At 70.9% G+C, this 57671-nt stretch carries 46 protein-coding genes (2 of these 46 only partly in view); 24 read left to right on the top strand and 22 right to left on the bottom strand.

Going from position 1 to position 57671, the window contains the following annotated elements; all coding sequences use genetic code 11:
- A protein-coding gene (gene acnA / locus ACFY2Z_RS04305; RefSeq protein WP_390742645.1) for an aconitate hydratase AcnA crosses the window boundary here: on the top strand, positions 1 to 593 show its final stretch. Its footprint begins 2125 nt before the window's first position; only the last 593 of its 2718 coding nucleotides appear in the window; its start codon lies beyond the left edge, outside the window; its stop codon occupies positions 591 to 593.
- A 149-nt stretch (positions 594 to 742) separates the two neighbouring features.
- Here acnA and ACFY2Z_RS04300 read toward each other — a convergent pair whose 3' ends face one another.
- The 3 genes from ACFY2Z_RS04300 to ACFY2Z_RS04290 all read right to left on the bottom strand — a co-directional run bounded on the left by ACFY2Z_RS04300 (position 743) and on the right by ACFY2Z_RS04290 (position 6557).
- A complete protein-coding gene (locus tag ACFY2Z_RS04300; protein ID WP_390742644.1) occupies positions 743 to 1594 on the bottom strand; it encodes a putative RNA methyltransferase in 852 nt (283 codons plus the stop codon).
- Between the two features lie 281 nt (positions 1595 to 1875).
- Entirely contained in the window at positions 1876 to 2175 is a 300-nt protein-coding gene (locus tag ACFY2Z_RS04295; RefSeq protein ID WP_390742643.1) for a hypothetical protein, read from the bottom strand.
- A 578-nt stretch (positions 2176 to 2753) separates the two neighbouring features.
- Positions 2754 to 6557, bottom strand: a complete 3804-nt coding sequence (locus ACFY2Z_RS04290) for a GH92 family glycosyl hydrolase (protein WP_390742642.1) — start codon at positions 6555 to 6557, stop codon at positions 2754 to 2756.
- Positions 6558 to 7015: 458 nt separating this feature from the next.
- Here ACFY2Z_RS04290 and ngcE point away from each other — a divergent pair, with 458 nt between their 5' ends.
- The 9 genes from ngcE to ACFY2Z_RS04245 all read left to right on the top strand — a co-directional run bounded on the left by ngcE (position 7016) and on the right by ACFY2Z_RS04245 (position 19207).
- Positions 7016 to 8455 carry an N-acetylglucosamine/diacetylchitobiose ABC transporter substrate-binding protein gene (gene ngcE, locus ACFY2Z_RS04285; RefSeq protein WP_390742641.1) on the top strand — a complete coding sequence of 480 codons (1440 nt, stop codon included), beginning with the start codon at positions 7016 to 7018 and terminating at the stop codon, positions 8453 to 8455.
- A 112-nt stretch (positions 8456 to 8567) separates the two neighbouring features.
- Positions 8568 to 9503 (top strand): carbohydrate ABC transporter permease, encoded by a 936-nt coding sequence (locus ACFY2Z_RS04280; RefSeq protein WP_390742640.1) that lies wholly within the window; start codon positions 8568 to 8570, stop codon positions 9501 to 9503.
- A 15-nt stretch (positions 9504 to 9518) separates the two neighbouring features.
- A complete protein-coding gene (locus tag ACFY2Z_RS04275; RefSeq protein WP_390742639.1) occupies positions 9519 to 10442 on the top strand; it encodes a carbohydrate ABC transporter permease in 924 nt (307 codons plus the stop codon).
- Positions 10443 to 10640: 198 nt separating this feature from the next.
- The gene (locus ACFY2Z_RS04270; RefSeq protein ID WP_355906159.1) at positions 10641 to 11840 is read left to right on the top strand and encodes an ROK family transcriptional regulator; all 1200 of its coding nucleotides are present in this window, start codon (positions 10641 to 10643) and stop codon (positions 11838 to 11840) included.
- A gap of 133 nt (positions 11841 to 11973) precedes the next feature.
- The gene (locus ACFY2Z_RS04265) at positions 11974 to 13077 is read left to right on the top strand and encodes a sugar ABC transporter substrate-binding protein (RefSeq protein ID WP_390742908.1); all 1104 of its coding nucleotides are present in this window, start codon (positions 11974 to 11976) and stop codon (positions 13075 to 13077) included.
- Between the two features lie 180 nt (positions 13078 to 13257).
- Positions 13258 to 14049, top strand: coding sequence for an ATP-binding cassette domain-containing protein (locus ACFY2Z_RS04260; RefSeq protein WP_355906156.1), 792 nt, complete (start codon positions 13258 to 13260; stop codon positions 14047 to 14049).
- Positions 14046 to 15338 carry a sugar ABC transporter permease gene (locus tag ACFY2Z_RS04255; protein ID WP_390742638.1) on the top strand — a complete coding sequence of 431 codons (1293 nt, stop codon included), beginning with the start codon at positions 14046 to 14048 and terminating at the stop codon, positions 15336 to 15338. The genes ACFY2Z_RS04260 and ACFY2Z_RS04255 overlap by 4 nt, the downstream gene beginning before the upstream one ends.
- Positions 15339 to 15583: 245 nt before the next feature.
- On the top strand, positions 15584 to 17554 hold the full coding sequence (dxs, locus tag ACFY2Z_RS04250; protein ID WP_390742637.1) for a 1-deoxy-D-xylulose-5-phosphate synthase: 1971 nt from the start codon (positions 15584 to 15586) through the stop codon (positions 17552 to 17554).
- A gap of 144 nt (positions 17555 to 17698) precedes the next feature.
- Positions 17699 to 19207, top strand: coding sequence for an amino acid permease (locus ACFY2Z_RS04245; protein ID WP_390742636.1), 1509 nt, complete (start codon positions 17699 to 17701; stop codon positions 19205 to 19207).
- 7 nt (positions 19208 to 19214) lie between these two features.
- Here the strand turns inward: ACFY2Z_RS04245 and ACFY2Z_RS04240 are convergent, their stop codons facing one another.
- Positions 19215 to 19613: an NTP pyrophosphohydrolase gene (locus ACFY2Z_RS04240; RefSeq protein ID WP_390742635.1), complete on the bottom strand. Its 399-nt coding sequence runs from the start codon at positions 19611 to 19613 to the stop codon at positions 19215 to 19217.
- 68 nt (positions 19614 to 19681) lie between these two features.
- On the opposite strand from ACFY2Z_RS04240, the gene ACFY2Z_RS04235 reads away from it, so the two are divergent.
- On the top strand, positions 19682 to 20695 hold the full coding sequence (locus ACFY2Z_RS04235) for a hypothetical protein (RefSeq protein WP_390742907.1): 1014 nt from the start codon (positions 19682 to 19684) through the stop codon (positions 20693 to 20695).
- 37 nt (positions 20696 to 20732) lie between these two features.
- Here the strand turns inward: ACFY2Z_RS04235 and ACFY2Z_RS04230 are convergent, their stop codons facing one another.
- Positions 20733 to 21809: an LCP family protein gene (locus tag ACFY2Z_RS04230; protein WP_390742634.1), complete on the bottom strand. Its 1077-nt coding sequence runs from the start codon at positions 21807 to 21809 to the stop codon at positions 20733 to 20735.
- Positions 21810 to 22097: 288 nt separating this feature from the next.
- Between ACFY2Z_RS04230 and ACFY2Z_RS04225 the strand changes: the two genes are divergently transcribed.
- The 5 genes from ACFY2Z_RS04225 (at position 22098) to ACFY2Z_RS04205 (ending at position 31265) form a co-directional block, all read left to right on the top strand.
- A complete protein-coding gene (locus ACFY2Z_RS04225) occupies positions 22098 to 23213 on the top strand; it encodes a hypothetical protein (RefSeq protein ID WP_390742906.1) in 1116 nt (371 codons plus the stop codon).
- Positions 23214 to 23601: 388 nt separating this feature from the next.
- Entirely contained in the window at positions 23602 to 25407 is a 1806-nt protein-coding gene (locus ACFY2Z_RS04220; RefSeq protein ID WP_390742633.1) for a stealth family protein, read from the top strand.
- A complete protein-coding gene (locus ACFY2Z_RS04215) occupies positions 25404 to 26369 on the top strand; it encodes a hypothetical protein (protein WP_390742632.1) in 966 nt (321 codons plus the stop codon). The genes ACFY2Z_RS04220 and ACFY2Z_RS04215 overlap by 4 nt, the downstream gene beginning before the upstream one ends.
- A gap of 8 nt (positions 26370 to 26377) precedes the next feature.
- Positions 26378 to 29251 (top strand): stealth conserved region 3 domain-containing protein, encoded by a 2874-nt coding sequence (locus ACFY2Z_RS04210; protein WP_390742631.1) that lies wholly within the window; start codon positions 26378 to 26380, stop codon positions 29249 to 29251.
- Between the two features lie 43 nt (positions 29252 to 29294).
- Positions 29295 to 31265: a PIG-L family deacetylase gene (locus tag ACFY2Z_RS04205; protein WP_390742630.1), complete on the top strand. Its 1971-nt coding sequence runs from the start codon at positions 29295 to 29297 to the stop codon at positions 31263 to 31265.
- A 97-nt stretch (positions 31266 to 31362) separates the two neighbouring features.
- Here ACFY2Z_RS04205 and ACFY2Z_RS04200 read toward each other — a convergent pair whose 3' ends face one another.
- From ACFY2Z_RS04200 to ACFY2Z_RS04175, 6 genes are all read right to left on the bottom strand, one after another.
- On the bottom strand, positions 31363 to 33492 hold the full coding sequence (locus ACFY2Z_RS04200; protein ID WP_390742629.1) for a 3-hydroxyacyl-CoA dehydrogenase NAD-binding domain-containing protein: 2130 nt from the start codon (positions 33490 to 33492) through the stop codon (positions 31363 to 31365).
- On the bottom strand, positions 33489 to 34706 hold the full coding sequence (locus tag ACFY2Z_RS04195) for an acetyl-CoA C-acyltransferase (RefSeq protein ID WP_355906125.1): 1218 nt from the start codon (positions 34704 to 34706) through the stop codon (positions 33489 to 33491). Before ACFY2Z_RS04195 ends, ACFY2Z_RS04200 begins: the two co-directional genes overlap by 4 nt.
- Before the next feature lie 364 nt (positions 34707 to 35070).
- Complete coding sequence (locus tag ACFY2Z_RS04190; protein WP_390742628.1) at positions 35071 to 36345, bottom strand: ribonuclease D; 1275 nt, start codon at positions 36343 to 36345, stop codon at positions 35071 to 35073.
- Positions 36346 to 36580: 235 nt separating this feature from the next.
- Positions 36581 to 37243, bottom strand: coding sequence for a response regulator transcription factor (locus ACFY2Z_RS04185; protein WP_003993737.1), 663 nt, complete (start codon positions 37241 to 37243; stop codon positions 36581 to 36583).
- A 310-nt stretch (positions 37244 to 37553) separates the two neighbouring features.
- Positions 37554 to 38222 carry a DUF3000 domain-containing protein gene (locus tag ACFY2Z_RS04180; RefSeq protein WP_390742627.1) on the bottom strand — a complete coding sequence of 223 codons (669 nt, stop codon included), beginning with the start codon at positions 38220 to 38222 and terminating at the stop codon, positions 37554 to 37556.
- On the bottom strand, positions 38198 to 38668 hold the full coding sequence (locus ACFY2Z_RS04175; RefSeq protein ID WP_390742626.1) for a hypothetical protein: 471 nt from the start codon (positions 38666 to 38668) through the stop codon (positions 38198 to 38200). Before ACFY2Z_RS04175 ends, ACFY2Z_RS04180 begins: the two co-directional genes overlap by 25 nt.
- Between ACFY2Z_RS04175 and hemE the strand changes: the two genes are divergently transcribed.
- On the top strand, positions 38658 to 39725 hold the full coding sequence (gene hemE / locus ACFY2Z_RS04170) for a uroporphyrinogen decarboxylase (RefSeq protein WP_390742625.1): 1068 nt from the start codon (positions 38658 to 38660) through the stop codon (positions 39723 to 39725). The genes ACFY2Z_RS04175 and hemE overlap by 11 nt on opposite strands.
- Positions 39726 to 39744: 19 nt before the next feature.
- Here hemE and ACFY2Z_RS04165 read toward each other — a convergent pair whose 3' ends face one another.
- Positions 39745 to 40563: a rhomboid family intramembrane serine protease gene (locus tag ACFY2Z_RS04165; RefSeq protein ID WP_390742624.1), complete on the bottom strand. Its 819-nt coding sequence runs from the start codon at positions 40561 to 40563 to the stop codon at positions 39745 to 39747.
- Positions 40564 to 40688: 125 nt separating this feature from the next.
- Here ACFY2Z_RS04165 and ACFY2Z_RS04160 point away from each other — a divergent pair, with 125 nt between their 5' ends.
- Entirely contained in the window at positions 40689 to 41030 is a 342-nt protein-coding gene (locus tag ACFY2Z_RS04160; protein ID WP_390742623.1) for a hypothetical protein, read from the top strand.
- A gap of 49 nt (positions 41031 to 41079) precedes the next feature.
- On the opposite strand, the gene ACFY2Z_RS04155 is transcribed toward ACFY2Z_RS04160, so the two are convergent.
- Complete coding sequence (locus ACFY2Z_RS04155; RefSeq protein ID WP_390742622.1) at positions 41080 to 42477, bottom strand: FAD-dependent oxidoreductase; 1398 nt, start codon at positions 42475 to 42477, stop codon at positions 41080 to 41082.
- 129 nt (positions 42478 to 42606) lie between these two features.
- Between ACFY2Z_RS04155 and hemG the strand changes: the two genes are divergently transcribed.
- The gene (gene hemG / locus ACFY2Z_RS04150; RefSeq protein ID WP_390742621.1) at positions 42607 to 44064 is read left to right on the top strand and encodes a protoporphyrinogen oxidase; all 1458 of its coding nucleotides are present in this window, start codon (positions 42607 to 42609) and stop codon (positions 44062 to 44064) included.
- A 4-nt stretch (positions 44065 to 44068) separates the two neighbouring features.
- Complete coding sequence (gene hemQ / locus ACFY2Z_RS04145; protein ID WP_390742620.1) at positions 44069 to 44800, top strand: hydrogen peroxide-dependent heme synthase; 732 nt, start codon at positions 44069 to 44071, stop codon at positions 44798 to 44800.
- 106 nt (positions 44801 to 44906) lie between these two features.
- Here the strand turns inward: hemQ and ACFY2Z_RS04140 are convergent, their stop codons facing one another.
- The gene (locus tag ACFY2Z_RS04140; RefSeq protein ID WP_390742619.1) at positions 44907 to 46325 is read right to left on the bottom strand and encodes a DUF692 domain-containing protein; all 1419 of its coding nucleotides are present in this window, start codon (positions 46323 to 46325) and stop codon (positions 44907 to 44909) included.
- 360 nt (positions 46326 to 46685) lie between these two features.
- Here ACFY2Z_RS04140 and ACFY2Z_RS04135 point away from each other — a divergent pair, with 360 nt between their 5' ends.
- On the top strand, positions 46686 to 47597 hold the full coding sequence (locus ACFY2Z_RS04135) for a glycosyl hydrolase family 16 (RefSeq protein ID WP_390742618.1): 912 nt from the start codon (positions 46686 to 46688) through the stop codon (positions 47595 to 47597).
- A gap of 45 nt (positions 47598 to 47642) precedes the next feature.
- On the opposite strand, the gene ACFY2Z_RS04130 is transcribed toward ACFY2Z_RS04135, so the two are convergent.
- From ACFY2Z_RS04130 to zapE, 8 genes are all read right to left on the bottom strand, one after another.
- Positions 47643 to 47936: a hypothetical protein gene (locus ACFY2Z_RS04130; RefSeq protein ID WP_311699751.1), complete on the bottom strand. Its 294-nt coding sequence runs from the start codon at positions 47934 to 47936 to the stop codon at positions 47643 to 47645.
- A gap of 66 nt (positions 47937 to 48002) precedes the next feature.
- Positions 48003 to 48752, bottom strand: a complete 750-nt coding sequence (locus ACFY2Z_RS04125; RefSeq protein ID WP_390742617.1) for an aminoacyl-tRNA hydrolase — start codon at positions 48750 to 48752, stop codon at positions 48003 to 48005.
- Between the two features lie 75 nt (positions 48753 to 48827).
- Positions 48828 to 49670: a polysaccharide deacetylase family protein gene (locus ACFY2Z_RS04120; RefSeq protein WP_390742616.1), complete on the bottom strand. Its 843-nt coding sequence runs from the start codon at positions 49668 to 49670 to the stop codon at positions 48828 to 48830.
- Positions 49671 to 49822: 152 nt separating this feature from the next.
- The gene (locus ACFY2Z_RS04115; RefSeq protein ID WP_390742615.1) at positions 49823 to 50878 is read right to left on the bottom strand and encodes a slipin family protein; all 1056 of its coding nucleotides are present in this window, start codon (positions 50876 to 50878) and stop codon (positions 49823 to 49825) included.
- 168 nt (positions 50879 to 51046) lie between these two features.
- Positions 51047 to 52504: a SulP family inorganic anion transporter gene (locus ACFY2Z_RS04110; protein ID WP_390742614.1), complete on the bottom strand. Its 1458-nt coding sequence runs from the start codon at positions 52502 to 52504 to the stop codon at positions 51047 to 51049.
- Between the two features lie 8 nt (positions 52505 to 52512).
- Positions 52513 to 53094 (bottom strand): carbonic anhydrase, encoded by a 582-nt coding sequence (locus tag ACFY2Z_RS04105; RefSeq protein ID WP_311699756.1) that lies wholly within the window; start codon positions 53092 to 53094, stop codon positions 52513 to 52515.
- A 149-nt stretch (positions 53095 to 53243) separates the two neighbouring features.
- On the bottom strand, positions 53244 to 53627 hold the full coding sequence (locus ACFY2Z_RS04100) for a hypothetical protein (protein ID WP_390742613.1): 384 nt from the start codon (positions 53625 to 53627) through the stop codon (positions 53244 to 53246).
- Positions 53628 to 53792: 165 nt separating this feature from the next.
- The gene (gene zapE, locus ACFY2Z_RS04095; protein ID WP_390742612.1) at positions 53793 to 54890 is read right to left on the bottom strand and encodes a cell division protein ZapE; all 1098 of its coding nucleotides are present in this window, start codon (positions 54888 to 54890) and stop codon (positions 53793 to 53795) included.
- A gap of 37 nt (positions 54891 to 54927) precedes the next feature.
- Here zapE and ACFY2Z_RS04090 point away from each other — a divergent pair, with 37 nt between their 5' ends.
- The 3 genes from ACFY2Z_RS04090 to murC form a co-directional block, all read left to right on the top strand.
- Positions 54928 to 55770: a pyrimidine reductase family protein gene (locus tag ACFY2Z_RS04090; RefSeq protein WP_390742611.1), complete on the top strand. Its 843-nt coding sequence runs from the start codon at positions 54928 to 54930 to the stop codon at positions 55768 to 55770.
- Between the two features lie 181 nt (positions 55771 to 55951).
- Positions 55952 to 56425, top strand: a complete 474-nt coding sequence (locus tag ACFY2Z_RS04085) for an indole-3-glycerol phosphate synthase (protein WP_311699760.1) — start codon at positions 55952 to 55954, stop codon at positions 56423 to 56425.
- An 84-nt stretch (positions 56426 to 56509) separates the two neighbouring features.
- Positions 56510 to 57671, top strand: the 5' portion of a protein-coding gene (gene murC, locus ACFY2Z_RS04080; protein ID WP_390742610.1) for a UDP-N-acetylmuramate--L-alanine ligase. The gene runs 227 nt beyond the window's last position; only the first 1162 of its 1389 coding nucleotides appear in the window; it begins with the start codon at positions 56510 to 56512; the stop codon falls past the right edge of the window.

Raw genomic sequence — 57671 nt, 5'->3', positions numbered from 1 at the left:
GTGTGGAGCGTCGTGACTTCAACAGCTACGGCTCGCGCCGCGGCAACCACGAGGTCATGATCCGCGGTACGTTCGCCAACATCCGCCTGCGCAACCAGATCGCGCCGGGCACCGAGGGCGGCTACACCCGCGACTTCACCCAGGCCGACGCGCCGGTGTCGTTCATCTACGACGCCTCGCGCAACTACATCGAGCAGGGCATCCCGCTGGTCGTCCTGGCCGGCAAGGAGTACGGCTCCGGCTCGTCCCGCGACTGGGCCGCGAAGGGCACCGCGCTGCTCGGCGTCAAGGCCGTCATCGCCGAGTCCTACGAGCGCATCCACCGCTCGAACCTGATCGGCATGGGCGTGCTGCCGCTGCAGTTCCCGGAGGGCCAGTCCGCCGAGTCCCTCGGTCTGACCGGCGAGGAGACCTTCTCCATCGCGGGTGTCACCGAGCTGAACGAGGGCACCACGCCGCGCACGGTCAAGGTCACCACCGACGGCGGTGTCGAGTTCGACGCGGTCGTCCGCATCGACACCCCCGGTGAGGCCGACTACTACCGCAACGGCGGCATCATGCAGTACGTGCTGCGCAACCTGATCCGCAAGTAGGCGCTCAGGCACGGCAGTCGAGGGCCGCACCCCCGCCCGGCGGGGGTGCGGCCCTCGCCGTGTGCCCGACCGGCGCCGGCCCGGACCGGGGTCTCGCGGGCCCGGCACCGGTCCGCTGCCGGAGCGGCTGGCGCCGGGCCCGCTCGTGGTCACCGAGGCCGGTAGGCGGTGACCAGGACGGAGACGGTGACCGGGCCGGGCAGGAGGCGACATCCATCGGCCGGGTCGGCGCGGTTCAGGTGGTGTGCGCTCGGCGTCATCGCTATCAGGTCGAGGGCCTCGGGCCCGGTCAAGCACGTGGTGTACTCGACCCTCCGGCTGCCGGCGGCCTCGAAGTAGGGGTCCAGGGCCTGGTGCAGGCGCCGTTCCTTGGCCGGGTCGACCGTGAGCATCGTGGGCACCTGACCGCGCAACTCGGCCAGGTGCCTCCCCGTGGGGCGCGCCACGACCAGTCGGCCGGTCGGGCGCAGCACACGGTGGAACTGGGACGGGTTGCGCGGGGCGAACACGTTCAGCAGGACGTCGGCCGCCCCCTCGGCCAGCGGGAAGGGGCGGAACACGTCCCAGGTCACCGCGGCGGCTCGGTCATGCGCCCGGGTCGCTGAACGTAGAGCGCGCACAGAGGTGTCCAGGCCCAGACCACGGGCGCCGGGCATCCGGTCGAGTACGCCGGCGAGGTAGTAGCCGGTGCCGCACCCGACATCCACGACCGTGCAACGGTCGGGTGCGGCGTCGGCCGCCAGGCGGACCACGGCCTGGCGGATGAGCCGGTACCTGCCGGTGGACAGGAACCGGTCCCGCGCTCGGACCATGGCCGCGTCGTCGCCGCTGACGGCACGGGTGCCCGTCAGGAGGCTGGCGTAGCCGTGGCGGGCGATGTCGTAGGTGTGGCCCACTGGGCAGCGCAGCGAGGCGCGGTGGGAGTGGAGACGGGCCCCGCACGTCGGACAGCGCAGCAGATCGAGGAACGGTTCGAGGGCGAGGAAAGGCGACACGGGCACAAGGCACTCCTGGCGGCAGTGAAGGGAAGGGGCCGTGCCTGCCCACGCTCTGAAGGCCGCCTCGCGAAGGAGCGGGCCCGGAGTCCGGCCACCTCGATACGGGCGGCACCGGAAGCGGTGTTCACGCAGCAGGCACACCGAGGAGGGCGACGCCGTCCGACATCGCCCTCAATGCCTTCCGATCACAGGAAGCAGCAGTGGGGGGTGCTCATGAATGCCACGCCGAGAGTCTACGAGCTTCAACGGAAACCCCGGCCGATGCCGAAGTCGGGCGACACGCTCTAAATCCACCCCGCGGCCTGAGCGATTGCGAACGGTGCGGGGACCAGGGTCGCCATGCCGAGCCACACATGCACCGGCCGGCCCTCCTGCCAGGGCATGAGGATGTCCACCACCAGCACCATGCCGAGGACGAACCCGCCGCCCAGGACCGCGCCCAGCGTCATGCCGAGCGTGTTGTCCGGCGACTTGCCGGCGCAGCCGAATCCGCCGGCGCAGTGGATCACCGCGTATCGGGCGAGCAGCCACCGTACGCACAGGCCGGGCAGTATCGCGACCAGTCCGATCAGCAGATTCGCCACGGCGGGCGCCCACCAGGGACCGGCGGTGCCCCTCTCGTGGCCACCGTCCGCACCGGAACCGTGCACAGCCCGCCCTCTCCCAGGTCATTGCGTTCGTACAGGTAGATGACCACGAGAGCACTGGGGTTGCCCCGTTCGCGCCCTGGTGCGGCCAACACCGCCCCCACGGGTGACGTGTCGGGTGCGAGGGTGCCATGGCGGCATGGATGCCATGGGCGCCGCAGATGTCGGCGGCGCGGGGAACGGGAGACAACTCCGGGCGGACCGGGTGGGCGGTGAGCGTGCCACCCGGTCCGCGAGCCGGCCCGGCCGGGAAGGGGGGAGTGGGCCGTACCGGGTGGGACATGGCTTGTGACGACCGGTGGAGACGACAACGTTGTCGGGATGGTCTGTACATGACTGTACCGTCCGAACGGACAACGATGTCAAGAGCGTTCGCCGGTACCGGGGATGTTCGGGGGGCGCTCTGCGCCGGCGCGTGCGGCCCACGAGACAGCTCACGATGCCGAGCAGGCCCGTACGACGACGGGGCGGGCGCGGAGAAGACTCCGTGCCCGCCCCTGTCTCTCACGGGCGGGTCAGGAGAGCAGCTCCACCTCCGCCAGCGTCGACGCGGTGTTCAGGACGAGCCGGTAGTGCGCGTACGAGCCCGGGTGCGGGATCGAGAACGCCCTGGTCTGCCGGTCCCAGGAGAAGGCCTGGTCCGAGCGCTGGTCGAGGGTGGTCCATCGGGTGCCGTCCGCCGAGCCCTGCAGGGTCCAGCCCGTCGGGGCCTTCGTGTGGTCCGCCGGGGAAGTCAGCGTGTACTGCACCGCCTTGGTGGGACTCGCCACCGGCAGATCCACGCTCGTCACCGCCGCCTCCGTCAGCGAGGTGTTGTCGAAGAGCGGGCCGTCGCCCTTGAGTACGTCGGTACGCGGCGAGGGCACCTTGTCGTCCTGGGTGATCGACACGGGGGCCGCGTTCTTCCCGCTGCCCCAGGACGACGGCCGCGGACCCATGTCGAAGTCCAGCACTCCGCCCCGGGACAGCAGGGAGTGCGGCAGCGCCGTCGACGTCCACGGGCGGCCGTTTACCTTCAGCCCCTGGATGTACACGTTGCGCGTGCTGTTCCTGGGGGCGTTGATGACCAGGTCCCGGCCGTTCTCCAGATGCACGGTGGCCTTCTTGAACAGCGGCGATCCGATGGCGTACTCACCGCTGCCCATCACCAGCGGATAGAAGCCCAGCGCCGAGAACACGTACCAGGCCGACTGCTCGCCGTTGTCCTCGTCACCGTGGTAGCCCTGCCCGATCTCGCTTCCGTTGTACAGCCGGGAGAGCACCTCGCGGACCTTCGCCTGGGCCTCCCAGGGGCGGCCCGCCGCGTCGTACATGTAGATCACATGGTGCGCGACCTGGTTGGAGTGCCCGTACATGCCCATCCGGACGTCCCGCGCCTCCGTCATCTCATGGATGATCCCGCCGTACGAGCCGACGAACTCCGGCGAGGCCGTCTCCGGCGTCGTGAAGAACTTGTCCAGCCTGTCGCCCAGTTCGGCGCGGCCGCCGTACAGGTTCGCCAGGCCCCGGCTGTCCTGCGGGGCCGTGAAGGCGTAGCCCCAGCCGTTGGTCTCGGTGTAGTCGTAGCCCCACACCCGCGGGTCGTACTTCGACGAGTCCACCCGCCAGTTGCCCTGCGCGTCGCGGCCCTGGAAGAAGCCGGCCTTCGGGTCGAAGAGGTCGACATAGTCCCGGGCGCGGTTCAGGAAGTACTGCGACTCCTCCTGGTAGCGCTCCTTGCCTGTCTTCTTGTACAGCGCCTCGCCCATCTTCGCGATGCCGTAGTCGTTGACATAGCCCTCCATCGCCCAGGACAGGCCCTCACCGGTGCTGGTGCTGGTGTAGCCGAGGAACGGCGAGGTCGTCATGCCCTTGCGGCCGACGCCGGACGCGGGCGGGGCGACCGTCGCGTTCTTCACCGCCGCGTCGTAGGCGGCCTCCGCGTCGAACTTCACGCCCTTCACATAGGCGTCCGCGAACGCCACGTCCGAGGAGGTGCCCGTCATCAGGTCCGCGTAGCCCGGCGAGGACCACCGGGAGGTCCAGCCGCCGTCCTTGTACTGCTGGACGAAGCCGTCGACCAGTTCACCGGCCTGCTTCGGGGTGAAGAAGGAGTACGCCGGCCAGGTCGTCCGGTAGGTGTCCCAGAAGCCGTTGTTGACGTACACCTTGCCGTCGACGATCTTCGCCCCGGTGTGCGTGGGGGTGTCCTGACCTGTCATCGGGGAGAACGGGGAAGCGTACTGGTAGCCCGAACCCACCTTCTCGTAGCCGGAGTTGGGGTACAGATACAGCCGGTACATCGAGGAGTAGAGCGTCGTCAGCTGGTCGGGACTGGCGCCCTCGACCTCGATCGTGCCGAACAGCTTGTCCCAGGCGCGCTGCGCCCGAGCCTTCACCGTGTCGAACGAGGTGCCGTCGGGGATCTCCTGGCGCAGGTTGTCCTTCGCCTGGTCGATGCTGATCAGCGAGGTGGCCAGGCGCAGGGTCACCGTGTGGTCCCCGCCGGGGCGCAGACGCAGATACCCCTTCACCCCCGAGGTCGCAACCTCCGTCACGGGCGCGTCGAAGACGCCGTAGACGAACAGGCGCGTCGCTCCCGTCGACAGCCCGGACTTCACATCGGAGAACCCAGTGACGATCCCCTTGTCCTTGTCGAGGGTCAGCCCGGCCTGCTCGGTCACATTGTCGAAGATCACGCTCGCGTTGTCGCCCGGATAGGTGAACCGGAGCGCCGCCGCGTGGTCCGTCGGGGCCATCTCCGCCTTGAGCCCGTTCTCGAAGGTCACCCCGTAGTAGTACGGGCGCGCCGTCTCCTTCTCGTGCCGGAACGCCAGCGCCCGCGCGGCGCGGCCGGTGTCCGGGGTGCCGGCGGCGGTCGAGGGCATCACCTGGAACGTCTGCCGGTCACCCATCCAGGGGCTCGGCTCATGGCTCGCGCTGAACGCCTCGATGGTCGGCAGGTTGTCCGCGTTGTTCGCCCGGGCATAGTCGTACAGCCAGTTCAGCGAACCCGCGTTGGTCACCGGCGTCCAGAAGTTGAAGCCGTGCGGCAGGGCGGCCGCCGGGAAGGTGTTGCCCCGCGAGAAGGAGCCGCTGGAGTTGGTGCCGCGGGTGGTGAGCGCGTAGTCGGACAGATGGGCCTCGGGCTTCTCCGGCGGCGCCACCTTCAGGGCGATGTCGTCCAGCCAGCCCCGGAACTTCGACGGACCCTTCGGTGAGTCGTACGCCACCAGGATCCGGTCCACGGTCTTGCCCGCGGCGACCGAGCCGATCCGCGAGGCCACGTCGTTCCACTGGTTGACGTACAGCACCTTGGAGGCGCCCTGCCCCTGCGGCGTCAGCGGGAAGCCGTGCTCGTCGAGCGCGCCGAGCCCGCTGAGATAGGTGCCGTCGGTGAAGGCGAGGTCGACGGAGGTGTTCGTGGCGTCGTAGTCCCGGTCCTTGTCCGCCATCGAGGGGAAGATCCGGTACGACAACCGGGTGTTCGGCTCGACGCGCACGTTCACGTCGAAGACCTTGTTGTACGAGTAGGCCCGCCCGTCCGTCGTGTGGGTTCCCGCGTACCGCAGGGCCCGGCGGCCCGTGAAGCCGGCGCCCGCCTTGGCGGTGGGGGAGCCGATCGGGCCCCGGTCCACCAGGGTGCGCATGTCCTTGGGCGTCGGCTCGGTGGTCCTGCCGGTGGAGAACTGCACATCGGCGAGCTGGAGGATGTCCGCGCCGTGGTTCTTGGTGATGTCGAGCCGGAAGTGGGAGTACTCGGCGGGCTCCGCGAGGTCGTACGACTTGGTCTGGAAACGCTGGTCGAACGATTCGCCGGTGCGGGTGTCGAGGGTCTTCCAGTCCTTGCCGTCCGTGGAGCCCTGGAGGGTCCAGTCGGCGGGGTCCCGCTCGGCGTAGTCGTTGGCCGAGGTGAGCGCGTAGGTGACCAGCTTGGTCGGCGCGTCGAGGTCGAACTCGGCCCAGCCCGTGGGCGCGAACGTGAGCCACTTGGTGCCGGGCTCGCCGTCGATCAGGTTCTCCTTGACCTCGCCCGCGCCCGAGTTCTCGGCGCTGGCGCGGACATCGGTGACCTCGTCGGTCACATTGCCGGGGATGCCCGTGGTGTATCCGCCGTCCACGCCGGACGCCCGCTTGCTGCCGTCCGCTCCCGTGTCCACGGTGTTCAGCCACGTCGGCGCCGGGTCACCTGCCTCGAACGAGGAGGCGAACTCCCGGTCCTCGGCGGGGTCTTGGTGGGGCAGCGCCGCCGCCGCACCCTGAAGGCCCGCCACCAAAGCGAAGGCGGCCGTTGCCACGACCGCCGACCGAGCCCGTCTGTGCCGAGATCTGTGCTGCATGCGCGAGCACCCTCCCTGCGCTGTGAAAATATGGACAACGTTGTCAACTCTGCTGCGCAAGGACCAGTAGGTGCCCAAGTGGCTTGTGATGTCAAGGGTGTTGAGTGTGGCATTCGGGGTCATTGCGGCGGATATCTCGTGCGAGTGACATACGGGCATCCCGTATTTCCGCGAGGTCTCACTTCGGAAAAGCAGACGGTCAACCTTGCATTCGATCTTGCTCAGTTGGCGGGAAGTGGACTATACCTGTCGGCGTTCGGGCAGCCGTCGCCCAGCGCCACGGCGAGCCCTGGACAGGCACGACCGGGGGGAATCGGGAGGTGGCGGACCGTTTTCGGCACGACGGGCTGTCGCGCCCTCCCACTGAATCCCTCATGCACGACCCCAGCTTCACCATCACCGCGGTGCCGGAGGATCCGGTTCACCGCCTGAGTCCTGGAGAAGGCGAGGACTTGAGCATGGGATCCACTTCCGGCGAGAACACATCCGGGGGCGTCGGCCGCCGCGACCTGATCAAGCGGTCCGCCGCACTCGGCCTGATCTCCGTCCCCGCGATGGGCTTTCTGTCCGCGTGCGCCAGTGGCGGGGGCGGCGGTTCCAGTGACAACAACAAGGGCAAGACGTCGAAGACGAACCCCTTCGGCGCCGAGAAGGGCGGCAAGCTCGACGTCGTCATCTTCAAGGGCGGTTACGGCGACGACTACGCCAAGGCGTGGGAGGCCGACTACCAGAAGAAGCTCGGCATCACCTCGACCCACACCGGCACCCAGGAGATCACGGGCAAGCTCCAGCCCCGCTTCAACGCGGGCAACCCGCCGGACATCGTGGACGACTCAGGCGCCCAGCAGATCAAGGTCGACGTCCTCTACAAGAACGGCCAGCTCCTCGACCTCGCGGAGGTCCTCGACGCGCCGTCGGTCGACGACCCCGGCAAGAAGGTCCGCGACACCCTCATCCCCGGCACCCTCGACCCGGGCATCCACGAGGGCAAGGTCGTCGCCCTCAACTACATCTACACGGTGTGGGGTCTGTGGTACTCCGGCAAGCTCTTCAAGGAGAAGGGCTGGACGGCGCCCAAGACCTGGGACGACTTCCTCACCATCTGCCAGGACGCCAAGAAGCAGGGCATCGGCGGCCTCGCCCACCAGGGCAAGTACCCCTATTACATCAACGTCGCCATCATGGACATGATCGCCAAGAAGGGCGGCATCGACGCCGTCAAGGCGATCGACAACCTCGACCCGAAGGCGTTCGTCGGCTCCGACGCCGCGCAGGCCGGCATCGAGGCGATCTACGAGGTCGTCGAGAAGGGCCTGTTGATGCCCGGTACGAACGGCCTGACCCACACCGAGTCGCAGACCCGCTGGAACCAGTACAAGGCCGCCTTCATCACCTGCGGCTCCTGGCTGGAGAACGAGCAGCTCAAGCAGACGCCGACGGACTTCGACATGAAGTTCCTGCCGATGCCGCTGCTGTCCGGCAGCGCGATGCCCTTCGAGGCGATCCGGGCCGGCTCCGGCGAGCCCTTCATCATCCCCGCGAAGGCCAAGAACCTGCCGGCGGCCAAGGAGTTCATGCGCCACATGCTCTCCAAGGAGTGGGCGACGCTGTTCGCCAAGCAGGCCAACTCGCTCACCATCCTCCAGGACGGTGTCGACACCGGTGTGACCCTGCGCCCGGGTACGCAGTCCACGGTCGAGGCGTCCAAGGCGGCGGGCACCAACACCTTCCGCTTCCTCTACCCGGACTGGTACAGCGAGCTGGACACCGCCATCCAGAACGCGTCCAACGAGCTGATGGCCAAGCGCATCCAGCCCAAGGAGTGGCTGAAGCGCTGTCAGGCCGCGGTCGACAAGCAGGCCAAGGACCCGGCCTCCAAGAAGAACCACCACGACTGAGGCTCGCCGCCGGCCGGGCCATCGCGACCGGGGCCCGCTCGACCGACCGGATTCCGGGCCGGGAATCGGATCGATTCCCGGCCCGGAACGGCACACCAGGGGCAGGAACGCCATGCGCAAAGGGCAGTACCGGTTCGTCGCGGGATTTCTCTTCGTCCCCGTGGCGCTCTATCTGATCTTCGTCATCTGGCCGTACATCCAGACGTTCGGCTATTCGCTGACCGACTGGAAAGGCGAGTCGCAGACCTTCAAGTTCGTCGGCCTGGACAACTACCGGGCGCTGCTCCAGGACGATGTCTTCCTGGAGGCCATCTGGCACAACATCCTGTTTCTGGTCTTCATCCCGGTGATCACCATTCTGCTCGCCCTGTTCTTCGCCTTCATGGTGAACGCGGGCGGGCGCAGCCGGGCCGGCGGCGTCCAGGGCGTGGCCGGATCGAAGTTCTACAAGGTCGTCTACTTCTTCCCCCAGGTGCTGTCACTCGCGATTCTCGCGGTGCTGTTCAACGGGGTCTACCGCAGTGACGGCGGCGGCCTGCTGAACGGCTTCCTCATCAAACTCAGCCTGGTCGACCCGGACAATCCCGTGGAATGGCTCAACGAGCCCAACCTGGTGCTGTGGGCCCTGATCCTGGTCGTGGTCTGGCACGGCGTCGGCTTCTATCTGGTGCTGTTCTCGGCCGCCATGCAGTCCATTCCGAAGGACGTCTACGAGGCGGCGCTCATCGACGGGGCGAACCGCTCCCAGTCCTTCTTCCGCATCACGCTGCCGCTGCTGTGGGACACCGTGCAGACCGCATGGGTGTATCTGGGCATCGTGGCCATGGACATGTTCGTCCTGGTCTCGTCCATGACCCAGAACATGGGCGCCTACGGCGGCGGCCCCGACCATCACAGCGACGTCATGTCGACCGTGATGATGCGCAACTTCCTCTATTTCGGCAAGAGCGGCTATGCCTGCGCCATGGGCGTCGTCATGCTGCTGCTCACCCTGGTCCTGTCCGTGGTCACGCTGCGCGCCACCCGCCGCGAGCGCATCGAGTTCTGAGCGGGAGAGACGACGATGAGCGCACCCATCCAGCAGACCGCGGCCGTGCCCGCCCAGCGGTCCACGGCCAAGGTTCCCCTCCGCCCCGGCGACCGGCGCAGCGAGGGCGTGGTCCTGAACGTCTTCTCGCACGGCTTCCTCGCCCTGTGGGCCCTGCTGATCGTGCTGCCGCTGCTGTGGCTGGTGCTCAGCTCCTTCAAGACCGACGCCCAGATCGGCGGCTCGGCCTTCGGCTGGCCGCACGACTGGTCCTTCGACGTGTTCCGGCGCGCCTGGGACAAGGGGATCGGCGACTACTTCCTGAACACCGTGATCGTGCTGGTGTTCTCCGTGCCGCTGACGATGCTGTTCGGCTCGATGGCCGCGTACGTGCTCGCCCGCTACCCGTTCCCGGGCAACCGGTTCCTGTACTACTTCTTCGTCGCGGGCGCGATGTTCCCGGTGTTCCTGGCTCTGGTCCCGCTGTTCTTCATGGTCAAACGGCTGGACATGCTGAACACCTACCAGGGTCTGATCCTGGTCTACATCGCCTACTCGATGCCGTTCACGGTGTTCTTCATGCACGCCTTCTTCCGGACCCTGCCGACGGCGGTCTTCGAGGCGGCCGTCCTGGACGGTGCCTCGCACACCCGGACGTTCTTCCAGGTGATGCTGCCGATGGCGAAGCCGGGTCTGGTCAGCGTCGGGATCTTCAACACGCTGGGTCAGTGGAACCAGTTCATCCTGCCGACGGTGCTGATGCAGCCGCAGAGCGGTTCGGATCCCGAACGCTATGTGCTCACCCAGGGCCTCATCCAGCTCCAGCAACAGCAGGGATACGCCTCCGACCTGCCGGTTCTGTTCGCAGGCGTGACCATCGCGATGATCCCGATGCTGGTGGTCTATCTGTCCTTCCAGCGTCAGGTGCAGGCGGGCCTGACCTCGGCGACGCTCAAGTAACCCCAAGGATTCGTCACTCTCCGTGGCGATTCCGGTGCGCGCCGCCCGGGGCTCCCGGGCGGCGCGCGGCATTGTGCCCAAGGACCCGGATGCGGTTCAACCTCTTGACGGGAGGCAACCCGAACGGCTCAGCTTAGAGTTCACTAGTTGGACATAGGCGGGGCCTCACCGAAGCGGTCCCGTGCTCAGGAGGTCGTCGTGGAGACTCCAGGGTCGCAGTCGTCGCTGCACCGAGCCAACCTGGAGCGGGTTGTACGTGCCGTGCGGCTGGCCGGATCCCTCACACAGGCGGAGATCGCGAGGACGACGGGCCTGTCCGCGGCAACGGTCTCCAATATCGTGCGGGAGCTCAAGGACGGCGGAACCGTCGAGGTCACGCCCACGTCGTCGGGCGGCCGTCGGGCCCGTAGCGTCTCCCTGAGCGGTGATGCCGGCATCGTGATCGGCATCGACTTCGGCCACACCCATTTGCGCGTCGCGGTAGGAAACCTCGCCCATCAGGTGCTGGCCGAGGAGTCGGAGCCGCTGGATGTGGACGCCTCCGCCGCGCAGGGCTTCGACCGGGCGGAAGAGCTGGTCAGTAGGCTGATCGCGGCGACCGGGGTGGACCGGTCGAAGATCGCCGGCGTGGGTCTCGGTGTGCCCGGTCCCATCGATGTCGAGTCGGGCACGCTCGGCTCCACCGCCATCCTGCCGGGCTGGACCGGTGCCAGGCCCGCCGAGGAGCTGCGGGGGCGGCTCGGCGTGCCGGTGCACGTGGACAACGACGCCAACCTGGGCGCCCTCGGCGAACTGGTCTGGGGCAGCGGCCGGGGGGTCAAGGACCTCGCGTACATCAAGGTCGCGAGCGGTGTCGGCGCCGGGCTGGTGATCGACGGGACGATCTACCGGGGGCCCGGCGGTACAGCCGGAGAAATCGGGCATATCACCCTTGATGAATCCGGCCCCGTCTGCCGCTGCGGCAACCGCGGCTGCCTGGAGACGTTCACGGCGGCGCGGTACGTGCTGCCGCTGCTCCAGCCCAGCCACGGGGCCGATCTGACCATGGAAGGCGTGGTCAGGCTGGCACGGGACGGGGATCCGGGCTGCCGCCGGGTGATCGCCGACGTCGGCCGCCACATCGGCAGCGGGGTCGCCAATCTCTGCAATCTGCTGAACCCGAGCCGGGTGGTCCTGGGCGGTGATCTCGCCGAGGCCGGAGAGCTGGTTCTCGGGCCCATCAGGGAGTCGGTGGGCCGGTACGCGATCCCCAGCGCCGCACGGCAGCTGTCGGTGCTCCCGGGGGCGCTCGGGGGTCGTGCCGAGGTGCTCGGAGCGCTCGCTCTCGCGCTCAGCGAGATGGGCGATTCGACCCTTTTGGACGGCACGCTTTCTGCCGTCGCGCCTGCCTTCACTTAGAGAACGGATGGCACCGTTGCCATCTCGTTAAGGATTTACTTCTTGACGTCGCACGTGCGGCCGAGTTGACTTCCAGCCACCTCGGCCGCAACGACGCGGCCTCGTCAGGGAGGTTTCTGAAGTGAACACGCGTATGCGTCGTGCGGCCTTCGCCGTTGCTGCTGGTGCCATGGCCGTTTCTCTGGCCGCATGTGGCAGCGCCAAGGAGTCGGGTGGCGGCTCCTCCTCGTCCGCGCCGAGCGCCAAGAAGGGCGACGCCATCAAGGTGGGTCTGCTTCTCCCCGAGAACCAGACCGCGCGTTACGAGAAGTTCGACCGCCCCTTGATCGAGAAGAAGGTCAAGGAGCTCACGAACGGCAAGGGCGAGGTGGTCTACGCCAACGCCAAGCAGGACGCCACCACGCAGAACCAGCAGGTCGACACCATGGTCACCAACAAGGTCGACGTGCTGATCGTGGACGCGGTGGACTCCGCGGCCATAAAGAGCTCGGTCCAGAAGGCGAAGGACGCCGGCATCCCGGTCGTCGCCTACGACCGACTGGCGCAGGGTCCGATCAGCGCCTACACCTCGTTCGACAACGAGACCGTGGGCAAGACCCAGGGCGAGGCCCTCCTCAAGGCGCTCGGCTCCAAGGCCAAGTCCGGCAAGATCGTCATGATGAACGGCTCCGTCACCGACCCGAACGCCGCGCAGTTCAAGAAGGGCGCCCACGAGGTGCTCGACGGCAAGGTGAACGTCGGCAAGGAGTACGACACCAAGGACTGGAAGCCGGAGAACGCCAACACCAACATGGAGGGCGCCATCTCCGCCCTCGGCAAGAAGAACATCATCGGCGTCTACTCCGCCAACGACGGCATGGCCGGCGGTATCATCACCGCCCTCAAGGCCGCCGGCCTGACCAACATCCCGGTCACCGGCCAGGACGCGGAGCTCGCTGGTGTGCAGCGCATCGTCACGGGTGAGCAGTACATGAGCGTGTACAAGTCCTACCCGCAGGAGGCGGACATCGCCGCGCAGATGGCCGTCGCGCTCGCCCAGGGCAAGTCGCTCGACTCGATCGCCAAGGACAAGGTCGACAGCCCGACCACCAAGCAGGTTCCGTCGGTTCTGGTCCCGGTCCAGTCGCTGACCAAGGACAACATCAAGGACACCGTCATCAAGGACGGTATCTACACCACGGGTGACATCTGCACCGCGCAGTTCAAGGCCGCCTGCGACAAGATCGGTCTGAAGTAAGCGACCCCGAGTCCTTTCCCCGTACGGGAATTCGTCCTTGAATTCCCGTACGGGACTGGGCACACGCAGGCTCCTCCGGCGTCCCGCTCTCACCAGCCCCGCAAGCTCGTAGCGGGGCGCCGGACGGAACATCCCCCCAAACTTCTGCACAACCTCCCGCCGGGTCAGGCGGCGAAGGAGATGGTTCACGTGTCCGCTACGCCCGTGCTGGCGTTGCGCGGGGTCTCCAAGCGGTTCGGTGCCGTTCAGGCGCTCACCGACGTAGAGCTTGAGGTCCACGCCGGAGAGGTGGTCGCCCTCGTGGGCGACAACGGCGCCGGAAAATCCACGCTGGTCAAGACGATCGCCGGCGTGCACCCCATCGATGAGGGCGTCATCGAATGGGAAGGCAAGACCGTCAACATCGGCAAGCCGAACGACGCCCAGAACCTGGGCATCGCGACGGTCTACCAGGACCTCGCGCTGTGCGACAACATCGACGTCGTCGGCAACCTGTACCTGGGCCGGGAGATCCGCCGGCGCGGTGTGCTGGACGAGGTGGAGATGGAGCGGCGCTCGCGTGAGCTGCTGGACCAGCTGTCCATCCGCATCCCGAGCGTCCGTATCCCGATCGCCTCGCTCTCCGGCGGTCAGCGCCAGGTCGTGGCCATCGCCCGTTCCATGCTCGGCGAGCCCAAGCTGGTCATCCTCGACGAGCCCACCGCGGCCCTCGGTGTCGAGCAGACCGCGCAGGTCCTCGACCTGGTGGAGCGGCTGCGCGAGCGCGGTCACGCGGTCATCCTCATCAGCCACAACATGGCCGATGTGAAGGCCGTCGCCGACAAGGTGGCGGTGCTGCGTCTCGGACGCAACAACGGCATCTTCGAGGTCAAGTCGACCTCGCAGGAAGAGATCATCTCCGCCATCACCGGCGCCACGGACAACGCCGTGACCCGTCGTGCGGCGCGCAGCAATGGGGAGATCAAGAAGTGAGCATCGACAACACCTCGACACCCCCCGAGGAATCGGTCGTGGAGAACCCCGAGGCCGCCGCGAAGGCGGTCACCGCGATCGACCCCCGGCTGCTGGTGCGCGAACAGGGCTTCGCGGGCTACATCGGCGAGTTCAAGCGCAAGATGAAGGCGGGCGACCTGGGCGCGATCCCGGTCGTCGTCGGTCTGGCCATCATCTGGATCATCTTCCAGAGCCTGAACTCGAACTTCCTCACCGCGGGCAACCTCTCCGACATCTCCGTCGCCATGGTCGGCACGGGCATGATCGCCGTCGGTATCGTCTTCGTGCTGCTGCTCGGTGAGATCGACCTGTCGGTCGGCTCGGTGTCCGGTGTCGCGGGCGCCACCTTCGCGGTGCTGAACATCACGCACGGCATGAACGAGGTGCTGGCCTTCGTGCTGGCCGTCCTCACCGGTGCGGTCGCCGGAGCCCTCCACGGCTTCGTCTTCGCGAAGATCGGTGTGCCGGCGTTCGCCGTCACCCTGGCCGGTCTGCTCTTCTGGAACGGCTTCATGCTCCAGATCCTGGGCGACAGCGGCACGATCAACCTGAACAGCGACGGCCTGGTCGCCAAGCTGACGACGTACTACTTCTCCGACGTGGCCGCCGCCTACGGGCTCGCGTTCGCGGTGACCGTGCTGTACTTCCTCAGCGCCTACTTCGGCAACAAGCGGCGCGAGGCCGCCGGTGTGCCGTCCCGGCCGCTGAGCGAGACGATCCTGCGGACGGCGCTGCTGGCGATCCTCTCCTTCGCCGTGGCCGTCGTCTACAACCAGTACAAGGGCCTGCCGCTCGCCGTGGTGATCTTCATCGCGGTGCTGCTGGTCACGGACTTCGTGCTGCGCCGCACCGCGTACGGCCGCAAGGTGTTCGCGCTCGGCGGCAGCGTCGAGGCGTCCCGCCGTGCCGGTATCAACGTGGCCGCGGTCCGGATCTCGGTCTTCGCGATCTCCGGCACCTTCGCGGCGATCGGCGGTCTGTTCATCGCCTCGAAGATCGCCTCCGCCAACCAGGGCGCCGGTTCCGGTGACCTGCTGATGAACGCGATCGCCGCCGCTGTGATCGGTGGTACGTCGCTGTTCGGTGGCCGTGGCCGCACCTGGAACGCGCTGCTCGGTGTGCTGGTCATCGTCTCGATCCAGTACGGCCTCGCCCTGGAGGGCATCGCCTCCCCGGTCCAGTACATGATCACCGGTGGTGTTCTGCTGGCGACCGTCGTCATCGACGCGGTCACCCGCAAGACGCAGAAGTCGGCCGGTCGCGCGTAGTCACGCGCTCGCGGGGCGCGCGGCGCCCCGCGAGCGGGATGCGACCGTCCCCCTTCGGCCCGTGCCCGGCACCCATGGCGGTGCCGGGCACAGTCTTGTCCGGCTTTGCCCGGCCCCGGCGGCATGCTGCGGCCGAACACGGATACCCCCCGAACGCCAGGGCCGCTCATGATCCGCACAGGCGGAACACTAGACTCGACAGGCCCAGCAAAAGCTCGACTCAGCTCTACTGCAAGGAGGCACGGGTGCCGCTGCTGACCCGCATCAGGGGACCGCGCGATCTGGACCGGTTCAGCTTGGAGGAGCTGGACCAGCTGGCAGAGGAGATCCGGACCTTCCTCGTGGGCGCCGTGTCCAAGACCGGTGGCCACCTCGGCCCCAACCTCGGTGTGGTCGAGCTCACCATCGCCCTCCACCGCGTCTTCGACTCGCCCAAGGACAAGGTCCTCTTCGACACCGGTCACCAGGCCTATGTGCACAAGCTGCTCACCGGCCGCCAGGACTTCTCGAAGCTGCGCAGCAAGGGCGGTCTGTCCGGCTACCCCTCGCGCGCCGAGTCCGAGCACGACATCATCGAGAACTCGCACGCCTCCACGGTCCTCGGCTGGGCCGACGGCCTCGCGAAGGCCAACGAGCTGCTGGAGCGGGACAGCCATGTCGTCGCCGTCATCGGTGACGGTGCGCTGACCGGCGGCATGGCCTGGGAGGCGCTCAACAACATCGCGGACGCCAAGGACCGCCCCCTGGTCATCGTCGTCAACGACAACGAGCGCTCGTACTCCCCGACGATCGGCGGGCTCGCCAACCATCTGGCCACTCTGCGCACCACCGACGGCTACGAGAAGTTCCTGACCCGCACCAGGGAGGTGCTGGAGCGCACCCCCGTCGTCGGCAAGCCCCTCTACGAGACCCTGCACGGCGCCAAGAAGGGGCTGAAGGACTTCATCGCCCCGCAGGGCATGTTCGAGGACCTGGGCCTGAAGTACGTCGGCCCGATCGACGGCCACAACATCGAGGCCCTGGAGTCCGCCCTCGCCCGCGCCAAGCGGTTCGGCGGCCCGGTCATCGTGCACTGCATCACCGAGAAGGGCCGCGGCTACAAGCCCGCCGAGCAGGACGAGGCCGACCGCTTCCACGGCATCGGTCCCATCCACCCCGACACCGGCCTGCCCATCAAGGCCGCCGCGGCCAGCTGGACGTCGGTCTTCGGCGACGAGATGGTCAAGCTCGGCCACGAGCGCAAGGACATCGTCGCCATCACCGCGGCGATGCTCCACCCCGTGGGCCTGAAGAAGTTCGCGGAGGCCTTCCCGAACCGGATCTACGACGTCGGCATCGCCGAGCAGCACGGCGCGGTCTCCGCGGCCGGCCTCGCCACCGGCGGACTGCACCCGGTCTTCGCGGTGTACGCGACCTTCCTCAACCGCGCCTTCGATCAGGTCCTCATGGACGTCGCCCTGCACAGGTGCGGAGTGACCTTCGTGCTGGACCGGGCCGGCGTGACCGGCGACGACGGCGCCTCGCACAACGGCATGTGGGACATGTCGATGCTCCAGGTCGTTCCCGGCCTCAGGATCGCCGCCCCGCGCGACGCCGAGCAGCTGCGGGCCCAGCTGCGCGAGGCCGTGGAGGTCGACGACGCGCCGACCGTGCTGCGCTACTCCAAGGGCGTCGTCGGCCCGGCGGTCCCCGCGGTGGGCAAGGTCGGCGGGATGGACGTGCTGCGCAAGGCCGACGCCCCGGTGCCGGACGTGCTGCTGGTGTCCGTCGGCGCGCTCGCGCCCATGTGCCTGGAGATCGCCGACCTGCTCAAGAAGCAGGGCATCTCCACCACCGTCGTCGACCCCCGCTGGGTCAAGCCCGTCGACGAGGCGCTCGCCCCGCTCGCCGAGCAGCACCGGGTGGTCGTCACCGTCGAGGACAACTCGCGTGTCGGCGGTGTCGGTTCGGCGGTCGCGCAGGCCCTGCGCGACGCGGGCGTCGATGTGCCGCTGCGCGACTTCGGTGTCCCGCCGCGCTTCCTCGACCACGCCTCCCGCAAGGAGGTCATGGCGGAGATCGGCCTGACCGCGCCGGACATCGCCCGCCAGGTCACCGGGCTCGTCGCCAAGCTCGACGGTCTTCCCCACTCCCCGCTCCGCTCGAACGGCGGGACCTCCGCCGACGGTACGGCCGCCGCGCGGGCCGTGGACTCGGTGGAGTCCGCCCGGGACTGACCCTCCCCCCGATCGGCATGGGCCGGTTCCGCCATCCTTTACGGTGGCGGGACCGGCCCATTTGCGTGAATCCCACCCTTTCGGGGCATACGCACTACGCCCCCTCTCGATCATGTCGAGGACGACAAGCGTGGGAGGTACGCCGTGGGCAGCACCCTCTTCCGGACCAAGAACATCGAGCGGTCGATCCAGGACACGGAGGAGCCGGAGCATGCGCTCAAGAAGACCCTCTCCGCGCTGGATCTGACCGTGTTCGGCGTCGGGGTCATCATCGGCACCGGCATCTTCGTGCTCACCGGCAAGGTCGCCAAGGAGAACGCGGGACCGTCCGTCTCGCTGTCCTTCGTCGTGGCCGCCGTCGTCTGCGCGCTCGCCGCGCTCTGCTACGCCGAGTTCGCCTCGACGGTCCCGGTCGCGGGATCCGCCTACACGTTCTCGTACGCCACCCTAGGCGAGCTGCCCGCCTGGATCATCGGCTGGGACCTGGTCCTGGAGTTCGCGCTGGGCACGTCGGTGGTCGCCGTCGGCTGGTCCGGGTACATCCGCTCCCTGCTCGACAACGCGGGCCTGCATCTGCCCCCGTCGCTGAGCGGCCGCGAGGGGGCCGGCGGGTTCGGCTTCGACATCCTCGCCGCCGGGCTCGTCCTGCTGCTCACCGCCATCCTCGTCATAGGGATGAGGCTGTCGGCCCGGGTGACCCGGCTCGTCGTCGCCGTCAAGGTCGCCGTCGTGCTGATCGTGATCGTCGCGGGTGCCTTCTTCATCGACACCGCCAACTACAAGCCGTTCGTCCCGAAGCCCGAGCCCGTACCGGCGGCCGGCAGCCTCAAGGCACCGCTCATCCAGCTCGTCGCCGGGTGGGTGCCCTCCAACTTCGGAGTGCTCGGGATCTTCACCGCTGCGTCCGTCGTCTTCTTCGCCTTCATCGGCTTCGACATCGTGGCGACGACGGCCGAGGAGACCCGCAACCCGCAGCGCGACATGCCCCGCGGCATCCTCGGCTCCCTGCTGATCTGCACCATGCTGTACGTGGCGGTGTCGATCGTCGTCACCGGGATGCAGTACTACAACGACCTGTCCGTCGACGCGCCGCTCGCCGACGCCTTCAAGAGCATCGGACACCCCTGGTACGCGGGAGTGATCAGCTTCGGTGCCGCCGTCGGCCTGACCACGGTCTGTCTGATCCTGCTCCTCGGCCAGACCCGGGTCTTCTTCGCGATGAGCCGGGACGGACTGCTGCCCCGGTTCTTCTCCCGGGTGCACCCGCGCTTCAAGACCCCGCACCGGCCGACCGTCCTGCTCGGCGTGGTCATCGCCGTCGTCGCGGGCTTCACCAGCCTCAGCGAACTCGCCGAACTCGTCAACATCGGTACGCTCTTCGCCTTCGTCGTCGTCGCGATCGGCGTGGTCGTCCTGCGCCGCACCCGCCCCGATCTGCACCGCGCCTTCCGCACCCCGTTCGTGCCGATGGTGCCGGCTCTCTCGGTGTGCGCCTCGCTGTGGCTGATGCTGAACCTGCCCGCCAAGACCTGGCTGCGGTTCGCCGTCTGGCTGGGGGTCGGCTTCCTCGTGTACTTCCTCTACGGCCGCACGCACAGCCGGGTGGGCGAGGAGCAGCGGGCGGCCGGGCGGTCGGGCGACGCGACGCCGTGACCCCTCTTCAGCGCGGATCCGCCGGTGGCTCCGGATCGCGCACCGACCGGGGGCCCGTGACCTCCGCACCCCGCTCGCCGACCCGGCGGCGCAGCTCCCGGTCCGCGGTGACGACCAGGACGGGACGGTCCCCGGCCGCCTCCACCAGTTCGACGATGCGGTCGTCACCGCTGCCGGACGCCGCCTCCACCCGTACGCCCGGCACGGACTCCACCCCGCGTGCCGCGCCCTCGACCACGAGCACCAGCTCCACCGGGCCGGGGTGGCCGGGCAGCCCCCTCTCGGCGTATCCCACCAGGCGGTCCCGCAGCCGCTCCGCGGCGCCGCGCCGGTCCCGCCACCAGCCGTCGGGCACGGATCCGACGACGTTCGCGGCGTCGACGATCACCAGGGGCAGGGCGCTCATGCCCACAGCCTCGCACAAGCCTGCGCCACCAGCCCGGTTAGAGTGGGGGAGTGTCAACGGTCCGTACTCTGAACGGCTCCTGGCTGCTCCGCGGTCGGAACGGCAGCCTGAGCACCTACGCCTCGCGGAACGAAGCGGTGTGGTGCCGGGCCGAACACCGACCGGGTCTTCCCTGGACGCCCCCGCGGAAGGTCGGCGGGGACCAGCGACTCCACCCCCAACTGGGGCTCGGCCAGGGCGCCGACGGGTATGCCCACCTCGTCGCATGGCGCCCCACGGTCCCGGGCGAGTCGGGGCTCGTCCACTCCACCCACTTCCGTCCGCATCTGTCCGCGCTCGACTGGACCCCGATCGGCCACCCGGACAAGAAGGGCGACCGCACCGGGTTGCCGGCGGTGGCGGTGGACGCCGAGGGCCGCGCCCATGTCTTCACGCGCAACAAGGCCGGGGGCGTCAGCATGCTCGCCCAGAAGGAGCACGGCGGCTGGGGCCCCTGGCGCGACATCGGAGGTCCGGGCGCGCACGAGGAACTCGCCGCCGTGGCCGGGGGATCGGGGCGCGTCGAGCTGTACGCCACCACGTCGGAGGGCATTCTGCGCTGGCGCCAGGAGGAGCCCGGCGGGGCCCTGGTCCCCGACGAGGCGCTGGAGGTGGCCGTGCGGCCGGGCACGTTGACCGCCCTGCCCACCTCCAAGGAGCACACCACGCTGTTCTTCGCGGACCCCGAGGGCATGCTGCACGCCTGGCGTCCGGGCGGCGACCCGCTCCCGCTGCTGCGCACCGCGGGAGCGGGCCCGGTGGCGGCACTGCGCTGCGCCGTCGACGGTTACGACAGCACGCTCCTCGCCCAGCGTTCGGACTCCGGGCGGGTCGTGCTCGCGGCCTGCCCCACCGAACAGGAGTCGGCCGGCCTGTGGTGGAGCGAGTCGGGCCCGCAGCTGCCGGTGGGCACGTGGGTCGCGCTGGCCGAGGACGCCGAGGGACGGGTGACGGCCGCGAGCCTGACCCCGGACGGTGAACTCGGCGTGGCCCGCCAGAAGGACGAGCCTGGGCTGGCGCTGGCGGCCTGGCAGTCGGTGTGACGACTCGCCGGGGGCGCCCCTCCCCGGCGAGCACTCGTCAGGAGCCGCCGGTGGCCGGGGACTTCTTCGCCCACGCCGGGATGGCCGAGTCGGTACGGATCGCCTTCCACAGCGTGCCCGCCTGCGGTTGGGCGGCGACCACCCGGTTGGGGTCGACCTTGTCGTACGCCACCGGAAGCATGATCGTCTCCATGGTGGACGGGTCCACCCCGTTCATGCTGCGGCTGAACTCCGCCAGTTTGGTCAGGGAGGCGAGCCCCGAGTCGGTGGTCAGTGCCGAGGTCAGGCTGTCGGCGACCTTGTAGGCCTTCGTCGGGCTGCCCAGCAGGTCCTGCTTCTTGATCTCGCTCAACAGCGCCAGCATGAACTGCTGTTGGAGCCCGATGCGGCCGAGGTCGCTGCCGTCCCCGATGCCGTGCCGGGTGCGGACGAACTCCAGTGACTGCGTGCCGTTCAGCCGGTGCGTGCCCGCGGTGATGTTCAGACCGCTGGACCTGTCGTGGATGTCCTGGTCGACGGTGACGGTGACCCCGCCTATCGCGTCCACCAGCCCCTTGAAACCGGCGAAGTCGATCTCGACGTAGTGATCCATGCGCACCCCGGACATCTGCTCCACGGTCTTGACCACACAGGCCGGACCAACCTGGGAGTAGATGGAGTTGAACATGACGCGCTTCGCCGAGGGCACCTGGGTGCCGTCGGACTTGGTGCACTCGGGGCGCGTGACCAGGGTGTCGCGGGGGATGCTGACCGCGACGGCCTTGGTGCGGCCGTCGGGTATGTGCATCACCAGCGCCGTGTCGGAACGCGCCCCGGAGACATTGCCGGTGTGGAGGGCGGCGTTGGCGCCGGCCCGTGAGTCGGAGCCCAGGACGAGGATGTTCTGTCCCGAAGTGGGCAGTTTCTCCGGCCGGTCGTCGCCTAGTGCCCTGTCGATGTCGACACCCTGGATGTTGTTGTCGAGACCGCTGTAGAGCCAGTAGCCGGTGCCGCCCGCGGCCACGACGAGCACGGCCAGCGAGAGCAGGACCCATCGGCCCTTGCGGCGGCGGGGCTTGTCGGCCTTGGAGGCGCGGCGCGATCCGCGCGGGCTCTCGGCGGCTGGGGTCGTCATCGGATCGGTGTCCTCGTCTTCTCTCGGCCGGGCAAGGAGTGCTCGGGTGATCGGACAGACCGGTCACCCGCCCCGGGCGTTGTACGACGGTGATCCGAATCACACGACCTGCGGTGATGGTTCGTCATGTTCCCCGACGCCGTCTTGGCGCCGCCCGGGAGGAGGCGCCGGGCCCTCGGTCCGAGCCGGGGGGAGCGTATGCCCTATGCATATGATGTGAGAATTCCACGTGAATTCCGGGTTCCCGGGCCGAGGCCGGGCGTGTTCTGCAAGGAGTCCGTCATGGTCATGCGGGGCCGGTCCGTGCGCAGCGCGCAGCGACGCCGCACCCCCGCGGTGGCGGCGGGTGCGGCGTCATCCGCCGTGACCGGCACCGCCGCCGGTTCGTGGCTGGTGCACGGCAAGGACGGCAGGCTCACCGCCTATGCCTCCTGCGAGGGCGGACTGCTGCGCTGGACCGAGACCCGGCCCGGCGGACCCGACTGGTCCGCGCCCGACTTCTTCCCGGTCGCCGACCTCACGCATCTCACGATCGCCCAGGGCGCGGACACCTACGTCCACTTCGTGGGCCGACGGGAGCGGTGGCAGCCGGACGGCCGGGCGGACGTGGACATCGCGCACGCGATCCAGTACCAGACGGGTCGTCCGGTCACGGAGTGGCGTTCCCTCGGCAATCCGCACCGCGAGCCGGACAAGGCCCGGCGCCTCGGTGTGCCGGCGGCCGCTGTGGACACCTCCGGCGCGGTCCATGTCTTCGTACGGAACGCGGGCGGCGGGCTCATGATGCGCCGTGAGGGGCGGGGCGGCGGCTGGGAACCCTGGGCCGATCTGCGGGGCACCGACGTGCAGGACGGACTGCTCGCGACTGCCACGTCGAGCGGCGGGGTCGAGGTGTTCGCTCCCGCCGGCGGTGTGGCACTGCACTGGGTCCGGCCGGAGACCGGTGGTGCACCGCAGCGGTCCCACGACATTCGCCCGGCCCCGCTGCCCGGGTCCGTCGCCGCGGTGGAGACCGCCCCCGGCCGGCTGACCCACTACTGGACCGATCCGGCCGGTTCCGGCCTGGTCTGCCATCGGCCCGGCGGCTGGCCCGTGCCGTTGGGCGGCGCCCCCGGTGACGGGGCCAACGCCGTACTGCGCGCCCTCCTCGACGGCTACGACTGCACGGTGCTCGCGCACCGGGGCGCGGACGGCGGTGTTCTGGTCGGCGTGTGCGGTACGGAGGCCGAGTCGGCGGGGCTGTGGTGGACGGACACGGGGATGCCCTGTCTCGGCGCGCCCGCCCTCGCGCGGGACGCGTACGGCCGTGTGGTGCTGGCGGCCTTCGAGCCGGACGGCACCCTCCGTGTGGCCCGGCAGGCGCCCGGACCCGGGCTCATGTTCGGGGACTGGGTGCGGGTCTGACGCGACATGGCGCGCGGCGGGCCGGGGGACGCCACCTCGGGCGTCTTCGTGGAACCTCCACAAGGTGTCGATGGATGTGGCGTTGGCGACAGAGGCTCCGCCAGAAACCGATTACTTCTGGACAGTTTGAGGAACAGATGTAAACATTCTGTCCGATCGGTAAGGCGCAGGTAAGCAGAAAGTGGTCTGTGGGTTAAGGGGGAGGTGCGTCGATCGGTCCCGGTGGACACCGCAGCAGGGGGTGTGGTCACCGGCAGGGGAGGGGAGCCGGAAGTGCCGCCGGGGGCGGTGGGCCGGCGTACGCGTGGCGAAGGTGGGGGGCGGCGGTGTCGCCGACGAACGGCCGGGCGGTGTGTCCCGGTTTCGAAGTGGATGGTGCGGAACTCAGGTGAGCCTCAACAATCCAGAGGCCAGCGCCCTCGTGTCGACATATCGATCTTTGGTGCCGGTGGGGGCGCGCCGCCGGATCGTGCGCCGGGTACCGGTCCCGCTGCGCGCCTCGGTGAAGCGCTCCCTGGCCTCGGCCGACGCCGTGCGATCCGCCGTCGTGGTCCGGGCGCTGGGCGGTCAGCGCAAGGCAGGCAAGCACACCTCCGCGGGCCAGATCCGTGTCGTGCGGGTGGCCGGGAAACACGTCCGTGCCATGGAGGTGCCGGGGGCCACCGCCTGGGCCGCCCGGGCGCGCAACCTCCACATCCTCGTGTCCGTCCTGGGCGAGGCCGGGATCGACTACTTCTGCGTACGCGGTACCGCGTCGCCGACTCCCTGCGTGGCCGTCCCGGCCGGGCAGCGGGCCGAGGTGGAGGAGTTGCTGCGGCTGCTGTGCGCGGAGAGCCCGGGGTACGTCGGCACGGTCTCCCCGGGGCAGATGCGTCCCGGCGCGTCCGCCGCGAGCTGGCGTGCCCTGCGCGCGCAGCACGTGCTGCGCGTCGCGTGGAACGTCTGCGACCCCAGCGGGCACCTGGTGTTCGGCCGTGAGTCCGGCTGTGACATCGAGTTCTGGGCCGAACAGGACGGCCGGCTCGTCGCGCCGCGGCCCAATCGCGTGGTGACCGAGGTGCCGATGGACGCGGGTCGCTGCTGGGCCGAGCAGAAACGCTTCAGTGCCGTGCCCGCCGTGTACACCACCGGCCACGCCCGCACCCTGCCCGAGTTCGTCGCCGCCCTGCCCGACGACCATCTCTTCCCGATCGACGTGGTCTACACCTGGGTGGACGACTCCGACCCCGCATGGCGGGCGAGCAGGGACACCGCACGCGGCCGGCTCACCGGCGCCCGGGGGGACGTACTGCACGAGCAGGCGGCGAACGACGCGCGCTACACCAGCCGCGACGAACTGCTGTACTCACTGCGCTCCCTGCACCAGTACGCCCCGTGGGTGCGCAACATCTTCCTCGTCACGGCCGGTCAGACACCGGCCTGGCTGAACACCGACTTCCCCGGGCTGCGGGTCGTGGACCACCGGGAGATCTTCTCCGACCCGGCCGCGCTGCCGACGTTCAACTCCCACGCGATCGAGAGCCAGCTGCACCACATCCCCGACCTCGCGGAGCACTTCCTCTACCTGAACGACGACGTGTTCTTCGGACGGCCCGTGCAGCCGGGGCAGTTCTTCCACCCCAATGGCCTGACCAAGTTCTTTCAGTCCAAGGCCCTGATCCCGTCCGGCCGGGCGAGCACCGAGGACCTGCCCGTGAACGCGGCCGGCAAGAACAGCCGCGGACTCATCGCCCAGCAGTTCGGCACCGTCATCTCCCAGAAGATGAAGCACACCCCGCACGCCCTGCGGCGCAGTGTGCTCGCGGAGATCGAGCAGATCTACGACAAGGCGCACCGGGTGACCCAGCACTCCCGCTTCCGGTCGCCGGGCGACGTCCCCATCGCCTCCTCGCTGCACCACTACTACGCCTACCACTCGGCCCGGGCCACCGTCGGGGACATCCGCTACGTCTACGTCGACCTCGCCGACGCAGTGGCGCAGCGGCGGCTCGACACCCTGCTGGCCCGCCGCAACTTCGACACCTTCTGCATGAACGACACGGTCACCGCCGCCGACCCCGAGGCCCAGAGCCGTATGGTCGAGAACTTCCTGAACGCCTACTTCCCGGTGGCGAGCCCCTACGAGACGGCCTCCGGCATCGTGGCCCCCCGTCGTCCGGGGCGCGTCGCCGAGCTGGGACGCGCCGGCTCATGACTCCTCGACCCACCGGCCGTGCCACCGAGGGTGGCGCGGCGGGCGGCCCGCGCCGCCGACTGCGTGCCCGTGCCGCCGCCCTGCGCACCTGGCTCATGCTGCGCCTGTTCGTGCCGCTGCGCCGCGGGCGCACCGCGCATCTGCGCTATGCCGCCATCCTCGACGGCCAGACCGTGAACCTGCACGCCCAACTGCCGCCCTCCGCGGGCCTGCCGGACCGGGCGGAGATCATCGTGCGTCGCGGCCGCCGCCGGTACCCCTGTGAGGCACGGGTCCACGAGGGACCGTCCGGCGAGGCCCTGGTCGACGCGGCGGTCCTGCTGGGCGCGGAAGTCGGCGGGGTGCCCGTCGGCACCGGGCGCTGGCGCCTGCGGCTGAAGCTGTACTCGGGGCGCCGGTCCCGCACGCTGTCGCTGCTCCTGCTGGAGCCCCCGGTTCCGTACGAGGGGCCGACCAAGCCCATGGAGGCCTCCCCGGTGACCGGGGAACGCCACCGGCTCGGACGCTCCGTGCGCGGCAGCGCCCGGGTGGTGAGCACGGCCGCCCGCGCCGCCGTCGAGGTGACCAAGGTGCGGCTGACCCATGCGGGCGTCACCGTGGACTTCCGGGTGTTCGGCACGTCCGTGCACGGACCGTGGGCGGAGTTCGTCGCCTCGGGACGCAGGATCGAGCACGCCGTCGAGACCCTCGGACCGGACCGCTTCCGGGTCGGCGTACCCCTGGGGCAGATGACGCCCCGTGGTACCCGGCCCGAGCACTGGGACATCGTGCTCCGCGACGCCACCGGCCGGTCCCTGCGCCTAGGACGGCGGCTGCACGACGTACGCAACCCGCTGCGCGTCTTCGCCATGCGCGGCCTCGCCATCACTCCCCGGGGCCACTCGCCCGTGATCGTCCAACCGCGTTACACCCCCGCAGGAAATCTCCGGGTCACCTGCACGCGCATGCCCGAGGCAGGCTGAACCGACAGATGAAGATCACGTTTTTGCTGACCACGGCCGACGCCGTGGGCGGAACCGAACGCGCCGTGTTCAACCAGGCGTCGGAGCTGGCCGCCCGGCACGACGTCCGGGTGCTCAGCGTCTTCAAGAGCAGAGCGGCGCAGTTCTTCACCCCCGACGAACGGGTCCGCGTGGACTACCTCGTGGACCTCACCGCGCGCACCCCCCGTCCGCTGCGCCCGACCGGCGTCGACGACTCGGTGTGGGCGGGTCTCGCCGCCCAGCCCAGCCAGATCGTCGACCGGTCCTGGGAGTCGGCCTTCAACCGGCTGTCCGACGTGGAACTCGAACTCGCCCTCCAGGGCACCGACACCGACGTCCTGGTCACGACGACCCCCGCCCTGATGGCCCTCGCCGTCCGGCTCGCCCCGGCCCATGTGATCACCGTCCACCAGGAGCACCGGGTCTCGGAACTGCGCGGCACCAGCGGGGAGCCGCTGCGCCGCTACGCCTCCCGGCTGGACGCGCTCGCCGTGCTCAGCGAACGCACCCGCGAGTGGTTCGCGGAGACTCTCGGCCCCGCCGCCCCCCGCCTGGAAGTGGTGCCCAACGCCCTGCCCGGCGGCTTCCGTCCCCGCTCGACCCTGCGGACCCGGACCGTGGTGATCGCCGGCCGGCTCGTGGCGGAGAAGCAGATCGACCACGCCGTCACCGCCTGGGCGACCGTGGCCCGGCACCACCCGGACTGGCAGCTGCGGATCTTCGGCGACGGACCGCTCAGCGGCGCCCTGCGCCGGCAGATCGACATGCTCGGACTGCACGACTGCGTCCAGCTCAACGGCAACTCCCGCCACCTGGCGGAGGAATGGGCCAAGGCCAGCATAGCCACCCTGACCTCCCGCAACGAGGCCTTCGGCCTGGTGCTCGCCGAGGCCCATGCGGCGGGCGTCCCGGTGGTCTCCTACGACTCGCCCAACGGCCCGCGCGAAGTGGTCATCGACGGGCAGACCGGAATCCTCGTACCGCCCGGCGACACCGACGCCCTGGCCTCGGCCCTGCTCCTGCTGATCGAGAACACCGAACTGCGGGAGCGGATGGGCGCCGCGGCGCTCGCGTCCGTCAACCGCTTCTCGCCCACCGTCGTCACCGCGCAGTGGGAACGCGTCTTCCACGAACTAGCCGCCGAGCGCGACAGCGGCCGCCGCGCCGCGGCCAAGGCGGAGCGGCAGGCCGTGCACGCCTTCTACAGCGGCCACGACGGCACCCTGCCCGCCGCGTCCCCCGCCCCCGCCACCACCGTGCGCACCTCCGACCAGCGCACGCTGGAGGAGCGGCTGCTCAAGCGCGGCGACCGCTTGGTGCACGACGGCGGCCAGCTGTGCCGGCTGCTCGACTGGGAGTCGCCCTGGGACGTCGTCCAGCAGAACCTGACCCTGGCCGCGGGCGCCCTCGAAGGCGCGGACATCCCCTATCTCGTGGTCCGCGACAACCTCGTGCGGCACACGGTCGCCGTCCACGCGGTACACAAGGAGGCGGTCTTCAAGGCTCTCGCCGACCGGTACGCCGAGGAGGCCGTGTACGCCGCGGTGCTCAACGAGGGGCAGAAGACGGTGGCGACCGTCCTCGCCGGCCTCGCGGCCCCGTACGCCGACACCCCGTCCTCGGGGGTCCGGGTGTACCAGAACGTGGTCTCGCACTCGCGTCTGCTGCGCCTCGGTGCCGTCTACGGCTGCACCATCTCCTTCTGGGACACCGACCCGGAGGACGAGAACCATCTCAAGGCGCCCGCGCGCACGCTGATCGGCGACCGGGTCCCGAACAGCGCCATGCGGCGCGGCACCCTCACCCTGGGCGGCCGCCCCTACCCGACGATCGACGCCTTCGGGCGGGCGCTGCACGGAGACATCACCTTCCCCGTCGACGCCGTCTACACCTGGGTCGACGGCGCCGACATGGCGTGGCTGGAACGCAAGAACGCGGTCCTGGCCGCCATGGGACTTCGGACCGAGGACGCGGCCACGAGCGCCGCCCGCTTCCGGGACCGCGACGAACTGCGCTACTCCCTGCGGTCCATCGACATGTACGCCCCGTGGATCCGCAACATCTACCTCGTCACCGACCAACAGGTGCCGCACTGGCTGGACCTCGGCCATCCGCGGGTGCGGGTCGTGGACCACGCCGAGATCTTCCGCGACCGGGGTGTGCTGCCCACCTACAACTCGCACGCCATCGAGAGTCAGCTGCACCACATCGAGGGGCTGGCCGAGCACTTCCTCTACTTCAACGACGATGTGTTCATCGGCCGGACCGTGCGCCCCGACATGTTCTTCCTCGGCAACGGCCAGGCCAAGCACTTCATGTCGCCGACGGCCGTGCCGATGGCACCCGGGTCGGCCGAGGACGAGTTCAACGTCAGCGCCGCGAAGAACAACCGGGCCCTGATCGAGCAAGACTTCGGGCAGACGCTGGTGCACTCGTTCCTGCACGCGCCGCACCCGCTGCGGCGCGGTGTCCTCGCGGACATCGAGCACCGCTACCAGCAGGCGGTGGCGGCCACCGCGGCCAGCCGGCTGCGCAGCCACAACGACCTGTCCGTCGCCTCGTCGCTGCACCACTACTTCGGCTTCCACACCCTGCGCAGTGTGCCCGGCAGCATCTCGTGCGGATTCGTCAACGTCGGCCTGAGCGAGCACGCCGCCCGGCTGAACCGGATCCTCACCGTGCGCCCGCACGACGTGTTCTGCCTCAACGACTACCACGACGGCGATGTCCCGGAGGACGAGCAGGACGCGATCCTCGCCGCCTTCCTGCCGAGCTACTTCCCGGTGCCGAGCCAGTTCGAGACCGGATCAACGCGCAACCAGCGCGCCCACGCGGGCTATCTGCCGGGATGGCCGCTGTGACCATGCCGTCCCCGCCGTTCGCGCCGTCAGGAGGAGCAACCACGTGAACAGTCCCGCATCCGTCCTGCAGATCGTGGCCCATCCGGACGACGACCTGTACTTCATGAACCCCGCGACCTTCCAGGGTCTGAAGGCCGGGACCCCCACCACCACCGTGTATCTCACGAGCGGCGACGCGCACGGGCGCAACCCCCGGCCGTGGCAGCTGGAACCGGTCGCCGAGGACCGCGCCGCGTACGGCAAGGCACGCCAGAACGGCATCAAGGCCGCCTACGCCGCCATGGTGTCCGGCGACCGCACGGCCGCCTGGAACCCGGGGACCCTGTCCACGGCGGGCGGGGCGCTCGCCGAGGTGTACTCCCTCGCCGACGCGCCCTGGGTGACGCTGATCTTCCTCAACGTCCGCCAGCACGGCACGCCGGAGGGGCCGCCGCGCAGCCTGCACGCGCTCTGGCACGAGGAGGCCGATCAGGTCCCGACGCTCGCGGTCAGCGGCGGCCTCGTGCCCGAGACACTCCCGTACACCCGGGCCGGTCTGGTGGACACGCTGGTCCAGATCATGGGGATCGTCCGGCCGACGCTGGTGCGCACCATGGACCCGGATCCCGACCGGCTGGTGCACGACGAGAAGTTCCCGCAGCGGCACGACCACGGCGACCTGTCGGACCACTGCGACCACACCGCCGCCGCCCTGTTCTCCTGGCTCGCCCTGGACCGCTACCAGGGCCCGGCGGAGAACCGCACCTTCACGGTGGAGGCGTACCGCGGCTACTACAACGAACGCTGGCCGCACAACCTCAGCCCGCAGGCCGTCTCCCTGAAGGAGTACTTCCTCAATGTCTACGGCGCCGCGGACGGGTACGACGGCGGGGACCCCGCCGGCAGCGGCGACTACGCGGTCGGTCTGAACGCCCGGCGCACGGGCTGGGTGCAGAGCACCGCACCACGCCATCCGTCCGGGACGAACTGGCTGCTCGCCGACCGGCGGGGCCGGCTGGCGGCCTTCGCCGTGGTCAACCAGCAGGCCGCGGTATGGCTGGAGGCCCAGCCCGGCGCCGACCAGTGGCGCGGCCCCTTCTTCCTCGGCGGCGGCCCGCTCGCACCGAACCTCGCGGTGAGCCTCAGCCCGGACGGCCGCTGGCAGATCTTCGCCCTGCGTCTGTCCCGTCTTGCCGCGGACGGCGGCAACGCCCGCGAGATCGTGCTGCTCGAACAGTCCGAGCCGGACGGGGTGTTCCCCGGCTGGATCACCCTGGGCAACCCCTCCACGGGCGACCCGCAGCGCGACCGCCACCTCGGCGCACCCGCCGTGACCAGGGACGGCAGAGGCCGGCTGCACCTCTTCGTGCGCAACGCCGGCCAGGGACTGCACAGCCGTGTCCAGGAGGCCGACGGCTCCTGGGGCGAGTGGACCGACCTGCGCGGCCATGAACTCCAGGAGGGGCTCACCGCGCTCACGGCACCGAACGGCCATGTGGAGGTGTTCGCCGCCAGCCGCGAGGGCGTCTTCCACTGGTCGCAGAGCAACCTCGACACACCGCCCAGCCGGGCACCCCGCTTCCGGCTCACCGTGCCGGCCGGCCCCGCCGCGGCCGTCGTCCAGCCGGGCGGACAGGTCATGACGGTCTACCGGCGGCCCGGATCGGGCCGTCTGCTGATGGCGCGGGAGGACGCCCCCGGAGGCCGGTGGGCCCAGCCGGCGGCCTCGATCGGGGGCCGCGGCGGCTTCGGCGCGATCGCCCTCGCGGCGGGACCGTCGCCCGAGGCGGGCACCCTCGTCGCCACCCGAGGCGACCTGGGCGGGGTGGCGTACCGCTTCCTGCCCGGCGACGAGTCCTGGCGGGAGCTGCCCACGACCGTCCTGGGCGGCACGATCGCGCACGCGCCCGCGGCCGCCTTCGACGCGCTGGGCCGCGCCACCATCGCGGTCCTCGGCGCGGACGGCCGGCTGGCCGTCGCCCGCCAGACCGCCCCCGGCTCGCCGGAGTTCGGCCCCTGGCAGATCACCGGCTGACCCGGCCGCCGGTCCCGCCGCGCACGACGAAGGGCCTCCGCACGATGCGGAGGCCCTTGTCATGTACGGCGGTTGCCGGCGGGATCGGCTACGGCGGTTACGCCGGGACCGACGCCAGGCCCTGCTCCAGGAACCTCTTGCCGTTCACGCGCTCGGAGACACCCTCGCGGTCCAGGTACGGCGTGATGCCGCCCAGGTGGAAGGGCCAGCCGGCGCCCGTGATCAGGCACAGGTCGATGTCCTGGGCCTCGGCCACGACGCCCTCGTCGAGCATCAGACCGATCTCCTGCGTGACCGCGTCCAGCACCCGGACGCGGACCTGCTCCTCGGTCAGCACCGAGTCGCCCTGCTTCAGCAGCGCGGCGACCTCCGGGTCCAGCTCCGGCTTGCCGCTGTCGTAGACGTAGAAGCCGCGCTTGCCCGCCTCGACGACCGCCTTGAGGTTCGCGGAGACCGTGAAGCGGTCCGGGAACGCCTTGTTGAGGGTCTCCGAGACATGCAGACCGATCGCCGGGCCGACCAGCTCCAGCAGCACCAGCGGGGACATCGGCAGGCCCAGCGGCTCGACCGCCTTCTCCGCGACCTCGACCGGGGTGCCCTCGTCGATGACGTTCTGGATCTCGCCCATGAAGCGGGTGAGGATGCGGTTCACGACGAACGCCGGGGCGTCCTTGACCAGAACCGCGGTCTTCTTCAGCTTCTTGGCGACGGCGAACGCCGTGGCGAGCGACGCCTCGTCGGTCTTCTCGCCGCGGACGATCTCCAGCAGCGGCAGCACCGCGACCGGGTTGAAGAAGTGGAAGCCGACGACCCGCTCGGGGTGCTGCAGCTTCGACGCCATCTCAGAGACCGAGAGGGAGGAGGTGTTGGTCGCGAGGATCGCGTGCGCGGGTGCGACCGCCTCGACCTCGGCGAACACCTGCTGCTTGACCGACATCTCCTCGAACACGGCCTCGATCACGAAGTCCGCGTCCGCGAAGCCCTCGGCCTTGTCCAGGACACCGGAGACCAGCGCCTTGAGGCGGTTGGCCTTGTCCTGGTTGACGCGGCCCTTGGCGAGCAGCTTGTCGATCTCGGCGTGGACGTAGCCCACACCCTTGTCGATGCGCTGCTGGTCGATGTCCGTGAGGACGACCGGGACCTCGAGGCGGCGCAGGAAGAGCAGGGCGAGCTGCGAGGCCATCAGACCCGCGCCGACCACGCCCACCTTGGTGACCGGACGCGCCAGGCTCTTGTCGGGGGCGCCCGCCGGACGCTTGCCGCGCTTCTGTACGAGGTTGAACGCGTAGATGCCGGAGCGCAGTTCGCCGCCCATGATCAGGTCCGCGAGCGCCTTGTCCTCGGCGTCGTAGCCCTGCTGGAGGTCGCCGTTCTTGGCCGCGGCGATGATGTCGAGCGCGCGGTAGGCGGCCGGGGCCGCGCCGTGCACCTTGCTGTCGGCGATGAAGCGGCCCCGGGCGACCGCCTGGTCCCAGGCCTCGCCGCGGTCGATCACCGGGCGCTCGATCTCGATCTCGCCCTTGAGGACGGACGCCGTCCAGATCAGCGACTGCTCCAGGAAGTCGGCGCCCTCGAACAGGGCGTCGGCGATGCCCAGTTCGTAGACCTGCTTGCCCTTGAGCTGCTTGTTCTGGTTGAGCGAGTTCTCGATGATGACCGAGACGGCCTTGTCGGCGCCGATCAGGTTCGGCAGCAGGGCGCAGCCGCCCCAGCCCGGAACGAGGCCGAGGAACACCTCGGGCAGGGAGAACGCCGGGAGGGCCGCGGACACCGTGCGGTAGGTGCAGTGCAGGCCGACCTCGACGCCGCCGCCCATCGCCGCGCCGTTGTAGTACGCGAACGTCGGGACGGCCAGCTTCGACAGGCGCTTGAAGACCTCGTGGCCGCCCCGGCCGATGGCCAGCGCGTCCTCGTGCCGCTTCAGCAGCTCGACGCCCTTGAGGTCGGCGCCGACCGCGAAGATGAACGGCTTGCCGGTGATGCCGACACCGACGATGCCGCCGTCCGCGGCCTCCTTCTCGACCTGGTCGATCGCGGTGTTGAGGTTCGCGAGCGACTGGGGGCCGAAGGTGGTCGGCTTGGTGTGGTCCAGGCCGTTGTCGAGGGTGATCAGGGCGAAGCGCCCGGCGTTCAGCGGCAGGTCGAAGTGGCGTACGTGCGCCTGCGTGACGACCTCGCCGGGGAACAGCTCGGCCGCACCCTTCAGCAGCTCAGCGGTGGTGCTCACTTGTCCCCCTCGAAGTGCGGGTTCTCCCAGATGACCGTCGCGCCCATGCCGAAGCCGACGCACATGGTGGTGAGGCCGTAACGGACCTGCGGCTGCTCCTCGAACTGGCGGGCCAGCTGCGTCATCAGACGGACGCCGGAGGAGGCGAGCGGGTGACCGAAGGCGATGGCGCCGCCGTACTGGTTGACGCGCTCGTCGTCGTCCGCGATGCCGTAGTGGTCCAGGAAGGCCAGGACCTGCACCGCGAAGGCCTCGTTGATCTCGAACAGGCCGATGTCGGAGATGGAGAGACCCGCCTTGGCGAGAGCCTTCTCCGTCGCCGGGATCGGGCCGTAACCCATGACCTCCGGCTCGACGCCCGCGAAGGCGTAGGAGACCAGACGCATCTTGACGGGCAGGCCGTTCTCGCGCGCGAAGTCCTCGGAGGCGATGATCGAGGCGGTGGCGCCGTCGTTCAGACCGGCCGCGTTGCCCGCGGTGACCCGGCCGTGGACGCGGAAGGGCGTCTTGAGGTTCGCCAGGTTCTCCAGCGTGGTGCCCGGGCGCATCGGCTCGTCGGCCGTGACCAGGCCCCAGCCCGTCTCGCCGGCCTCGGGGCTGGTGCGGCGGACCGAGATCGGCACCAGGTCCTGCTGAATCTTGCCGTTGGCGTACGCCTTGGCGGCCTTCTCCTGCGAGCGCACCGCGTACTCGTCGGCACGAAGCTTGGTGATGTGCGGGTAGCGGTCGTGCAGGTTCTCCGCCGTCATGCCCATGAACAGCGCGGACTCGTCGACCAGCTTCTCGCTCACGAACCGCGGGTTCGGGTCGACGCCCTCGCCCATCGGGTGGCGGCCCATGTGCTCGACACCACCGGCGATGACGGCGTCGTAGGCGCCGAACGCGATGGAGCCCGCCGTGGTCGTCACGGCCGTCAGCGCGCCCGCGCACATACGGTCGATGGAGTAGCCGGGCACCGAGGTCGGCAGGCCCGCGAGGATGCCCGCGGTGCGGCCGAGGGTCAGGCCCTGGTCGCCGATCTGGGTGGTCGCGGCGATGGCGACCTCGTCGATCTTCTTCGGGTCGAGACCCGGGTTGCGGCGCAGCAGCTCCCGGATCGCCTTCACGACGAGGTCGTCGGCGCGGGTCTCGTGGTAGATGCCCTTCGGGCCCGCCTTGCCGAACGGGGTGCGGACGCCGTCGACGAAGACGACGTCCCTGACGGTACGAGGCACGATGGCTCTCCTCCAGGGTGCGGGATGGCACTGCTGCGACACGCTGAGCGCGCGCTCAGCACCATGCTACTTGTGGGTAACCAAGCTGCCCACCCCCGCCGGGCCAAGCGGTGAAGGTCACACCGCCGGCGCCGGAGCGGAAAGTGAGGAGAGGGGCAGGAGGGTGGAGAGCAGGGGGGCGCTTTGGAGGGGGGCCGGTTGGCGTGATGCCGACGCGACCACTGGGCTTCCGGGGGCCCACAGGGTGGCGCGTTCATGCCGGTCCGGCGGTCGCGTGCGGGGTCGCGGCCGCGTTCGTACGGTGGCGGGGCGGCGCGTGGCCGCGCCCGCGTCCTTCGGCCGGGGGCGTCTTGCCCCAGTCGCCTCAGCCGTTCACGGACAGCGCGGTCACCAGCGCCGGGGTGACCTGCTCGACCTGCCAGGGCCGGGCGCCGTAGCCGGTGAGCACGGTCGTGACCGACGTGGCGTCAACCGGCTTCGGGGGCTCCCAGCACAGGCGCCGTACGACGTCCGGAGAGATCAGGTTCTCCTGCGGCATGGAGAGCTGCTCGGCGAGCGTCGAGATCGCGGCGCGCGCGGCGGACAGCCGGGCCGCGGCCGCCGGGTCGCGGTCGGCCCAGGCCCGCGGCGGCGGGGGACCGGCCACCGGCTGCCCGGGCTGCGGCAGCTCGGCCTCCGGCAGTGCCCTCGCCCGGTCGATCGCGGCCTGCCACTGCTCCAGCTGGCGCCGGCCCATACGGTGACCGAAACCGTTCAGCGAGGCCAGGGCGTGCACGTTCGGCGGCAGAGCCAGCGCGGCCTCGACGATCGAGGCGTCCCCGATCACCTTGCCCGGCGAGACGTCGCGGCGCTGGGCGATCCGGTCCCGGGTCTGCCACAGCTCGCGGACGGCCGCCATCTGCCGGCGGCGGCGCACCTTGTGCATCCCGGACGTACGGCGCCAGGGATCCCTGCGCGGCTCGGCGGGCGGCGCGGAGGCGATCGCCTGGAACTCCTGCTGGGCCCAGTCCAGCTTGCCCTGCCGGTCCAGCTCCTTCTCCAGGGCGTCCCGCAGGTCGACGAGCAGCTCCACGTCGAGGGCGGCGTAGCGCAGCCACGGCTCGGGCAGCGGCCGGGTCGACCAGTCGACGGCCGAGTGCCCCTTCTCCAGGACGAAGCCCAGGACGCTCTCCACCATGGCGCCGAGGCCCACCCGCGGATACCCGGCGAGGCGCCCCGCCAGCTCGGTGTCGAACAGGCGCGTGGGCACCATGCCTATCTCGCGCAGACAGGGCAGGTCCTGGGTGGCGGCGTGCAGCACCCACTCCACACCGGCGAGCGCCTCGCCCAGGCCCGACAGATCGGGGCAGGCCACCGGGTCGATCAGTGCCGTGCCCGCGCCCTCGCGGCGCAGCTGGACCAGATAGGCGCGCTGGCCGTACCGGTAGCCGGACGCGCGTTCGGCGTCGACGGCGACGGGGCCGCTGCCGGCGGCGAACGCGGCGATCACCTCGGCGAGCGAGGCCTCGTCGGCGATCACGGGCGGAATGCCGTCGCGCGGCTCCAGCAAAGGGATCGGCGCTGCTTCGACATCGTCCGGAGGGGCGCCTCCGGTGGTTCGCAGTGGGCTGTCTGCTGCGGTCTCTTGGGCGTCGGTCACCTGTCAAGGGTATCCGTGCGTGGACGGCGCCCGACGACGGAACGTTCCGTCGTCGGGCGCCGGAGGGGCGTAAACCAGTCACGTGTGAGACATGGTGGCGTGCTCTTCCCGTGCTCGCGGGCGGCGCGGGGCGGGTGCGTCCAGGGGATGGTCGGTGATCCGGATTCGTGTCGGCGGCGGCTCGGTGTCGGCACGGCCGGGGTGTGGGGTGCGGGGACGGGGGGTCGGGGGCGGGTCAGTGGATGATGCCGGTGCGCAGGGCCACCGCCACCATTCCGGCGCGGTCGCCGGTGCCCAGCTTGCGGGCGATGCGGGCGAGATGACTCTTGACGGTCAGCGCGGACAGGCCCATGGAGACGCCGATCGCCTTGTTCGACTGGCCCTCGGCGACGAGGCGCAGCACCTCGACCTCGCGGCCGGACAGCTCGCGGTAGCCGCCCGGGTGGCTCGGGGCACCCGGGGGGCGGCGGTGCAGACGCGCGGCCGCGGCGCCGATGGGGGCGGCGCCGGGCCGGGTGGGGAGCCCGACGTTCGTGCGCGTACCGGTGACGACGTAGCCCTTCACACCGCCCGCGAGGGCGTTGCGGACCGCGCCGATGTCGTCGGCGGCGGACAGGGCGAGACCGTTGGGCCAGCCCGCGGCTCGGGTCTCCGACAGGAGGGTGAGGCCGGAGCCGTCGGGGAGGTGGACGTCGGCGACGCAGATGTCACGCGGGTTGCCGATACGGGGGCGGGCCTCCGCGATCGACGACGCCTCGATGACGTCGCGCACTCCGAGCGCCCAGAGATGGCGGGTGACGGTGGAACGGACCCGAGGGTCGGCGACGACCACCATGGCGGTCGGCTTGTTCGGGCGGTAGGCGACCAGGCTTGCGGGCTGCTCGAGGAGAACGGACACCAGGCCTCCTGGGGGTGCGGGACGGGGCCGGCTCTGGGGATGAAGCCGGGACGAACCGTGCTTTCAAGGTCACAGTCGTCTTCGGCATCAAACCCGTGCTCCTTTAGAGAATGATCACGATTTGGTGAGTAACAATCCGGGCAATTCGGATGCGCGAGCGATCAAGGGAAGATCGAAAGGGTTCGGTACTTTATGGATAGGGGGCCGAAAGTGGTCGTATCGACAAAGAGACGGCAAGGATGGTCAAGTCGGGGTTGACAAGATCGAGGCCTACGCGCGTGTGACCTCCACTGCACTCGTCGCCGGGGCGTCAGCGAGGCTGCGGCCCCCGTCGCTGCGGCAGCGACACCACCGACCCGTCCCCCGGGGCCGCCGGGGGCAGACCCGCCACCTGTGCCAGCAGCTCGCACCAGGAGGCCAGATGGGCGGCGGTGTCCGGAACGCCGCCGAGACCCTCACGCGGTGTCCAGGAGGCGCGGATCTCGATCTGCGAGGCGGCCGGCCGGGCGGCGAGCCCCCCGAAGTAGTGCGAACTCGCGCGCGTGACGGTGCCGCTCGGCTCGCCGTACGACAGCCCGCGGGATTGCAGGGCGCCGGTCAGCCAGGACCAGGACACCTCGGGCAGCAGGGGATCCGCGGCCATCTCCGGTTCGAGTTCCGCGCGCACCAGGGTGACCAGACGGAAGGTGCCCTGCCACGCCTCGTGCCCGGCGGGGTCGTGGAGCAGGACGAGACGCCCGTCGGCCAGATCCTCGTCCTCCTGGACGACCGCTGCCTCCAGGGCATAGGAGAACGGCGCCAGCCGCTGCGGCGGGCGCGTTGGCTCGACCTCGATCTCGGCCCGAAGGCGCGCGGTCCTCAGCGCGTCGACGGCGGCACGGAAGGGCGCCGGAGCCTTATCCCTCCCATCCGGGTCCTCCTCCTGCGCGTCGTCCGTTCCGCCAGCGCCGTCCGTCAGTCGTCCCTGAGCCGCAGCCATGCGGGGAAGAGTAAGGGGAAGAAAGCGCGTTCGCAGGGAGAGACACCCGAAGCCGACGGCGGTTTGGCGGGGAACGGCGCGGTGTGGTTGCGGCCGTCGGCGCCGGGGCACCACCGCGCGCCGGGTGCGAGGTCCGACAGCTCCGCGCCCCGGTGCGGGCGGGCCCCCTGCTGGGTGCCGCCGACCCGGGACAGGGGCGGGTCGGCGCCGGGGCACCACCGCGCGCCGGGTGCGAGGTCCGACAGCCCCGCGCCCCGGTGCGGGCGGGCCCCCTCCTGGGCGCCGCCGACCCGGGACAGGGGCGGGTCGGCGCCGGGGCACCACCGCGCGCCGGGTGCGAGGTCCGACAGCTCCGCGCCCCGGTGCGGGCGGGCCCCCTGCTGGGTGCCGCCGACCCGGGACAGGGACGTCGGTGCGGCGTGCGAGACTTTTCGGGTGAGTGCCAATGACCGCCCCGCGACGGGCCAGCCGACAGCGACGTACGACTCCGCCTTCCTGAAGGCGTGCAGGCGCGAGCCCGTGCCGCACACGCCGGTGTGGTTCATGCGACAGGCGGGGCGCTCGTTGCCCGAGTACCGCAAGGTGCGCGAGGGCATCCCCATGCTGGAGTCCTGCATGCGGCCCGAGCTGGTCACGGAGATCACGCTCCAGCCGGTCCGCCGGCACGGCGTGGACGCGGCGATCTACTTCAGCGACATCGTCGTCCCGCTCAAGGCGATCGGTGTCGACCTCGACATCAAGCCGGGCGTCGGCCCCGTCGTCGCGCATCCGATCCGCACCCGCGCCGACCTGGCCCAGCTGCGCGATCTGACCCCCGAGGACGTCTCGTACGTCACGGAGGCCATCGGGATGCTCACCGGCGAACTGGGCGCGACCCCGCTGATCGGCTTCGCGGGCGCCCCCTTCACCCTCGCGAGCTACCTCATCGAGGGCGGCCCCTCCCGGACGTACGAGCACACCAAGGCGCTCATGCACGGCGACCCGCAGCTGTGGGCCGACCTGCTGGACCGGCTCGCGGAGGTCACGGCCGCCTTCCTGAAGGTCCAGATCGAAGCGGGCGCCTCGGCCGTCCAGCTCTTCGACTCCTGGGCCGGCGCCCTCGCCCCCGTGGACTACCGCCGCTCGGTGCTGCCCGCCTCGGCCAAGGTCTTCCGCGCCGTCGAGGGGTACGGCGTGCCCCGAATCCACTTCGGTGTCGGCACCGGTGAGCTGCTCGGCCTCATGGGCGAGGCCGGCGCGGACGTCGTCGGTGTCGACTGGCGCGTCCCGCTCGACGAGGCGGCCCGCCGCGTCGGCCCCGGCAAGGCCCTCCAGGGCAACCTCGACCCGGCGATCCTCTTCGCCCCGACGGAGGCCGTCGAGGCGAAGACCCGGGAGGTGCTGGACGCCGCCGCGGGCCTCGAGGGCCATGTCTTCAACCTCGGCCACGGCGTGATGCCGTCCACCGACCCCGACGCCCTCACCCGGCTCGTGGAGTACGTCCACACGCAGACGGCCCGCTGACCGTCCCCCGCCCGCCCGTTCACCACCCGGGCCGCGCCTGCCTGCCCCAGCTCAGGCCGCGCGGCTCGGGCGGCGCCGGGGTGCCCGAGCGCAGCGGCCAGGCCAGGATCATGCCGACGAGGAAGCCCACCACGTGGGCCGCGTACGCCACGGTGCCGGCGCTGGAGACGCCCTGGCCGGACGAGTAGAACGCCTGCAGCACGAACCAGAAGCCCAGCACGATCCACGCGGGCAGCCGCAGCGGCAGGAAGAGCAGGAACGGGACCAGGATCCAGACCCTGACCCGCGGATACAGCACCAGATACGCGCCGAGCACGCCCGCGATCGCACCGGACGCGCCGATCAGCGGGTCGCCCGAGGTGTCGTTGAGAAGGGCGAAGCCGTAGCCGGCCGCGTAGCCGCACGCCACGTAGAAGAGCGCGAAGCGGATGTGGCCCAGGCGGTCCTCGATGTTGTTGCCGAAGATCAGCAGGAACAGCATGTTGCCCAGCAGATGAAGCCAGCTGCCGTGCAGGAACATCGACGTGAAGACGGACGCCGGCGGCGACTTGTGATAGCCCGGCGGGGCCACCACGCAGCCCGGGCCGTGCGGGCCGACGCCCGTCGCGCCCGTGGGCACGAGTCGTGGCAGTTGATCGTGGATCAACTCCCGTGGCACCGCCGCGTAGTGGTCCAGGAACGCCTGGAGATGACACAGCTGGGACAGGTCGCTCTGGCCCGCCACCGAACTCGCTATGCCGGGGGTGAACAGGAAGACGACGAAGTTGGCGGCGATCAGCGCGTATGTCACATAGGGCGTGCGTCGCACCGGGTTGACGTCATGAACAGGAATGACCACAAGCAAGTAGTGCCCGGGATACGACCGGCGAACCGGTGAACACGGTGCTCCGGCCGTGCGTATGTCTCCTCAACCGCCCGCGGTGCGGGGAAGGCGTGTCGCGGGGACGACGTGAGGAACAGGCGATGAACGACCGAGTTACTCCTCCGATACACGCCCTGCCAGACGGTGAGGCCGAGCTGGCGCTCGTGATCCGTCTGCCCTGGGAGGACGTGGCCCGGCTGGGCCAGGAGGCCGGGCGGCTGGCGTCCCAGATGCAGCGTCCCGTGACCCTCGACGAGGCCGTCAGCCACCGGCTGCGCTCCACCCGGGCCGGCGCCGCGCACGCCAAGCCCGCCGTGCAGCCCCAGCCGGCCGCAGTGACCTCCAGCGCGTCCGTGTCCTCGCTGCCGCCGCGCCCGCCGGCCGAGCAGGCCCGGCAGGCGATCGAGCGGATCAACGGGGTCGGCCAGCACGAGACGGCCTGACCGGACGGGAACCGCGACCGGTGGCCGCCGGTCGCGCGGTCTCCCGCCCCTACCGGGGCACCTCGGCCACCGCCGCGGCCGCCTTGCGCGCGGCCACCAGGACCGGGTCCCACACCGGGGAGAACGGCGGCGCGTAGCCCAGGTCGAGGGCCGTCATCTCCTCCACAGTCAGCTGTGCCGTCAGCGCCACCGCCGCGATGTCGACGCGTTTGGCCGCGCCCTCCCGGCCGACGATCTGGACTCCGAGCAGCCGCCCCGTACGACGCTCGGCGAGCATCTTGACGGTCATGGGGGCGGCGTCGGGGTAGTAGCCGGCGCGGCTGGTCGACTCGATGACGACCGTCTCGTACTGCAGCCCGGCCCGCCGCGCGTCCTTCTCCCGCAGCCCGGTGCGCGCGATCTCCAGGTCGCAGACCTTGCTCACGGCCGTGCCGACCACGCCCGGGAACGTGGCGTAACCCCCGCCCACATTGGTGCCGATGACCTGGCCGTGCTTGTTGGCATGGGTGCCGAGCGCGATGTGCCGCATCCGCCCCGAGACCAGGTCGAGCACCTCCACACAGTCGCCGCCCGCCCAGATGTTCTCGTGGCCGCGCACCCGCATCGCCAGATCGGTGAGCAGCCCGCCGTGCGCGCCGAGCGGCAGACCGGCCGCCTGCGCGAGCGCCGTCTCCGGGCGTACGCCGATCCCGAGGATCACCACGTCGGCCGGGTACTCGGCCGCGTCCGTGCCGACCGCCCGCACCCGGCGTCCCGCGCCGTCTCCCGTGAGGATCTTGGTGACCTCGGCGTCGTTCACCATGGTGATCCCCAGTCCCTCCATGGCACGGTTCACCAGCCGGCCCATGTCCGGGTCGAGGGTCGCCATGGGCTGGCTGCCACGGTTGACGACGGTGACCTCGTAACCGCGGTTGATCATCGCCTCGGCCATCTCCACGCCGATGTAACCCGCGCCGACGACCACCGCGCGACGCCCCGGCGTGGCGGCGAGCGAGTCCAGCAGGGCCTGGCCGTCGTCGAGTGTCTGCACCCCGTGCACCCCGGGCGCGTCGGCGCCGGGCAGATCGGGACGGATCGGGCGGGCGCCGGTCCCGATCACGAGCTTGTCGTACGACGTCCACGACTCGGCCCCGGAATCGACGTCCCGCGCGCGTACCCGGCCCCGAGCGACATCGATCTCGGTGACCTCCGTCCGCATCCGCAGATCGATGGCGCGTGCGCGGTGCTCCTCAGGCGTACGGGCGATCAGCCGGTCCCGGGAGTCGACATCGCCGCCCACCCAGTACGGGATGCCGCACGCCGAGTACGAGGAGAAGTGGCCGCGCTCGAACGCCACGATCTCCAACCGGTCGGGACCCCTGAGGCGGCGTGCCTGCGATGCGGCGGACATGCCCGCCGCATCGCCGCCGATGACGACGAGGCGCTCTTTCGTACGGCTCATGCTCATGCGAACACGCTACGAGGACACGGCACCTTTGGCCGGATCCGGATCCGGCCCCGGTGCGGTGACGATCAGGCCCCACGGGAACACCTGGCCCCTGCGGGGCCGTCGGTGGTGTCTGAGAGGCTGGGGGACATGAGCGCACTGCACGCCCGCGCGGACGCGGGGCACGTCGTCGTCATCGGAGGCGGGATCGCGGGGCTGGCCGCCGCCCACCGGCTGCTGGACCGGGGCGCGCGGGTGACGGTCCTGGAGGCGTCGGACCGGCTCGGCGGCAAGCTGCTGCCCGGCGAGATCGCGGGCGTGCGGGTCGACCTCGGGGCCGAGTCGATGCTGGCCCGGCGCCCCGAGGCGGTGGCGCTGGCCCGTGCGGTGGGCCTCGGGGACCGGCTCCGGCCGCCGGCCACGGCGACCGCCTCGATCTGGACCCGCGGCGCCCTGCGGCCGATGCCCAAGGGCCATGTCATGGGCGTCCCCGGCACCGCGTCCGCGCTCCTCGGCCTCCTCTCCGACGAGGGCCTGCGCCGCATCGAGGAGGACGCACACCTGCCGCGCACGGAGGTCGGCGACGACGTCGCGGTCGGGGAGTACGTGGCGGACCGCCTCGGCCGCGAGGTCGTCGACCGCCTGGTGGAACCCCTGCTGGGCGGGGTGTACGCGGGCGACGCGTACCGCATCTCGATGCGCTCGGCGGTACCGCAGCTCTTCCAGGCGGCGCAGTCCCACGACTCGCTGACGGAAGCCGTCCGCGACATCCAGGCGAAGACCGCCGCGGCCGTGCAGGCGGGCCCGGTGTTCATGGGCATCGAGGGTGGCGTCGGCCGGCTTCCGCAGGCCGTCGCGGAGTCGGTCCGGGCCAGGGGCGGCGAGATCCTGCTGAATTCCGTCGTGGACCGGCTGCACCGCACCGGCGAGGGCTGGCAGGTCCTGGTCGAGGACCGTCTGTACGAGGCGGACGCGGTGGTCGTCGCCACCCCCGCCCCGCAGGCCGCCCGCCTGCTGCGCACCGCGTCCCCCGAGGCCGCCGCCGAACTGCGCGCCGTCGAGTACGCCTCCATGGCCCTGGTCACCCTCGCCTACCGCCGCGCCGACGCCGACCTTCCCGACGGCAGCGGCTTCCTGGTGCCGCCGGTCGACGGACGCACGATCAAGGCGTCGACCTTCGCCTCCCGGAAGTGGGGCTGGATCGCCGACGAGAACCCCGACCTGCTCGTCCTGAGGACGTCCGTCGGGCGGTACGGGGAGACCGAGATCCTCGATCACGAGGACGCCGACCTGGTGGCCGTCTCGCGCAGCGACCTGTGGGAGGCGACCGGTCTGGACGCCACCCCGGTGGAGACCCGCGTCACCCGCTGGACCGACGGCCTGCCCCAGTACCCCGTCGGCCACCACGCGCGCGTGGCCCGCGTCCGCGAGTACGTCGCGAAGCTCCCGGGACTGGCCGTCTGCGGTGCGGCGTACGACGGGGTCGGCATCCCCGCCTGCATCGCGAGCGCGTACGCGGCCGTCGACCAGCTGGGCGGCGATCTGCGCGGCGTGCAGGAGCTCACCGCCAACCCGGTGCAGAGCCTCCACGGCGGAGCGGGAGAATAGGCACATGAGTGACGACGCCCCCACCACCGAGTCCGGCAGGATCCCGAACAAGGGCAAGCTGGCCAAGGACCTCAACGAGGTCATCCGTTACACGCTGTGGTCCGTCTTCAAGCTGAAGGACGTGCTGCCCGAGGACCGCGCCGGGTACGCCGACGAGGTCCAGGAGCTGTTCGACCAGCTCGCCGCGAAGGACGTGACCATCCGCGGTACGTACGACCTGTCGGGCCTGCGCGCCGATGCCGACCTCATGATCTGGTGGCACGCGGAGACCAGCGACCAGTTGCAGGATGCGTACAACCTCTTCCGCCGCACGAAGCTGGGCCGCGCCCTCACCCCGGTCTGGTCGAACATGGCGCTGCACCGCCCCGCCGAGTTCAACCGTTCGCACATCCCGGCGTTCCTCGCCGACGAGACGCCGCGCAACTATGTGAGCGTCTACCCGTTCGTGCGCTCGTACGACTGGTACCTGCTGCCGGACGAGGACCGCCGCCGGATGCTCGCGGACCACGGCAAGATGGCCCGCGGCTACCCGGACGTGCGCGCCAACACGGTCGCCTCGTTCTCCCTCGGCGACTACGAGTGGGTCCTCGCCTTCGAGGCCGACGAGCTGCATCGCATCGTCGACCTCATGCGCCATCTGCGCGGCTCCGAGGCCCGGATGCACGTCCGCGAGGAGATCCCCTTCTTCACCGGCCGCCGCAAGTCGGTGGCCGAGCTGGTCGCCGGTCTCGCCTGACCGCGGCGCAACCGCGCCGGGCACCCCGGGGTGCCCGGCGCGTCAGCCCGTCACGGGGGGAGGCGGACTGGACGTGGCGGGCGGCAGCGGCGTGCGGTCGGGAGTGCTATCGGGGCCGGGGTGACACCGAGCCGGGGCCCGTGAGTCGTACGACTCGGGAGACTCGGTGCCGCAGCAGTGCCCGGCGGGCGGCCCGCGCCAGCCGGGCCGCGGGATGCCGGGACGGCGGGGTGGGCCCCGAGCGCTCCAGCCACCAGTCGCGCAGCCGTCGCCGCGCCCCCTCGTCCTCGGGGAGCCCGGTCCGCAGCAGGTGCTCGGCGAAGTCGAGGGCGTCGCGCCGGTAGCCCCCGGTCATCGGACGGCTCTGGGCGTAGTCCAGGAAGACCCGCCGGTACGCCTCCCCGAGGATCACCGGCAGTTCGGGCGCGACCTTCGCGACGACACCGGCCCGCTTGGCGGCCAGGGCGCGCGCCTGCACCCCGAGCCGTACCCGGTCGAATCCCTCGGGCACGGGAGTGCCGGCGACAAGGCAGGACAGCAGCGCGGCCTGCGCGAGCGCGAGCCGCTCACGCGCGGCGGCGCCACCACGACCGCCACCGTCTCCTTCACGGCCGGATCCCGGGCCCAGGCGTGCTGCCGACTTGCCCGGTCCCGTGTCCCTCGCCGACTCGTCCGTACCCGTCTGGCCCGCCGACCGGGTTCCCGCCTTCTCGACCGTCCGCCGGATGGCGGACAACTCCCGCTCCAGTTCGCCCTGTTCGGGGAAGTCGTCGTCGCGCTCCAGAAGTACCCCGGGCGGGGTGGCGCGGGACGCGAGGTCGGCCAGGATGTCGAGCACCGGTTGCGGCACCGGGTGGGCGTGGCTGTCGTGCCAGACGCCGTCGCGTTCGAAGCCGCCCGCGACATGGACGTACGCGATGGCCTCGACGGGCAGCTCGTCCAGCGCCTTGGCCGGGTCCTCGCCCCGGTTGACATGGTTGGTGTGCAGATTGGCGACGTCGATCAGGAGTCGTACGCCGGTACGGTCGGCCAGGTCGTACAGAAACTGTCCCTCGGTCATCTCCTCGCCCGGCCAGGAGATCAGCGCCGCGATGTTCTCCACGGCGAGCGGCACCGGAAGCGCGTCCTGGGCGATGCGCACGTTCTCGCACAGGATGTCCAGCGCGTCGCGCGTGCGCGGGACCGGGAGCAGATGGCCCGCCTCCAGCGCCCGCGAGGCGGTCAGCGGCCCGCCGGCCCGTACGAACGCGATGTGCTCGGTGACCAGCGGCGAGCCCAGGGCCCCCGCGCACTCCGCGAGCGCGACCAGCCGTGCCTCGTCGGGGCGGTCCGCGCCGCCGAGACCGAGGGAGACACCGTGCGGGACGACGGTGACCCCGCGCTCGCGCAGACGCACCAGCGACTCGGGGAGGTGACCGGCGCACACGTTCTCGGCCACGGTCTCGACCCAGTCGATGCCGGGCATCCGCTCCACGGCGTCGGCGATCTCCGGCCGCCACCCGATGCCCGTACCCAGACGCTCCATCGTCCCCTCCTCCGCCATGGATCACCCGGCGCGCTCTCGCCCGGCCGCCGCCCCCGGCCGGCCCCGTGGTTCCCGCCCCGTCCCCGCCCCGCCCGTCCCCGTCGACGACCGTCACTGCCGGTGTGACGGAGTGATGGCCCCGGCCCCCGAGGCCGAACCCTCCCCGAGGACCTTCAGAGCAACATTTGAGGTTCCGCCCGGCGCCCGCCGCCCAGCTCGCCGCCCGCCGCCGGACGTTCTCCGAGCCCCCGCCCCCACTTCCACTCCAACGGAGGGCACTACGGCACGCGGCACCCAGGAAGAGCTGCTGGTGACCATGCGGCCTCTCGCGGCCGAGGCCCACCCCTACCTGGAGGAACCGTGATCACCCGTCCCCACAGGCACCGCCGGCGCGGTGCGGTCGCTCTCGTCCTGGCCGCCCTCGTGACCTCCCCCGGCGTGGCCCCGGCGCACGCGGCCGCGCCGTCGCAGGACGCCTGTCACACCGTGGGCGACTCGATGCCCCACGGTGACTGCGGGCCCTTCCGCCAGGTCTTCGCCGACGACTTCAACGGCCAGTACGTGCCGCTCGGGGCCTTCACCGGCTGTGCCGGGGACGGCGACTTCCACTGCGCGGGCCTCAGGATGTTCGGCGCCGTCTACCAGCAGTTCGGCGCCTATCCGCGCGGCTGGTACGACACGGCCAACCCCAAGAACCACTCCAACGGCAACACCCGCACCTTCGGCGGCGAGTACCGCGCCGACGACACCACCTGGATCGGCCCGTCCTCCAGCGGCGACGGGCAGCTGCACGTGCGCATGTACCGGCCGCCGGTCGGCGACAACCATGTGTCCGCGCCGGTGCCGCTGGGCTGTATGAACATCCGCTACGGCAAGTTCAGCGAGCGCTGGCGTGTGCACGGCACACTCGACGGCTACAAGATGGCACATCTGCGCTACGCCGGAAGCGAGATCGACTTCCCCGAGGCAGGCGAGAACTTCGCCTACGACCCGATCAGTGCCTTCGTCCACGGCTTCCGCGAGTACAACGCCGACGTCTTCGGCCGCTGGACCGACTGGCACACCAGCACCTACGAGATCACCCCGTCGGGCGTCACCTTCTACCTGGACGGCAGGAGGATCGGCGGAGTGTCGGGCGACAACCCCGACGCCACGCCCTGGGTGCTCCAGAACGAGTCGAGCCTCGGCGGTCACTACGCCGCCCGGGGCTCTTCCGTCCAGATCGACACGACCTGGCTGACCTGCTACCGATACCAGGCGGCGCGCGGATGACCCCGGCGCGGGATGGGGTGGGAGAAGCGGACCGGACACTCTCCGTCACACGGTGTGGATGTCCGGCCGGACCTCCACGATGATGTCCGCGTCCGCCGCCTCGCCCTCCTCCTCGCGCCAGAGGAAGACCCGTACGTGCTTGGCCCGGGGCTGGCCGCACGCCTTCCACTCGGTCATCAGGTCGGCGACGACGAGGGCGACGGCGTACTGGGCGCCCTCGCTCGAGTCGGCGGCGCTGATCGTGCCCCGCCACCGTGCGGGGTCGCTGCCGTAGGGGCGCCATCCCTCCGAGCCGTGCGGCTCGAACACCCGGTACACCCAGTCCGTCTCGGTGCCCATAACGCCGATCCTGTCACCAAGGCGTTCCCGGTGCCGCATCGGAGGGACGGCGCGCGCCGCGCGCGGTCAGCGCCGGTGCAGGGCCGGGTGGTCCGCCACCACCGTGCAGCTGCCGGGGGCGATCTCCGTGAAGCCGGCGTCTCGCACCAACGGCAGCCCGGACGCGGTCAGTTCGGCCCAGCGGGCCGGAGGAGCGGTGCGGACCTGGAGCGGGAAGCCGGCGTCGCGCCAGGCGGCGCGCTCGTCGTCCGGCAGGTCCCACCAGGCGAGCTGCGCGCCGTGACCGGCCTGGGCCATCGCCTTGCCCGCGGACATCTCCAGGTCGGGGTTCAGCCACAGGACCGGCGTCGACGGCTCCGGCTCGAGAGGCGGCTCCGGGTCGTCGAGGTCCGTGCCCGAGACCTGGAGCCGGGCCAGGTCCTTGGGCCAGCCGTCCAGTGGTACCGGCGGGAAGACCCGTACCTCGGCGGACTTGCCGGTGATCGTGATGCCGGGCAGTGCCCCGGCCCGGAGCCACTCCGCGCCGCGCGCCCGGCGCACCACCTTGCGGATCCGCGCGTCCTGCCAGTCCCGCATGGCCTGGGCCCACTCGCCCTCGCCCAGCGAACGCGCGTCGCTGAGCATCACGAGCACGGCGCGCGCCGCGGTCTCGAGCGCGTCCGTACGCGCCGGGGGAGCGGCCCGCTCGATGCGCACCACCAGCGGCATGACGAACTGCGGAGCCTCGTCGCGCGCGGTGCGCTCGGAGCGGAAGGGGCTGTCCTGGCCGTCGTGCGGGGAGTCCGCCGACGTTGCGGGGGTCTGGTCACTGCTCACGACGCAAGTGTGCCAGGACGGAAGATCGGGTCATCGGGTGAGTCGTCCTCCGGCGCAGGTGGCGGCCGCCTGGGCCTACCGGCGTCCGCTCGGCGCTCCGACCAGCTCGGAGACCTTGACGAAGCGGTAGCCCCGTTTGCGCAGCTCGGGCACCAGCTTGCGCACCGCCGGTTCGGTCACCGGCGCGGCGCTTCGCGTGCAGTGCATGATCACCACGGAGCCGGGCCGCACCCCCCGCAGCACCCGTCGCGCCACCGCGCCCGCGTCCGCGGCGAGCGCGTCCCCGCTGACCACGTCCCATTGGATCGCGGTGATCCCGAGCGGGCTGAGCGCGCGCAGGGCGCGGTTGTCGTAGCAGCCGCCGGGAAAGCGGAAGTACCGCATCGGGCGGGCGACGCCCGCCTTGCGGATCGCCGTGAAGGCGCGCTCCACGTCCGCGCGCATCTTCGCCGCGGGCAGCACCGGCAGCCCGTAGCAACTGTCGGTGAACGAGTAGTGACTGTAGGAGTGGTTGGCGACCTCGAAGAGCGGATCCCTGCCGATGTCCCGGGCCTCTCCGGGGTACTGGTCGGCCCATCGGCCGGTCATGAACAGGGTGGCCGGCACCTTCAGCTCGCGCAGCGCCTCGATCAGCTCGGGATTGTCGAAGTGCTCGCCGTGCGCCGCCCGCGGCCCGTCGTCCGCGGTCATGTCCGCGTCGAAGGTGAGGGCGACGGTCTTCTTCTGTGTCCGCGCGCTCATGAAGACCGGCGTCAGTCCGGGAGACCCGGGCCCGGGCAGCGGCATCCCGGAAACGGCCGTCCAGGGCGACGCCGAGGACGGCGCCGACGGCCGTCCGAGGCCTTGCGGGGCTCCGCAGGCGGCCAGGACGGCGCCGCACGCCCAGACGGCGGCGATCCGTCGTACAGGAGAGATCACCGCACCAACGTACGGTCGCGCCTACGAGGAGATCGGTCCCGGCGCCGGTGCGCCGGGCCGGTACGACGGCGAAGTCACCTGGCTGGGCTGCAGCGGACGCCCGGCTCGGTCGACCCCTCGGAAGGGAGCCGGCCGAGGCGGGCGGCGCAGGGTCACTTGTCGCGGCTGGCCGAGGCGGGGGCGGGGGCCGACGGCACGTCCTCGGTCGGGGGCTCCGCCCACAGCTCCGGAGGGGCCTCGCCCGAGGGGGTCGAGGCACCTTCGCCGAGGGGGACCTGGGCGAGCCCGTGCGCAGGCGCCGAGGTCGCCTCCGCCGCGGCTGCCTCCGGCTGCTGCGGTGCCGTCCCGTCCGCCGGCGCCGACGGGTTCTCGGCCGGCTGTTCCGGAGCGTCGGAGGCCGGCTGCTCCGGCGCGTCGAGGGCCGAGTGCGCCCCGTCCTGCCCCGTCGCGCCCTGCGCCCGCTCCAGGAACCGCAGCAACTCGACCGGAAACGGCAGGACCAGCGTGGAGTTCTTCTCCGCCGCGACCGCCACCACGGTCTGCAGCAGCCGCAGCTGGAGCGCGGCGGGCTGCTGCGACATCACCCCGGCGGCCTCCGCCAGCTTCTTGGACGCCTGGAGTTCCGCGTCCGCGTTGATGACGCGCGCCCGGCGCTCTCGGTCCGCCTCCGCCTGACGGGCCATCGACCGCTTCATCGTGTCGGGCAGCGACACGTCCTTGATCTCGACCCGGTCGATCTGCACGCCCCAGCCCACGGCCGGGCTGTCGATCATCAGCTCCAGGCCCTGGTTGAGCTTCTCCCGGTTGGACAGGAGATCGTCCAGATCGCTCTTGCCGATGATCGAGCGCAGCGAGGTCTGCGCCATCTGCGAGACCGCGAACCGGTAGTCCTCGACCTGGATGACCGCGTTCGCCGGGTCGATCACCTTGAAGTAGACGACGGCGTCCACGCGTACCGTCACATTGTCCCGAGTGATGCCCTCCTGCGCCGGGATCGGCAGCGTCACGATCTGCATGTTGACCTTCTGCAGCCGGTCGACGAAGGGAACGATCACGGTGAAGCCGGGCGGCCTCGCCGGACCGAGCAGCCGCCCGAAGCGGAACACGATCCCGCGCTCGTACTGCTTGACCACCCGGGCCGCCGCGGACACGTACACGAGCCCCACGGCGCCGAGTCCGACCAGCGCACCCACCAGCTCCGAGAGCATGACGACCTCCTCACCGAGAGGTCCGGTGCAACCTGTGCACCCGGCATATCCGGATGCATCCGCACTTGCCTCACAATCACGATAATTCCGTCGAGGTCCACGAAGCGAGGGCCCGCCGGTGCGGCACCGGCGGGCCCTCGTGGGTCGGGGTCCGGAGCGGCCCTGGGGTCAGCCGCCGGACGTCAAGCGGACGGGTTCCGTCCCTGCCGCGCTGTGCCGTTCCGCCCAGTTCTCCAGGGCCGTACGACAGGCATGGTCCAGATGATGCAGCCCGGCCAGATCGAGCTGCACCGGCCGGTCCTGCGGCAGCGCCTCCAGGCTGTCGAGGATCTTCGGCAGCCGCAGGAACGTCGCATTGCCCGACAGATACGCCTGCACGGGGCCCGCACCCTTGTCGATGACCTCCAGCCGGACGTGCGAGGCCTCCCACGCCGTCTTCAGCACGGCCAGCGCGAGCCCGATGAGCACGCCCTCGAACATGCTGATCGCCACGATGGACACCGCGGTGACCAGCAGGATCAACGCCTCGCCCCGGTGCTCGCGCCACAGGGCCACGAGCGGCCGTACGGGGACGAGTTTGGCGCCGGAGTACACGAGAACACCGGCCAGCGCCGGGATCGGTATGTACGCCAGCGCGGACGGCAGCAGCGCCGCGAACAGCAGCAGCCACACTCCGTGCAGCACCCGTGACGCCTTGGTGCGGGCCCCCGCCTGGACATTGGCCGCGCTGCGCACGATCACCGCGGTCATCGGCAGCGCCCCGAGCAGCCCGCACACCGTGTTGCCGGCGCCCTGTGCCATCAACTCCCGGTTGTACTGCGTGCGCGGACCGTCGTGGAGCCGGTCCACCGCGGCGGCGCTGAAGAGGGACTCGGCGGACGCGATCAGTGTGAACGCGACGATCGTGCCGAGCAGACCCGGGTTCGCCAGCTCGCCGAAGGCGCTCGGGGAGGGCGGCTGGACCGAGCCGAGCAGCCCCTTCACCTCGACCGTGGCCACCGGCAGTCCGAGGGCCACGCCGGCGAGGGTGGCGAGGCCGACCGCGGCGAGCGGACCGGGCACCGTGCGCACCGCGCGCGGCAGATGCTTCCACAGCACGAGGACGGCGATGGTCCCCGCGCCGAGGGCCAGGGAGGCCGGCGCCCGGGTGCTCGACGCGGCGTCGATCAGTGCCCCGGGCAGTCCGGCTATCTTGCCCGGGCCCGAGGCCGGGGCCTTCGCCCCGAGCACGGAGTACAGCTGGCCCGCGATCAGCACCAGGCCGATGCCGGCCAGCATGCCCTCCACGACGGAGACCGAGATGGCGCGGAACCAGCGTCCGAGCCGCAGCGCGCCCATGAGCAGCTGGAGCACGCCGGTGGCGAGCACGATCACCCCGAGCTGCGGCAGTCCGAACTCCCGTACCGCCTCGAAGACCAGCACGGTCAGCCCGGCCGCGGGCCCGGACACCTGGAGGCTGCTGCCGCGCAGTACTCCGGTGACCAGGCCGCCCACGATGCCGGTGATCAGGCCCAGTTCGGCGGGCACGCCGGAGGCGACGGCCACGCCCACGCACAGCGGGAGCGCGACCAGGAAGACCACGAGTGAGGCGGTGAAGTCCTGCCTGAGGTAGGGGAATTTGCTCATCGGGCCGCTCACAGGGCTTCGAAGGTGTCGGTGGCGCTGCGGTGTTCGTGCACGGCTCCGGTGTGCACCTCGTAGTACCAGCCGTGCAGGCGCAACAGGCCCGCGGTCAGCCGCTGTTCCACACACGGGTAGGACCGCAGGCGCAGCAACTGCGCGAGCACGTGGTTCTGTACGGCGTCCGCGACCGCCGGGTCCTCAGCGTCGGCCGCCCGCGGTTCGGGCGCGGCGTGCGCCAGCCAGTCGCGCACGGCGGGGACGGCGGTCAGGTCGTCGCCGCGCACCAGCGCGCCGACAGCACCGCAGTGGGAGTGGCCGCAGACGACGACGTCCCTGACGCCGAGCACCTCCACGGCGTACTCGATGGTGGCCGCCTCGCTGGTGGGATGCTCGGAGGCGTACGGGGGCACGATGTTGCCCGCGGTGCGCAGTTCGAAGAGTTCACCGGGCCGGGCTCCGGTGATCAGCGCGGGTACGACCCGGGAGTCGGAGCAGGTGATGAACAGGACCTGCGGGGACTGGCCCTCGGCCAGCCGGGCGAACTCCTCGGGGCGCTGTCCGTGCGCACGGGCGTGATCGATGAGGGGTTGCATTGTCAGTTCCTCCTGGCGCGCTTCGTTCGGCGCGTCGGCGTACGAGAACGTGGCATATGCGGGTACGGCGACATGGCCCCACGTCGACGCGCTCGGCCAACGTGGCGTGGTGAGGGGATGGCGCTGTCAGTCCGTACCGGACGGATGGCTCAGCAGCGGAACACCTGGAGTGCCGCGGGAGTGTGAACCATCGAGGGTCTGGATATGTGCCGCCCGGCGGGCCGGGCGGCCGGGGCGTCGCACTCCGACGACGCCGGCGCGGGGTTCCCCGGCACTGGTTCCACGGCCGTGCGATGGCGGTCGCGGGTGCGCGGCGGGGCGGCCGGGACCGCCGGGTGCCGGGTCCCGCCGCGCAGGACGGCCTCGTCCGAGTCGTCCGCGCGCTTGTGCATGACCGGCTCCGGGGAGCCGGCGGCGGTCAGCTGGGTCCGGTGCGCGGAGGCGAAGGAGGGGGTGGGCGCGACGAGCTGCAGGGCGAGCAGGAGAGCGGACAGCGCCGTCAGCACCCACCGGACCGTCGTGCCGCGAACCATGCGCCCCCCTTCCCGCTGCGTGCGTGCGTCACTGATGACGTGACCAACACGTTAACCCGGCCGACTCGTTTGCAGGGTTAACTTCACGTTTCAGGTAAAGGAGAGCCCAAAAAACGAGGTGAGGATGGCCGGAACGCGCCGACGGCGCACAACCGTTTGGGCCTGTTACGCCTTTACGAGACCCTCTGCGTCACGGGCGAGGGCGGTGAGACGGGAGATCGCGCGGAAGTACTTCTTGCGGTAACCGCCCTTCAGCATCTCCTCGCTGAACAACTGGTCGAACGGCAGCCCGGAGGCGAGCACCGGCACCTCCCGGTCGTAGAGCCGGTCCGCGAGCACGACCAGCCGCAGCGCCGTCGACTGGTCCGGCACCGGCCCGACATCGGTCAGGCAGACGGCCTTCACCCCGTCGGTCAGTGCCCCGTAACGGCTCGGGTGGACGCGGGCCAGGTGCTCCAGGAGGTCGGGGAAGGCGTCGAGCGAGGCGCCCTCGGTGGCGTACGCCGCCTTCGCGACCTGCTCCTCGGTGAACGGAGCCGGGGCCTCGGGCAGTCCGCGGTGCCGGTAGTCCTCGCCGTCGATGCGCAGCGCGCGGAAGTGCGCGGACAGACCCTGGATCTCCCGCAGGAAGTCGGCGGCGGCGAACCGGCCCTCACCGAGCTTGCCCGGCAGGGTGTTGGAGGTGGCGGCGAGGGCGACGCCCGCCTCGACGAGCTTGCCGAGCAGGGTGGAGACGAGGACGGTGTCACCGGGGTCGTCGAGCTCGAACTCGTCGATGCACAGCAGCCGGTGCCCGGAGAGCGTCCGTACCGTCTGCTGGAAACCGAGCGCGCCGACCAGGTTGGTCAGCTCCACGAAGGTGCCGAAGGCCTTGAGTGCGGGCTCGGCCGGGGTGGCGTGCCACAGGGAGGCGAGCAGATGGGTCTTGCCGACGCCGTAGCCGCCGTCGAGGTAGACACCGCGGGGGCCGGTCGGGGTCTTGGGGGCCTTCGCCCTGCCGAATCCGAAGAGCGAGCGCCTGGCGGGTGCGGCCGGGCCGCCGAGACCTGTGGCGAAGCTCTCCAGGACGCGCACCGCCTCGCTCTGGCTGGGCTGGTTCGGGTCCGGGATGTACGTCGAGAAGCGGACCGAGTCGAAGCGCGGGGGCGGCACCATCTCGGCGACGAGCCGGTCGGCGGGGACGTGCGGCTCGCGGGCGCACAGGGACAACGGGACCGCTTCGGCTATCGGTTCGATCCCGGAGGCGGCGGAGGAGGAGGACACGGTTATCCATGCTAAAGGCCGTGCCACACTGCACGTCATGCGACGCCTGTTCCCTGTGACCGACGAGACAGCGCCCGGACCGGCCGGCACACCCCCCGGGGGTGTGGAGGCCGGCGTGGCGGGCGGGCCGCCCGCCACGGACACCGCCGACCGGGAGTGGAGCCTTCAGGAGTTGGCCGCGGCGTACGCGTACCCCGAGCCCGGCCCCGGCGGCCGGGAGCCCTGGCTGCGCGCCAACATGGTCAGCACCCTCGACGGCGCCGCACAGCACGACGGGCGCTCCCAGCCCATTTCGGACGCCGCCGACATGCGGATCTTCGGCACGCTGCGGGGGCTGGCGGACGTCGTGCTGGTGGGTGCCCAGACGGTACGGCAGGAGGGCTATCGCCCGGCACGTGCGCGTGCGGCCTTCGCGGGGCTCCGGGAGGCGGCCGGGCAGGCCGCCGCACCCGCGATCGCCGTGGTCAGCGCGAGTCTCGACCTGGACTTCTCCTGGCCGCTGTTCACCTCGCCGCTGGTGCCCACGCTGGTGCTGACCGGGGCCGCCGCGGCGCCGGACCGGGTGGCCGCGGCCGAGCGGGCGGGCGCCCGCGTGCTGATCGCCGGGGACGGCATGGGGGTGGACCCCGCCCGCGCCGTACGGGCCCTGGCGGACCTCGGGATGACCCGGCTGCTCACCGAGGGCGGCCCCCGTCTGCTCGGGCAGCTGATCGCCGCGGGCGTCCTGGACGAGCTGTGTCTGACGGTCTCCCCGATGCTCACGGCGGGTGACGCGCAGCGCATCGCCGGGGGCCCGTCGGTGGCGGTGCCCGAGCGCTTCGGGCTGGTGTCGCTGCTGGAGGAGGAGGGATTCCTCTTCAGCCGCTACCGGAGGACCTGACGGCGTCCAGCCGCTCCGGCCGGACGGGCGACGACCCCGGTCGGACCCGGCTGTCCTCCCCAGGCAGACTAGATCTTGCAAACCCTGTGCGATCACGGGGCAGGATGGTTTCCGCAGGGCCTCTACGGCCCACGGACGACAGAGGCCCCCGGCGGGGTCCTCACAGGAAGGGGCGCCTGCCGTGTTCACGAGCGTACTGATGATCGAGAAAGCCCTCACGACGGCCGACGTGGAGTTCGTCACGACCTTGCACGGTGAGGAGGCGGTCGCGTTCCGCGTGCTGCTGCAGCCGCGCGGCGACCAGGCCGACCGCCTGCTGCGGGCCATCGACGACATCGCCCTCGGCGAGCTGGACGAGGCCGCGCACGAGCGGGAGACCCCGGAGGGCAAGGACGCCGCGGCCCTCGGGCAGCAGGCCCTGGAGGTGTCGCTGACCGCGCTGCGGGCGACCGGCAGCGAGGCGGAGGGCCGCCTCATCGAGGACCATCCGCTGGACGCGCTGAAGAAGCTGGTCGACGAGGTCGAGGCGGACGAGGTGATCGTGCTGACCGACCCGCACTACGTGGAGGAGTTCTTCCACCGCGACTGGGCTTCCAGGGCCCGGCACAAGGTGGGCGTGCCGGTGCTGAAGCTGTTCTCGCACAGCAAGGCGTGAGCGGCGCGGAGAAACCGTCGCGCGCGCGATAGGACTAGGGTGGTGTGCCGCTCGACGTTCGCTGTACCACTCCAGGAGACGCATATGGCCCCGGGCCTTCCCACCGCCATGGACCGACCGCACTTCATCGGCATCGGCGGCGCCGGAATGTCGGGCATCGCCAAGATCCTCGCGCAGCGCGGCGCCCGGGTGGCGGGCAGCGACGCCAAGGACTCGGCGACCGCCGAGGCCCTGCGGGCGCTGGGGGTGACCGTGCACATCGGGCACGCCGCCGAGCATCTCGCCGACGACGCCACCTGCGTGGTCGTCTCCTCCGCGATCCGGGCCGACAACCCGGAGCTGGCGCGCGCGGCGGAGCTGGGCATCCCCGTGGTGCACCGCTCGGACGCGCTCGCCCGCCTGATGGACGGCCTGCGCCCGATCGCGGTCGCCGGCACCCACGGCAAGACGACCACCACGTCGATGCTCGCGGTGTCCCTCACCGAGCTCGGCCTCGCCCCGTCGTACGCCATCGGCGGCGACCTGGACGCCCCCGGCTCCAACGCGCTGCACGGCGAGGGCGACATCTTCGTCGCCGAGGCCGACGAGAGCGACCGCAGCTTCCACAAGTACGCGCCCGACGTCGCGATCGTCCTCAACGTCGAGCTGGACCACCACGCGAACTACGCGTCCATGGAGGAGATCTACGAGTCCTTCCAGACGTTCGCGGGCAGGATCGTGCCCGGCGGCACACTGGTGATCACCGCCGACCACGAGGGCGCGCGTGAGCTCACGCGACGGCTGGACGGCTCGGTGCGGACGGTGACGTACGGCGAGTCGGACGACGCCGACGTACGCATCCTCTCGGTGGTCCCGCAGGGTCTGAAGAGCCGGGTGACGGTGGTCCTGGAGGGCACTGAGCTGACCTTCACGGTCTCCGTCCCGGGCCGCCACTACGCGCACAACGCGGTCGCGGCGCTGGCGGCGGGCGTGGCGCTGGGGGTCCCGGCGGCCGAGCTGGCCCCGGCCCTGGCCGCGTACACGGGCGTCAAGCGCCGTCTCCAGCTCAAGGGCGAGGAGGCCGGCGTCCAGGTCATCGACTCCTACGCGCACCACCCCACGGAGATGACCGCGGATCTGGAGGCGATGCGGGCCGCGGCCGACGGCTCCCGCATCCTGGTCGTCTTCCAGCCCCACCTCTTCTCCCGCACCCAGGAACTGGGCAAGGAGATGGGCGAGGCGCTGGCCCTCGCGGACGCCTCCGTGG

This window comes from Streptomyces sp. NPDC001222, assembly GCF_042896945.1.
GTDB classification, from domain to species: Bacteria; Actinomycetota; Actinomycetes; order Streptomycetales; family Streptomycetaceae; genus Streptomyces; species Streptomyces gibsoniae.
This window is presented reverse-complemented; position numbering and strand designations above follow the sequence as displayed.

What these genes read in the sequence shown, in the direction of transcription:
- ACFY2Z_RS04290 (WP_390742642.1), bottom strand. Translation starts at nt 6,557, where the DNA reads ATGCAGCACAGATCTCGGCACAGACGGGCTCGGTCGGCGGTCGTGGCA.
- ngcE (WP_390742641.1), top strand. Translation starts at nt 7,016, where the DNA reads ATGGGATCCACTTCCGGCGAGAACACATCCGGGGGCGTCGGCCGCCGC.
- ACFY2Z_RS04280 (WP_390742640.1), top strand. Translation starts at nt 8,568, where the DNA reads ATGCGCAAAGGGCAGTACCGGTTCGTCGCGGGATTTCTCTTCGTCCCC.
- ACFY2Z_RS04275 (WP_390742639.1), top strand. Translation starts at nt 9,519, where the DNA reads ATGAGCGCACCCATCCAGCAGACCGCGGCCGTGCCCGCCCAGCGGTCC.
- ACFY2Z_RS04265 (WP_390742908.1), top strand. Translation starts at nt 11,974, where the DNA reads ATGCGTCGTGCGGCCTTCGCCGTTGCTGCTGGTGCCATGGCCGTTTCT.
- ACFY2Z_RS04260 (WP_355906156.1), top strand. Translation starts at nt 13,258, where the DNA reads ATGGTTCACGTGTCCGCTACGCCCGTGCTGGCGTTGCGCGGGGTCTCC.
- ACFY2Z_RS04240 (WP_390742635.1), bottom strand. Translation starts at nt 19,613, where the DNA reads ATGAGCGCCCTGCCCCTGGTGATCGTCGACGCCGCGAACGTCGTCGGA.
- ACFY2Z_RS04230 (WP_390742634.1), bottom strand. Translation starts at nt 21,809, where the DNA reads ATGACGACCCCAGCCGCCGAGAGCCCGCGCGGATCGCGCCGCGCCTCC.
- ACFY2Z_RS04225 (WP_390742906.1), top strand. Translation starts at nt 22,098, where the DNA reads ATGCGGGGCCGGTCCGTGCGCAGCGCGCAGCGACGCCGCACCCCCGCG.
- ACFY2Z_RS04215 (WP_390742632.1), top strand. Translation starts at nt 25,404, where the DNA reads ATGACTCCTCGACCCACCGGCCGTGCCACCGAGGGTGGCGCGGCGGGC.
- ACFY2Z_RS04210 (WP_390742631.1), top strand. Translation starts at nt 26,378, where the DNA reads ATGAAGATCACGTTTTTGCTGACCACGGCCGACGCCGTGGGCGGAACC.
- ACFY2Z_RS04180 (WP_390742627.1), bottom strand. Translation starts at nt 38,222, where the DNA reads ATGGCTGCGGCTCAGGGACGACTGACGGACGGCGCTGGCGGAACGGAC.
- ACFY2Z_RS04160 (WP_390742623.1), top strand. Translation starts at nt 40,689, where the DNA reads ATGAACGACCGAGTTACTCCTCCGATACACGCCCTGCCAGACGGTGAG.
- ACFY2Z_RS04155 (WP_390742622.1), bottom strand. Translation starts at nt 42,477, where the DNA reads ATGAGCATGAGCCGTACGAAAGAGCGCCTCGTCGTCATCGGCGGCGAT.
- hemG (WP_390742621.1), top strand. Translation starts at nt 42,607, where the DNA reads ATGAGCGCACTGCACGCCCGCGCGGACGCGGGGCACGTCGTCGTCATC.
- hemQ (WP_390742620.1), top strand. Translation starts at nt 44,069, where the DNA reads ATGAGTGACGACGCCCCCACCACCGAGTCCGGCAGGATCCCGAACAAG.
- ACFY2Z_RS04140 (WP_390742619.1), bottom strand. Translation starts at nt 46,325, where the DNA reads ATGGAGCGTCTGGGTACGGGCATCGGGTGGCGGCCGGAGATCGCCGAC.
- ACFY2Z_RS04130 (WP_311699751.1), bottom strand. Translation starts at nt 47,936, where the DNA reads ATGGGCACCGAGACGGACTGGGTGTACCGGGTGTTCGAGCCGCACGGC.
- ACFY2Z_RS04115 (WP_390742615.1), bottom strand. Translation starts at nt 50,878, where the DNA reads ATGCTCTCGGAGCTGGTGGGTGCGCTGGTCGGACTCGGCGCCGTGGGG.
- ACFY2Z_RS04110 (WP_390742614.1), bottom strand. Translation starts at nt 52,504, where the DNA reads ATGAGCAAATTCCCCTACCTCAGGCAGGACTTCACCGCCTCACTCGTG.
- ACFY2Z_RS04105 (WP_311699756.1), bottom strand. Translation starts at nt 53,094, where the DNA reads ATGCAACCCCTCATCGATCACGCCCGTGCGCACGGACAGCGCCCCGAG.
- ACFY2Z_RS04100 (WP_390742613.1), bottom strand. Translation starts at nt 53,627, where the DNA reads ATGGTTCGCGGCACGACGGTCCGGTGGGTGCTGACGGCGCTGTCCGCT.
- ACFY2Z_RS04090 (WP_390742611.1), top strand. Translation starts at nt 54,928, where the DNA reads ATGCGACGCCTGTTCCCTGTGACCGACGAGACAGCGCCCGGACCGGCC.